The following is a 57,671-nucleotide window of genomic DNA, read 5'->3' on the forward strand; positions in this document are numbered from 1 at the left end:
AATGAAAAAACTAGCAAAAGTTACAGCCGATGCAAAAGCAAAAGGATATAAAGTAATTGCAATGACGGCTTCTGGAGCTGAGGAAATTGCAAAAGCAAAAAAACAATACAATTTAGATGTTGATTTTTATTTCTGCGATGCAACTGCTTTAAAAACTGTTGAAAGAGCAAATCCAAGTATCGTAGTTTTACACAACGGAACTGTAGTTCAAAAAGTACACTACAATGATGTTGATGATTTAAAACTATCTGATGTTGCTTATGGCATTTAACAATATTTGACTACAATTAAAGACGCCAATATTCTATTTTTTAGATATATTGGCGTTTTTTTTAGTCGCAAAAACCAACAACCAAATCTTAAATAAAACCTATTTATAATTATGATGGCAAAATTACTAAGGCTATTTTTTTCAAATCCTTTCCTTTTTTTATTTATATTGTTTTTAATTATTTATACAGCGTATGATTTTTACATTCACAAATCTTCTGGTACACATTTAGTTTCTCTTCAGATTTTGGCATTAATTGCAGGAGTAATTTTTGAAAGCAGAAGAATTTCAAATAAATGGACAACATCCGTTTTTATAGGGATCCTTTCTTTTCTTTTTATATTTTTCCTTGGTTATTTTTTATGCAGCATAGTGGATGAATCAAATTGTAGTCTTGCATTCATCCTGAATAGAAGCCTTGTATTTTGGCCTTTTATATTCTTTGTCTTTTATGTTATTTATTCCCGAATATTTAACGAACGAAATATTACTCCAAAACTAACAGAAGGCATCACATTGTTTCTCTCGATTGCCATGATATATTGGGTAGCTGATAACGGTTTTATCAACTTTGACAACATAATTTCCCAAACCTTAATGGTTATTGGTATTTCATTTTCGTTATTTTCTTTTTTTCATGCTTTTACAAAAACTCATTTATCAGACAGAAACAAATTTATCTTAAGTATTTGGAGCTCAATAATCATGATGTTTTTTGCTATAGATAATCTAAATTCAATTTATGAAAATCAAAATACTGCTAACTCAGATGATATCCTACAGGGAATATACGTTGCAATTCAATATTTTCTTTTAGGAATTTCAAGCATTTATATGATTCAGAATTTCATGATGCTTATTGCTTTCCTGCCAAGATGGAAAAGATTTTTCAATTCAAGATATTTTGAAGAATTCAGAGAACTCAAAGACGAGCATATTGATAGATATTCAGATCAGCAGGTACCGCTAATTCATTCCCTGATTTGTATTATCCTTATTGGCACAGTCTTCTTTTTAAACTATTATTATCAAATTGTTCCCAAACAATTTTTAATCTGGATATCATTTGTAATTTTCCCTTTTATCATAAGTATTTACAATTATCTTATCGGGAAGAAAAATTATGCTTATCTCCTATTGTTTTTTCTATTTATGTCCTGCCAAAATAAGTACGAAAAAATCGAGAAAATCAATCCTGAAAACATCAAATTGAATGAAGTTGTTTCGGACTTAACTTCGGAACAAATTGAAAAAATAAAAAATATCCATGAGATTTTTGCTGAAGTTGACAAAAGCAGTTTAGAACAGACTATAACTGATTTTAAAAGAGACAGGCATCCAGAGAACGAAATTAAAATTTGGATGCAGATGGCTGAAGCTTACAAAGGCTACCTCAGCAAAAACAAAAAGAATCTGGGCGAAAAGAAAGAAGTTTTTAAACTGATTTTATCCCGATCTATGATGAGTGCTGAAGAAGCTATTAAGAATTCTAATTTAAAATACCTTTCTAAAAAAGAGGCGCAGGAAGTTTTAAGCTTTTATAATGATGCTCCGCAACCGTTGACTATTGAATAATAAGTTACATAAAAGTAATAACTTAGAATATTTCTTGTTTACATTTATTAAAAACCATTTCAAAAAACAACCTGATTCTATGAAACAATTTCAAAAATTATTCTTTGCTTTTTTATTAGTTTTTCTATTAAACAACACCGGATTTAGTCAGGGAAAAACAATAAATAAAGATCAGCGGTATATATTCTTTTTGCACAATAAATTTGTTGAAGAAAATGATCTGAATATCGCGCATCCTGAATATGGCAAAGCCGAATACAATGAAATTTTAGAATCATTTAGAAAAGATAATTTTATAGTTTTTAGCGAAAAAAGAAAGAAAAATACAAATGCTTCCGATTACGCAGAAAAAGTCGTGAAACAAATCAAAACGTTTTTAAAAAAAGGAGTTTCACCAAACAAAATAATTGTAATTGGAACTTCAAAAGGTGGTTATATTGCACAATATGTTTCGACCTATTTAGCGAATCCCGACGTTAATTTTGTGTTTATTGGATGTTTTAGAGATGTAGATATTGAAGAAATTCCGGATATTAATTTCTGCGGAAACATTTTAACTATTTATGAAAAATCAGATATTTACGGTGTTTCGGCAATCAGAAGAAAAGAAACTTCCAAACTCAAAATAAATCATTTCAAACAAATTGAATTGAACACTAATTTAAAACATGGTTTTTTATACAAAGCTTTAGATGAATGGATTGTTCCATGCAAAAAATGGGCAAATGGAAATTATGAGCTGAATTAAAAATTCCCAAAGAAAATATATCAAAGCCTTTAATAATTAAATTTTATTAAAGGCTTTTTTGCTTCAAACCTGGCGTTTTTTTGTCTTTAAAATTGTTCTCAAAATTAAAAAACCACTCCTTTTTTCTACTTCTAAAAAATAATGACTAAAAAATCCACCTTTTTACACGCAACTATTACGATTTCATTCCTGTTTTTCTAACCTAAAATTAACTTTTTGTTACAAAATAAACGACTCTTCAAATTTTGTTAATCTGTATTTGGCTTTCCAATTGTTTGTTTAACTTTGTTAAAAATCATTTATCACATGAAACAAATAGCTTTAATCGTTATTGCATTTATAACTTTCTCCTGCACACAAGCTCAGAAAACAAGTTTTTCGAAAGAAGCTTTGTCTGAAAAATTATTAACTCTTGAAGGAGATCAGACTTCTTTCAAAAACATTTTAAAAAAATATAAAGGAAAAACTTTAGTCATTGAAGTTTGGGCTTCATGGTGCGGCGACTGCGTAAAAGCAATGCCAAAAGTTAAGGAACTACAAGCTAATAATCCAGATGTTTCGTATTTATTCCTTTCTGCAGATAAAACAGCTGAAAAATGGAAAATCGGAATTGAAAAACACGAATTAAAAGGCGATCATTTTATGATGAACGACGGTATGAAAGGTGTTTTTGGAAAAGCGATCGATTTAGACTGGATTCCAAGATACATTATCATTGACAAAACGGGAAAAATCGTTCTTTATCGTGCTATCGAAACTGATTTTGACAAAATCAATGAAACTTTAAAAAGTTTAAAACAAGCTTAAACAGCACACAAATTACAACAAAAAGCAAAAAATTAAAAAATAACAAAAACTACCAAAATGAGAAAAAAGATTGTTGCAGGAAACTGGAAAATGCACAAAAACGCAGCACAGACTGAAGAATTGTTAAGCGAATTAATCACTAAAATACCAGCACAAACTACTGCACAAGTAATCGTTGCTCCAACATTTGTAAACTTACAAGCTGCTGTTGCAAAAGTAAAAAACACAACTATTGGTGTTGCTGCTCAAAACGTTCACCAGGCTGAAGGCGGTGCTTTTACAGGAGAAATTTCTGCTGATATGTTAACTAGTATTGGAGTTAATACGGTAATTCTGGGTCACTCTGAGCGTAGAGCTATTTTCCACGAAACTGATGCATTAATCGCAAATAAAGTTGATACAGCTTTAAAACATGATTTAACTGTAATTTTCTGTTTTGGAGAAGAATTAAAAGATCGTCAATCAGGAAATCATTTCAATATTGTTGAAAACCAATTACGTGACGGAATTTTTCACATTGCAAAAGAATCTTGGGCAAAAGTTGTTTTAGCTTATGAGCCAGTTTGGGCAATTGGAACTGGAGAAACTGCTTCGCCAGAACAAGCACAGGAAATGCACGAATTTATCAGAGAAACTATCCGTAAAGCTTTTGGAGCTGAAATTGCAGATGAAGTTTCTATTTTATACGGTGGTTCTGTAAAACCAGACAATGCTAAAGAAATTTTCTCTAAACCAGACGTTGACGGTGGTTTAATTGGAGGTGCTGCCTTAAAAGCAGATGATTTCTTAGCAATTGTAACGGCTATCTAATTTTAGATTTTAGATTTTAGATTTTAGATTTTGAAATCTGACTATATAACAAAAGCGTTTGCTGATACAAACGCTTTTTTCGTTTTAAATAATTCTTAAATTAATAATGTTCGATTAGATTTTTAAACAACTTCTGCTTTGGATTCTTACCTTTGCAAAAAAATTATTTATGTCGAATATTTATTTAGGATATCATTTTACAATTGAGCCAAAAGAACTTGGATCAGAAATTTTAGTGGCTGAATTAGGCGAAAAAGCGTTTGAAAGTTTTACAGAAACAGAAAACGGAATTTCGGCTTTTGTGAAGAAGGATTTATGGGATGAGAATATTCTGGATGATATTTATATTTTACAATCAGAAGAATTTAAAATTGAATATACAATTGAAGAAATCGATCAGGTAAACTGGAACGAAGAATGGGAAAAGAATTTCGAACCTATTGATGTTGACGGAAAATGCCATGTCCGCGCTCCTTTTCACCCGAAAACGGATGCTGAATTTGATATTGTAATTGAACCAAAAATGAGTTTTGGAACCGGACATCATGAAACAACTCACATGATGATTCAGCATTTATTAGAAATGGATGTTAAAGGTCTTAAAACTTTAGACATGGGCTGCGGAACTGCTATTTTAGCTATTTTGGCAGAAATGAAAGGTGCAGAACCAATCGATGCCATTGACATTGACAATTGGTGTTATTTAAATTCTATTGAAAATGCCGAACGCAATAATTGCAAACATATTAGCGTTTACGAAGGCGATGCTGCTTTATTAGCCGGAAAAAGTTACGATTTGATTATAGCTAATATCAACAGAAATATTTTGTTAAACGATATGCAGAGTTATGTAGATTGTTTAAATAAAAACGGAATTATATTATTTAGCGGTTTTTATGAAGAAGACATTCCGTTTATTGATGCTTCGTGTACTGAAAAAGGATTGACTTATGTTAAAAAACTTCAAAGAAACAACTGGGTTTCATTAAAATACGTAAATTAGTTAGTAGTAATTACAGCAGTACAAAAAACTAAAAAGAAATGAGTACTAAAGAAAAAGTAAGAGAAAGAGTTCGCGAAAAAGAAGCGACAGGATTCAATAACGAGATCATAGTGTATAACGACGATGTAAACACTTTTGACCACGTAATTGATACCTTAATGCGCGTGTGTGACCACACACCTGAACAAGCAGAACAATGTTCCTTAATTGTACATTACAACGGAAAATGCACTGTAAAAACAGGGCCAATGGATAAATTAAAACCTCAATGTACACAACTTTTGGAAGCTGGACTTAGCGCCGAAATTGTTTAATTTACCAATAATTTAAAAAACATTCTATTTTATTCTATATTTGAAATAAAATAGAATGTTTTTTTATGGAAGAATATGGAAAAATATTAATTATCGCAATGCCGATTTTCCTGGTTTTAATTGTAATTGAAAAACTATACGGCATTTACAAAAAAAACGATACTGCTCCATTAATCGACAGCGTTTCCAGTATCAGCTCCGGAATTACTAATTCTGTAAAAGATGTTTTAGGGCTGAGTATTACTTTTCTTTCCTATGAATGGATGGTTTCAAAAATTGCCATTTTTCATCAGGAAGCCAATATTCTCTCCTATTTTATTGCCTTTTTTGTTATCGATTTTTATGGTTATTGGAGCCATCGACTGGCGCATCAGATTAATTTCCTTTGGAACAAACACGCTATTCATCACAGCAGTGAAGAGTTTAATCTCGCCTGTGCGCTTCGTCAGCCCATTGCGAGTTTAGTGAATTTGTTTACTTTTTTATTAATTCCTGCCGCGTTATTGGGCGTTCCGGCTTCTGTAATTGCCATTACACTTCCACTCCATTTGTTTTTACAATTTTGGTATCATACCAAACACATAAAAAAAATGGGATTTGTAGAGCATATCTTAGTTACTCCTTCACATCATCGTGTTCATCATGCTATAAACCCTGAATATTTAGATAAAAACCATTCGCAGATCTTTATTTTCTGGGACAAACTTTTTGGCACTTTTCAGGAAGAATTAGATGATGTTCCGCCAGTTTACGGAATCACAAGGCCGGCTAATACCTGGAACCCGATAAAAATAAATTTTCAGCATTTGACGTTATTAATAAAAGATGCCTGGCGTGCCGAAAGCTGGAAAGACAAACTTACAATATGGTTTAAACCAACCGGATGGCGGCCTGAAAATTTCGAACAAAAATATCCTGTAAACAAGATTGAAGATGTTTTTAATTTTGATAAATACGGAACGCAGAATTCGCAAAAACTAATTTATTGGTCGGTTACACAAATTTTAATTACGCTTTTGTTTGTGAGTTTTCTTTTTGATAATATTGCTAAAATCGGTCTGCCCAATATCTTTATTTACGGATTTTTTATCCTCGTTACCATTTACAGCAATTCTGAATTAATGGACAAAAGCAGGTTTGCCATTTTTTGGGAAGGTTTCAGGTTGTCGATCGCTATTATAATTATAGCATTTTATGGCGATTGGTTTGGTTTAAATTCAGTTTTCTCTTTTAGTAATTATATCATTTTAGGTTATTTAAGTGTATCATTTTTAATCACGATTTACTTTGTAACCATCGATTTTAAAACCAACCAAAACCAAACCATAAACCCACAAACCACATAATGAAAAACGCTGTATTCTTTAAAATTTATATTGCTTTCAGCTTTATTTATTTATTGCTTTTATATCTGGGATATGAAAGTTTAGACTGTTATTTAAAACCGGCTTTAATCCCGTTATTAATTGTTGGAGTGTATTTTTCTAAAAAATTCCCAACACAAAATATTCTTTTAACCGCACTCCTATTTTCATGGATTGGTGATGTAATTCTGCTTTTTGCAGACATTGCCGAAATCTATTTTATTTTAGGATTGGTTTCTTTTCTAATCTCTCACATCATTTATTGCGTACTTTTTAATAGACAGATTAAAGAGAAAGTAAAAAAGGATGCTATAATTTTTATTTTCGGAAGCCTCATTATTGCCTGTTATTTAATTGGAATGTTATCAGTTTTACTACCCGCTTTAGGCGATTTAAAAATTCCGGTTATCGTTTATGCAAGCGTAATTTCTGTTATGCTTTTGTTTGCTTATAACGGACTTTTAATTTGGAAAAAACCTGCGAATCAATATGTCTTTTTTGGAGCGTTATTTTTTGTTATTTCTGATAGTATTTTAGCAATCAACAAGTTTCATATACCAATTCAAAAAAGTTCGTTTATTATTATGCTGACTTATCTTGTGGCACAATATCTGATTGTAAAAGGTATATTAAAACTGAATTTAAAAAAAGAAGCATAATAGGCCGCTGATTACACAGATTAAACAAATTATCGCGGAGTTTTTTATTCTATTTTCTTTTTGAATTTATAATCTGTGACAAAAAACCTTTTACATTTGTGTGACCAAAATAAACCTCAACCATGAAAAAAACAGCTCTTTTTATTATTTTATTAATTACTGTAACTTCTTGTATCAGCACAAAATCTACTTTGAAAAATGTAGACGATAATGCACCTGATTTAGTTTTGAATAAAAATAATACGTTTGTAATTTCATTATTCAGCAAAGACAAAAAATATGGCTATGATCCTGATTATCCGGTAAATATATTTTTTAGAAATACGCAGGATGAAGCTACAAATGAGGTTCGTTTTTTGAATGCTTTAGCCGGGCCAAATGGCGAAAAAATCACTTATAAACGCTTAGAAACCTGCTGCCCTTTTCCAACAAAAAGAAGCAGTATGGGAGCCGGATTTTTAAATGTATACGAACTAACTTGGGAAGGACAAAAAAAGCCTATAACGCTGTATTTGAATATTTATGAAAAAGGAATTTTGATGGTTCCGATGGGATTGAGTTTGAAGAAGGAGTAAAAATGAATTCTTATTATACATCAAAATCGAAGTCTATTATATCTTACATTACATACTAATTGTTATTATTTGTCTTTTTAATTAACCGATTTTGAATTAGATACTTTGGAAACTAAATATGATGATCAAATCCAAATTAGCATTTATTATTTTCTTAATTCTATTGCTTATATTATTTCCATATTATATAATCTACTTGCAATCAGATTATTTATCTTCAATGATTCCAGGCTGGCATACTGATTTTGTTTCAGGAAAAGCTACTTCAAGTTTAATAAAGTCTATTATTCTTTTTATAACCACAATTTGTTATTGGAAACTTTCAAAAATTACAGGTGAATTAAATTTAAAAAAATTCCTTATTCATTTTTTAATGACATTTCCTGCAGTTTTTATTGGAAGGTTAAACGTTTTTGAACTACTCGATCTTCATTCTTTAGATGCTGATAGTTTCGTAAATCTTATACAAATAATTGTCTTTATAAATATTTGCATTAACATTCTATTTTTTGCTGGACAAATTTTGTTTGGATTACATTACCAAAAACTAAAAAAACAATTACGATAAATAAAATGGTTCAAAAAGAATTTATTATAAGAAGAGGAATTACAGATAACTATCCTCGAAAATTAGTCATTAATGAAAATGAGTTAAAATTTGAGAGTAAAGATCTAAGAAATGATTCATTCGTTACTTTCAAAAAAGATCAAATTTTAGAATATAGTTACGGAGTAAAGTGGATGCAATATAAATTTACTTTTGGGCGTGAGTATATAATTTCAATTCGAAGTAATGACAATCAAATTATCAAGGTTAATTTTAAAACTTACTTTGGCAGAAAGAAAGACGAATACCATAAACTTTGTAATGACATATTATTATCACTTTGGGATTTTTACTTTGGCGATTTAACTTCAAATTATATCCAGAAATCTGAACAAGGCGAAGAATTCAAAATTGGTGAAGTTCTTTTTAATAAAGATGGTTTAAGCATAATTAGTAATTCATCTTTAAAGCAAAAAAGCGTACTAATTCCTTGGGAAAAAGTTCGAACTAAAAGATATTCAACCTATTTTGCTATTTATTCTAAAGATGATGCAGTTAATATTAATCGTGGTTACAGCTATTTAAATGACTGGAATACTACCGTTTTATTAAATGTATTAAATGCTGTATTAGCGAAAAAGAACATTGTTAATGATTAAAATTTCCCTTCGTTAGCAGCAGTTACTAAAAGAAAAAATCAGAAAAATCAAATTCAAAACCCGCTGAATTTGTAACTTTACAAGTAAGCATTTCTATATGCTTCTAACACTCTTGTTTCTTATCGAAACAAATAAAATTTAATCAAAATGCAACAATCAAAAAAATATAAAATTGAAGCTTCCAGTTTCGATTTACAGCAATATTTAAACAGAATCAATTTTTCAGAAGAAATTAAATTGGATTTAGCGGGAATAAAAAAACTGATGCAAAGCCAGATATTTAGTGTGCCTTTTGAAAATATTGATGTACAGGCTGGTAAAACAATTTCACTTGTTGGAGATGATATTGTAAACCACATCGTAGCTAAAAATCGCGGCGGCTATTGCTATCAAGTTAACGGAATCTTTTCTTTATTACTTCAGGAAATTGGTCTTCCGCATTATTATATTGCGGTACGCCCGTTGGTTAATCCTATTCCAAATGCTAAAACGCATCTGGCAATAATAGCGATAATTGAAAATGAAGAATATTTGATTGATTTAGGATTTGGAGGCAACAGTATTAGAGAACCTTTGAAACTGAGTCAAATTGGAACTGAAATTCAACAGGGTTTTGATACTTTTACTTTGGTAAAAACAGAAGATGATGAATATTTACTACAAATTCTTATTGGAAAAGAATGGACTAATTTATATTCGTTTGATTTGACTCCTCAAAGATGGATCGATTTTAAACCTGCCAATCATTATAATTACTCGCATCCGGATTCTTTTTTCACACAAAATTTAATTGTGGTTTTACAGAATCCATTGGGCAAAAAAATATTATTCAAAAATGCGATTAAATCTGTAACAAACGGGGTTACTGATCTTATTCCTTTTGAAGATCATCAATTGAATACTATTTTGAAAACAGAATTTAATTTGACGGTGTAACAACTCTTGTCTAGAAACTCTTACTAAAAACATAGAAACTGATTGCGTACAGAAAAGTATTACATATTTAACAATTATTGCTCTTAAAATAATCTTAAATCTTCATCTGCTATTCATAAATCATAACTACCTTTGCATTGCAAAAAAATAATTTTATGAACTTACAACATATTCCACAAATTAAGCATACTGATAGCGGAAATTTCTTTTTATTGGCGGGGCCTTGCGCTATTGAAGGAGAGGAAATGGCTCTTAGAATTGCTGAAAAATTAGTTGGTATTACCGACAATCTTAAGATTCCTTATGTTTTTAAAGGATCTTTTAAAAAAGCGAACCGTTCTAGAATTGATAGTTTTTCTGGAATTGGAGACGAAAAAGCTTTAAAAATTTTAAGAAAAGTTTCTGAAACTTTTCACATTCCAACAGTTACAGATATTCATACTAACGAAGATGCTGACATGGCAGCACAATACGTTGATGTTTTACAAATTCCTGCATTTTTAGTTCGCCAGACTGATTTAGTTGTGGCAGCGGCAAATACCGGAAAAGTGGTAAACCTGAAAAAAGGACAGTTTATGAGTCCTGAAAGTATGAAACACGCGGTACAAAAAGTATTAGACTGTAATAATGAGAATGTTGTCGTTACAGATCGTGGTACTATGTTTGGCTACCAAGACATGATTGTTGATTTTAGAGGAATTCCTACTATGCAGCAATATGCTACAACGGTATTAGATGTTACGCATTCTTTACAACAGCCAAACCAAACTGCCGGAGTTACGGGCGGAAGACCTGATATGATCGAAACTGTAGCAAAAGCTGGTATCGCAGTGGGTGTTGACGGAATTTTTATCGAAACACACTTTGATCCTGCAAATGCAAAAAGCGATGGAGCAAATATGCTTCATTTAGACTATTTTGAAGGTTTAATGAACAAATTAGTTGCTATTAGAAAAACTGTAAACGCCTTTTAATTTTTTTATATAATATTTCTTTGAAAACAAAATTTTTATTCTTGCCTTTCTTTTTAATGTGTTTTGCTTTAAACACATTTGCTCAGGAAGAAATCGCAATACAAGACAAATACACAGCACACAATAAAGGAAAGTTCTTTGTTTCTTGGGGCGGTAATAGAGAAAGTTACTCAAAATCTGATGTAACTTTTACCGGAAAAGATTACAAATTTAGAGTAGAAAACATGGCTGCTCACGACAAACCTAAAGGATGGCATATTGATTATGTTAATCCTGCTAATATGACGATTCCACAGACAAACCTTAAATTTGGTTATTTTATCAGCGATCATTACAGCGTTGCTATTGGAGTTGACCATATGAAATATGTAATGACACAAAATCAAACGGCTAAAGTTAACGGTTATATTAATTTACCTGCGAATGATCCTGCTGCTGCTATCTACAATGGAGATTACATCAATAGACCTGTAGATATGTCTTTAAATGGTGCTATAGAAGGTGGTTATGACATGGGTGTTACTAATCCAAATGGTCCTGCATTTTTAATGTACGAGCATACAGATGGTTTGAACTATATTAATACTGAAGTTGCCAGACATGATGATATTTCGAAATGGTTTGGTTTACCAAATATTGATAAATTTCAGATTAATTTAACTGAAGGTATTGGCGGAGGAATTTTATATCCTAAAACAAATACGACCCTTTTAGGAAAAGAACGTCATGATGATTTTCATGTTTCAGGTTATGGTTTATCTGCAAAAGCAGGTATTAACTTTACTTTCTTTAAATATTTCTATCTTCAGGGTGAGTTAAAAGGCGGATATATCGATATGCACGATATTAAAACTACTGTAAGTAATGAAGATAAAGCTTCACAGCACTTTTATTTCTTTCAAAGAATTATTGCTGTCGGTGGAATTTTTAGAATCTAATACTTATCCGAAAATATATTTTAAAAATAGTTATCATTTATTTGGTAACTATTTTTTTTATCATTTACTTTGCAACTCAAAGTACTTTATTTACTATTTGAACACATCATGAAAAAACAAAAATATATTTTCCTTATCATCACTTTCGTACTAAGTTTTGGCTTGGCTTTATTTGTGGCAATGAAAGTTTTCCCAAATAATCCGTTTTCGAAAACAAAGACGGAAACGAAAAATGAATCGAGTAAAATTCAGGATGGGGATATTATATTTCAAACCTCACAATCTCCTCAATGCGAAGCGGTGCGAATTGCGACCAATTCTAAATTTTCACACTGTGGAATTATTTATGATATAAACGGAAATTGGTTTGTTTTTGAGGCTGTTCAGCCAGTTAAACTTACGCCGTTTGATGAATGGATTCAGCACGGAAAAGACAATAAATATGTGGTAAAACGATTAAAAAATGCTGATAAAGTTTTGACTCCGGCTATTCTTCAAAAAATGAAAGATTACAGTCAGCAGTTTGATGGAAAAGAATATGACGCTTATTTTGAATGGACAGATTCAAGGATTTATTGCTCAGAATTGGTTTGGAAGATATATAAAAATGCAGCCGGAATCGAACTTTCGAAATTAAGAGAATTAAGGAGTTTTAATTTAGAAGATCCGAGAGTTCAAAAAATATTGAAGGAAAGATATGGCAATGAAATTCCGTTAGAGGAAAAAGTGGTTGCGCCTTCTGACCTGGACGATTCAAATTTGCTTAAAACTATAATTGATAATTATTAAAATTCGATAAAAGCTAATTTTAAAACCAATTAGCTTTTTTATTTCATTATTAACTTTGAAATTCAAAGAACTTTTAACTAACCAAAACATGAGAGATTATTTAATTGAAAGATTATATGAATGCACAAAAAAACCTTATCAAAAGTATTTTAAGAAGAATGAACCGTGGGAAATCAATAAAACCGAATTAATGAATTTCCCAGAAGGCAGTTTGGGTTATGGTTTAGGAAATTTTCTCTACAAACATCATTTTGATATTCAGGAAAAACTGGAAGATCATGACATTATTCATGTCTTAACTAATACCGGAATTTCTGTTTATGAGGAAATCGGGATGCAGTATTATCTTCTTGGTAACGGAAAAAGAAGCTTGTATTTGTTTATGGTTATTTTATCTGGAACGGTATTTTATCCCAAGAAAATCAAATACTTCGCACAACAATTTAGGCGAGGAAAACAAGCCCATTCGTTCTATTATCTGGATTTTTCAAAAATGCTTTTGATGCCTATAGCATCTATTCAACAAACATTTAAAATTTAAAACTTATGAAAACAATCAACCATAAATCATTTGAAGAAAAACAATCTACTGAATTAGCAATTGGGTCTTTCGTTATCATTACAATACTATTTATACTTTATATTGTCACAAATCAAAGTCCAAATATTCTTGTAATTGCCTGGCCATTTGCTTTTTCGGCAATAATAGTAAATGCGATAATGTTCTTTCACTTAACAGACAGGTTTATACATCTTCCTGAACAAAGAAGAGATATTGCAGTTAAAATTTTAATTCTGCTTTCCAATATTCCTATTACCTTTTTTTACTATTTACTGGTAATGAAAAATTAAATTTTAGAATTTTCATCAAATAAAAAAGCTGCGAGTATAAACTCGCAGCTTTTAAATATTTTTCGATTTTAAAAATCTTAATTTGCTGATGGAAGAATAATTCCTGTTTGGTCAATTAAATAAAGTAACGAAGTCATTGTTGCTGCACCAAGCTCTAATTCTCTTTTATTGATAGCGTCAAATTTATCGTTTGCTGCGTGGTGATAATCAAAATAACGTTGAGAATCTGGTTTTAATCCTGCTTTTACAATTGCTTTAGAGGTTAAATGATTAATATCAGAACCTGCATGTCCAATTGTAAAACTATGAACTAAATAAGGTTCGAAAAAATCTTTAAAACCTTGTATTTTTTTCAAATTAGCATCATCAGCTTCAATAGAAAATCCTCTTGGAGAAAATCCGCCTGAATCACTTTCTAAAGCAAAAATATGGTTTTCGTTTTTCTGCTTAGAAACTTCTTCATATTTCGCACCGCCTTTTCCGCCATTTTCTTCGTTCATAAATAAAACTACACGAATCGTATTTTTAGGCTTGTAATTTAAATTTTTAAGAATTCTTATTACTTCCATACTTTGTACTACTCCTGCTCCATCATCGTGAGAACCATCGGCTAAATCCCAAGAATCTAAGTGTCCGCCCACAACCATAATGTTAGATGGGTTTACTGTTCCTGTTAATTCTCCAATAACATTATGAGATAGTACATCTGGCAAAGTCTCACACGATTGTTTGAAATAAAATTTTATAGCTGGATTTACTTTTAAAGTTTTACTTAATAATTCAGCTCCATTTGTACTAATTGCAGCTGTTGGAATATATTGTTCTTTTGGTAAATCTCCATAGCTTTGAGCTCCTGTATGAGGGAAATCGTCTAAACGTAAATTCATTGAACGAACAATTGTTCCCACTGCTCCTAATTTAGCAGCCTCTTTTGCACCAGCATATCTTTGGTCTACACAAGCTCCGTAAGACGTAAATGTTTCAATATTTTCAGGATTCATTGGTCTGTTATAAAAAACAATTTTTCCTTTTACTTTATCAGCTCCAAGTTCATTTAGTTCTTTAATTCCCAGCACTTCGATTATTTCTGCTGTAAGTCCTGTTTTTGCAGTCGCAACAGATCCGCCTAAAGCACAAATTGGCACAGCAGTTTTTACTTTTCCATCTAAGATAAAAGCAGTTTCTTTTTCACCGCGAACCCAGTGAGGTACCATAACTTCCTGCAGATAAACTTTATCAAGTCCCAGACCTTCTAATTGTCTTTTTGTATAATCTACAGCTTCTGCAGCACCTTTAGATCCAGATAAACGGCTTCCAATATCATTTGAAAGATATTCTAACCAAGAATAACATTTAGCTTCGGTTAAAGCTTTTTTATAAAATAATTTAATGTTTTTTTCATCATTTGACTGTGCAAAAGATGCGGTCAATCCATTTAAAACTAAAGCAGTTAAAAGAATCGTTTTTTTCATAATTGTAATAACATTTTGGGGTTATATTGCTTTTTTGGCTTCTCTTACAAAGAAACAAAATTCTACAGAACTGTCAGAGTTTTTTCGCGGACTTTTCTCAAAAAAAAACTCTAACTATAAACCTTTTTTGTTCATAATTAGAGTTTTTCTTATTTTCTTTAAAATAATGTTACTTTACTTCGATAATCTTATTTTTTGTACCAATTCCGTTTTCATTAAAAGGCTCAATTGTAAAATAATACTTTGTTCCTTTGTCTAAACCTCTAAAATCGTACGCGTTATCTCCGTAAACCATAATACTGTTGTATAATTTATCTGGGGCAATTCCGTAATAAATATTGTAGCCAACGGCATCATTTTGCTTTTTCCATGAAATCATAGCGTTTCTTGAATCCAGTTTATTTCTGTCCACTTTAAATGCGGCAACCGCTTTTGGTTTTTCTGATAATCCATTTCCAAAAACTCTGAAATCTGAAATCGCAAACAATCCAGATGCATTGTGAATGTTCATCATTTTGATGTAACGCGCTTTAAATGATTTTGTTAATTCAACATAATCATGTGGAGCATCTTTATCGTTTTTAGATTTATCAACCACCAAAGTCCAGTTTTGCGCATCATCAGACATAAAAATTTTATACTGGTAATAAATATCCATTGCCTTATTATACTGAGTTGCTTTATGATCTGCATAATTGATCTGCAGCGCCTTAATTTCCATTTGACGGCCTAAATCCATTTGAAGCCATTCATCTGGATTACCTGTTTTAGCAGACCAATAGGTTTGAATATTTTCATCAGTTAAATTTTCTGGGCCATAACAAAATTTCTCGTAGACTTTTTTCCCGCCGTTGTCCATTCTGTGGGTTTCAACTTCCAAACATTCTTCAGAAGAAGAAACGGTTACAGGCTTTTTATAAGAAAGTAACATCCATCCAGATGAAGCTCCTTTTGTCTGATCACGTTGACTTGTTGGAAGAACAATTGGAAAATCTCCGTAAGACGTAATCGAATACATGACATCATCTTTATCAAAACCTGCCGGAAACATATCGATACGACGCTCAAAACGATCTTTTATAGAAATTTTACACGTTCCTGTATTCCAGTAATTTCCGTAGTTATCTGCAAAAGTATTTCCGTGTCCGGCACCAATTACAAATCCGCCCGGTTTATAAGACATTGGATTGTGTTTTTGATACGTAAATGGGCCTAATGGATTATCGCCAACATGAACTCCGTTTGCATAACCTTTAAATTCAGTCGCTGGTGCGCCATATTGCATATAATATTTCCCGTTGTGTTTGGTCATCCAAGCTCCTTCAATAAAATTTCCCCACGGTGCCGGTTCCATATCATTGTTTGGACCAAAACGTTCCCAGCCGTGTGCTGAAGGATCTAAAATAGCAACTTCTTTGATCTGTCCATACGGACGCTGAATATCTTCTACTTCTGTAGCTTTGTATAATTGTGCATAATCTGCCTGATTCCCTTTTGGAAGCCATGTATTATAATCAACCTCAGTACCTACAAGCGGCAGTTTTCCGCTTGAACCATAATACATGTATACTTTTTTATCGTCATCCTGAAAAATCGCAGGATCCCATGTCGGCAGCATTGCTTTGTCTACGTGACGTGTCCATCTTCCCGATTTTGGATCCGCCGTTTTCCAAATTGGATGATCTCTATTCCATGTTGAACCCACATAAAATAAAGTATCATTTACAACCCACGCCGCAGGTGCACATTGGTCATCGTCGCCCGGTTTTCTTTGAAAACTTCCGCAAACGAAATTCCAGTCTGACATGTCTTTGCTCCAAAAGAAACCTGCCTGATTGGTAGCAAATAAATAATACTCGCCTTTATACGTAATAATTACAGGATCGGCACTTGAACGGCGCGATTCAGGAATTCCGTTATGATTATGAGTGGTAAAGTTATATCCAATATTAATTGGGTTACAATATGTCGTTGCGGGTTTATTTGGGTCAAACCAATCTGTTTTTCCGGGAATATTTGCTTTTTGAGACCAAATACTTGTTGTACAGGAAGCTAAAAGCAATAGGAATATCTTTTTCATTTGTATTCTTTTTAAGTTTATATAGAATTCAATCTTTTAGTAAAATGATGATGAAAATCTATTTTTTCTCTTTTAATCTTTCGCTTAAAAGTTCAGGCTCGTTTGTGGTAATGTAATTGAATTTACTGGCTATAATCCAATCCATATCAGCCGCTTCGTTAACTGTCCAGGCGTTTAGAATTATATTATTGTCTTTTGCTTCTTTAATCCATTCCGGATGTTTTTTAAAGACAGAATAATGATAATCAACGCCGTTAATATTATCTGCTTTTACTTCTTTCGGGGATTTATTTCCTTCTAAATATTGCAAAACCGTTTTCTGGTCAACTTGTCTAATTTGTTTTAGAATTTCATAATCAAAACTTATGTAACAGGTCATTTTATCTGCTTTTAGCTTTTTGACCGTTTCTACAGACATTAATGCTGTTTTTTGTCCTCTTTCTTTACTTATTTCTGAAGGTTTTATTTCGCACACCAAAAGAGTGTGTTTGTTGTTCTTTTTCCCTTCTGAAATGTATTCGTGTAATGTTGGAAGTTTTTCTCCGTTAGAAAGCTCAAACTTTATTAAGTCAGCGTAATTGGTTTCTTCGATAAGTAATTTGTTATAATGTGCATCGTGATTGATTACAAGCGAATCATCAGCAGTTCTCCAAACGTCAAATTCTGAACCGGGAAGTTTTAAATCAATTGCATGTCTTAAGGATGCAATTGAATTTTCAGGAAGGTTATTTTTTTTCCATGCGCCGCGATGTGCCACTATTGCATTCTCCTTTACGCAGCACGATTGAAAAACAATTGTTACTGCTAAAAAAAGTGGTATTCTGAGTGCTTTAATAGTCTTCATTATTTTAAAATTATGATTTATAAAAAATGTTCTTTTATAAAAAAGCCCTCCGTCAACCAAACGAAGGGCCCTTACTAATCAATAAACCAACTATTTAGTTAACTCAAAACTAACTTTCTTGTCGGCAGTTGAATTTCCTCCAACGAAAATATCAAACTGTCCAGGTTCTGCTGCGAATTGCAAATCAGAATTATAAAATTTTAAATCTTCAACAGTAATATCAAAACTTACTGTTTGTTTTTCACCTTTTTTAAGTGCTATTTTTTGGAAACCTTTCAATTCTCTAACTGGTCTTGTTACTGAACCAACTAAATCTCTAATGTATAATTGAACTGTTTCTTTTCCGTCAAAATTTCCTGTATTGGCTACATCAACCGTTACTTTTAATTTTCCGTTGAAATTCATTTTATCAGAAGAAATTTTAAGGTTTGAGTAATCAAAAGTGGTATAGCTTAAACCAAATCCGAATGGGAATAAAGGCTCGTTTCTTTCGTCAATATAGTTTGATCTGAATTTTTCGAATTTTCCTTCTGTATTAGAAAGTGGTCTTCCTGTATTTTTGTGTGCGTAGTAAATTGGTAACTGCCCTACACTTCTTGGGAAAGTTGTTGTCAATTTTCCAGATGGGTTTACATCTCCAAATAAAACGTCAGCAATTGCGTAACCCGCTTCTGTACCAGCAAACCAAGCATTTAAAATTGCAGGAACTGTTTTTTCTTCGTCAGTAATCACTAACGGACGTCCGTCGAACAATACTACAACTACTGGTTTTCCTGTTTTTAATAATGCATTTAATAAATCTTTTTGTGCTTGTGGTATTTCTAAATTCGTACGGCTGCTTGATTCTCCGCTCATTTCTGCAGATTCTCCAATTGCAGCAATAATTACATCAGATTGCTGAGCAACTTTTAAAGCTTCTGCCAATAATTCTTCTTTTGAACGTGCATCACGATGTAATGTTTTTCCAAACATTGTCGCTTTAGTTTCAAATTCTTCGTCGTAATCTAAATTACTTCCTTTTGCATATAAAACTTTTGTAGATGGTCCTGCAACTTCTTTAATTCCTGCTAATAATGAAACAGCATTTTCCATTCTTGTAGCCACACTCCATGTTCCCGGCATGTTTTCTTTAGCATCTGCCAAAGGTCCGATTAAACCAATAGTTCCTGATTTTTTTAGAGGCAATAATTGATTTTGATTTTTTAATAATACCAATGATTGTGCAGCGATTTGACGTGCTTCTTTTCTACTGTCTGTTGTAAAGATTTCCGTTTTAGCTCTTTTTTCATCACAATATTTATATGGATCCTGGAATAATCCTAAGTCATATTTTGCTTCTAAAATAAGTTTAACGGCATTGTCAATTGTTTCGATTGAAACTCTTTTCTCGTCTAATGATTTTTTCAAAGTTCCTAAGAAACCTTCTCCAACCATATCCATTTCTACACCAGCGTTTAATGCTAAAGCAGAAACATCTTGAAGGTTCCCCATTCCGTGCTCGATCATTTCAGGAATTCCTGTAAAATCTGTTACCACAAAACCTTTAAAACCCCATTGTTTTCTTAAAACATCAGTCATTAACCATTTGTTTCCAGTTGCAGGAATTCCGTCAATTTCATTGAAAGATGCCATAACTGAGCCTACACCAGCATCAACAGCTGCTTTGTAAGGTGGGAAATAGTCATTAAACATTCTGATATGACTCATATCGACTGTATTGTAATCACGCCCACCTTCTGGCGCTCCGTACAATGCAAAGTGTTTTACACATGCTAAAATTGAATTGTTTTTTGAAAGATCATGCTGTTGGTATCCGTTTACCATTGCTTTTGCAATCTGGCTTCCTAAGTACGGATCTTCTCCTGAACCTTCAGAAACTCTTCCCCAACGCGGGTCACGAGAGATATCTACCATTGGTGAAAATGTCCAGTTGATTCCGTCTGCACTTGCTTCTTTTGCAGCAATCTGCGCGCTTCTTTCAATCAAAGCCATATCCCAAGTACAAGATAATCCTAACGGAATTGGGAATGTTGTTTCGTAACCGTGAATAACGTCCATTCCAAAAAGTAATGGAATTTTTAAACGGCTTTGTTCGACAGCAATTTTTTGTACTTCTTTAATTTTTTGTACTGATTTTATATTGAACAAACCGCCCACTTTTCCTTCTGCAATATTTTTTGCAACATTTGAGCTGTTTGCCTGTCCTGTTGTAATATCACCAGATGTTGGTAAATTTAACTGTCCTAATTTCTCTTCTAATGTCATTTTTGACATTAATTCTGCTACAAACTCTGACTTAGGTTTAATTTTCATTGTACTTTTTGTGCTCTTTTTTTGAGCGTAACCCAAAACAGCACATCCTAAAAAAAGTAAGACTAATTTGTTTTTCATTCTATTTTATTTATTTGTTCGTATTCGATTTTTTCTGTTTCAACATCCAGTCATAAATTTCGGGATTGTCGTAAACTCGTGTCCAGCTGTCGTGTCCAGCATTATCAAAAATAGTTAACTGAACATCTTTTACATTACATTTTTTTAATTCTTTGTAAACGCTTATGGCATAATCTACTTTTACCACATCATCTAATAATCCGTGAAAAATTCTGGTTGGAATATTGGCTATTTCACAAGTTTTTTCTAACTGAATTAAATCTACAAAGCCAGCGACAGGTACGTTTGCGGCAAATAGATCCGGATGTGCAAAAGCCAAATTCCATGAAGCCCAGCCTCCTGAGCTTAAACCAGTAACATATATTCTTTCTGAATCAATTTTGTTTTCTTTCTGAATTTTTAAAATCAGTTCGTAAATTGATTCTGTATCCCAATTCTCCTCTTCTTTGCATTGCGGCGCTAAAACATAAGCGTCTAACTGATGCGTATTTAAATATTTAAAAGGTCCATGATTTTTTACTTTTTCAATGTCTGTCCCTTTTTCTCCATCTCCTGAAATAAAAACTATTAATGGTTTCTTATCTTTTGTATTAGCCGGTTTGTGTAATAGGTAGCCTAATTCATTATTCGTTACAATAACTGTTTTTATTTTTCCTGTGGTTTCACTTTGTGCAAAACCTAATGCAGAAATGAACAGAAGTAATAGACCTAGTTTGTATTTCATAATAGATTATCTCTTAAATACCGTATTTTCCTGATGTAAAGCCAAGTTTTTTTAGACCTTGTTTTGTGTCAGATGCATTCATAAATAATTTCCACAATAAACCAGTTCTGTAATTTTCAATCATTGGTGCTATTGTTCCTTGGTCAATCGCTAAATATCGAGCGGTTACCCAATTGTATTGTGGAGAAAAAGCATCGTAAGGTCCTGCAATTCCAACATATTTTGCTTTATTTTCATCATATAAATAATGCAGGAATTTCATAGATTTTATTGGCGTGTACGGAAATGATGATAACGCTGCTGTTGGCGAAATTACTCCATTATCGTTATTAGGCTGGTGCGCTGTATAACCTGTTGTCCCATCAGGATTTCTGGTATAACTTGCTGTTAATCCCCAGCATTTATCTGAATAATCTTTAAAACCTTTTGGATTAGCAATACTGTACTGAACCATGATTTTAGCGTGGTTTTGAGTCAATTGCCAATAATCTGCATATTTGTCTTTCAAGTTATTTGGATCTAAACCTAAATAAGAATAATGCGACCAGAACATTGGCCCAACATTTCCTGAAGCCCCATTGTAATTTAAAACTACCGGAATACCGTATTGAGATCTGCCATCTACTATAGCCCCATTTCTAGCCCAAGCTTTATGATAAGCTTCTGCAGAAATTGGATGCGTTGGTGAAGAAGCTGCCATTACGTAGGTAATTAAACATTCGTTATATCCTTCTAGTTTAAAGTTCATTTCCCAACCATAATTTGGTGACCAATGCCAGTATAATGCGTCTTGTCCTTGTGTGTACCAATCCCATTCTACACCTTTCCAAAGTTCATCAGCTTTTGCAGCTAATTCTTTTTCAGCTGTACTTCCGTTTTTAAAATACTCTCTGATCGTAATTAATGCCTGACAAACAAAAGAAGTTTCTACTAAATCTCCTCCGTTATCTTTTGTGCCAAATGGAATTACTTTTCCTGCTTTATTGTCCATCCAGTGCGGCCACGCTCCATGAAAACGATCTGCTTTTTCAAGGAAGGTTAAGGCTGTAGTAAGTCTAGAAACAGCTTCTGCTCTTGGCAAAAAACCTCTTTCTACACCTACAATAATGCTCATTAAACCAAAAGCTGAACCACCTGTAGTTACAATATTTGACTCAAAATTAGGATCTTCAGTAAGATATCTTTCTCTTGCAAGTTTTGAATTAGAATCTGCGTATTCCCAAAAATATTTTATTGCATCTTTCTGCACCTGATCCATAGCTTCAGTATCTGTTAAAGGCTTTGTTGGTGTAGTTGGAGTTGTTGGTAAAGGAGTTCCTCCTCCTGTTCCGTCAGGTCCCGACGATGAACATGAGTTGAAAAAACTAAAAAGGGAGACTATGTATATTGAAATTTTCATGTCTATAAATAATATATTACTAATTAAAATTACACCTGAAGGATAAACCTCCAGGTGTTTAAAAAATGCTTATCTTTTGTCTTTTTCTAATTTATAAAGAGCTACGACTTCATTGTCAGTAAGAGCTACATCATAAATTCTGAATTCGTCCATTAAACCTGTATAGTGAAGCATCCATCCATCAGCCGCGCCCCAAGGTGCACCTAAATGCTGCTGATAACCTCCAATAATAAATTTAGAAACTTCAGAGTTTGCTAATTCTCCGTAAGGACCTCCTCCCGTTGCAGGATCGCTTGCATATCTTTTTGCAATAGATGCAGGAATATTTAACTTTTGTCCATCGATGTAAATGCTGTAAGTAGAACTTGTTCCATTGTAAGTCCAAACTAAATGTTTCCATGCCCCAAACATATTGGCTAAAACATTTGTTCCTCCATGCTCAATAAATTGTCCTGCCCAAGGAATACTTGGTGTAACATCTTTTTGAATATGATTTTTCAAAAGCATTGTTGTTGCTGGTCCTGTTCCTTCAATAAGGGTAAAAATATTTCCCCAAAAATCTGTTTTTTTAGGAAGCATAAACAATGACTGTGCACCACCTGTGTGTGGATCTGTTTTAATCCACATCGAAACTGTTACATTTTTTAAATTTACTACTGAATTTGCAACCGTATTATAAGAAATAAAAGAACTTGGCGATCCTTTATAAGCTTCTCCTTTTATACCAGTTTCATAGGTTACATTTGTAGCTGATCCATCTGTTATGCTATTTTTTGAATCGGCAATATTACCATCAAAACTAAATTTAGATACTAAGTGAGCAGCTGCAACATCATCTGAATTCTCATATCCTCCAATTGACTCATACGGAATTGGACTGTTTACTTTATCAATACTATCCTCGCAGCCAGCAAACAATGCTGAAGCTAAAACAAAAGAAAGCATGAAAATAGATTTATTTTTTTTCATTTTTAATGTCTTTAAGAATTAATAACCAGGATTTTGAGCTGATAAACCATCTGCTTGTTTGATGAACGATGCCGGAATAGGAAATAATTCGTTTTTACCTTCAGTAAAAGTTTTTCCGTCTACTGCAAAAGCAGCTTTAGCCTGGCCTGTACGTACTAAATCAAAAAATCTGTCGTGCTCAAAAGCCATTTCTACTCTTCTTTCTCTCCAAATTGCTGTTCTAATATCTGCTTGAGATGAAAAAGTTGTATTAGCTAAACCCGCTCTATTTCTGATTTGATTCAATAATGGAATAGCGTCTGAAGTTTGCCCTAGTTCATTTAATGCTTCTGCTTTCATTAATAAAACCTCAGCATATCTTAGGTATTTAATATCAACATCTGTTTCCCAAGCACTAGTGTATAATGATGAGTAAGCTTTGTAGTTGTATCTTTCGTTTTCAACTGTTGTTGGAATAAGTCTTCCATCATATAAAGTTTGACCTCTAAAAATGATAGTTGCTGCTTTTCTAACATCACCAGCTTCGTAAGCATTTACTAAACTTTGAGATGGTGTATTAAAACCCCAGCCCCAGCCGCCAGTACCACGGGCACCTTGCGTATTAGAATAACCTTCAATTCCTTTAGCCGGAACAGCACCTTGAGCATAAATTTCAAAAATAGATTCAGAATCAAATTTTCCTGATGCTCTGTACATTGAAGCATAATCACTAACAATAGAATAACCTGTAACTTTATTAGCATTATCAATTACTTGCTGCCATTTCTTTTGGTATAAACTTACTTTTGCCAAAAGTGCATAAGCTGCACCTTTTGAAGCTCTTGATTTATCGTTAGCTCCGTAAGCTCCTTTTTCAGGTAATGCAGCAATAGCGTCATTTAAATCTGCTTCAATAAAAGCATAAACTTCAGCAGGTGTTTTACGTGTCAACTGCATAATTCTATCTGAATCTGAGCCCGGAACTGGTAAGTGATCTACAATAGGTACTCCACCATAACATTTTACCAAAGTAAAATACATAAAAGCTCTTAAAAACTTAGCTTCACCAGCTAATCTGTTTCTTAAGGCAGCATTTACTTTATCTAATTTTGGAAGTATATTTAAGGCCTGATTACATCTGTTGATTCCATCATAATTAGCAATAAAAGTACTTTCGGCAGAAGGATTAGAAGCGTTATAACTCAACGCATCTAATACGTCTTTATCTGTTCCTGTATCTCCTGCAGAAGATCCTTTGTCAGCATCATCAGATGTAATACTTGATAACCCGATCCAGCCGAAAGAAGTCATATCCCAATTTAAAAACTTGTTGTAAATTGCTGTAACGAACTGAGCTGCACCTGCATCGTTATTAAATAACTCTACATCGCTTGTAGAAATAGATTCTGTTTGATCTACATCTAAATAATCGTCTGCACATGCCGTAAAAAAGAACGCCGATAATACAAACGTTGCTATATATATCTTTTTCATAATATTAAAATTTTAAATTAGCACCAAGTACAAATGATCTTAAAGTTGGGTAAGCATCAAGCTCAACCCCCTGAGTTCCATAAGGGTTTCCATCTCCGTTTAACTCCGGAGAAAATCCTGAGAATTTTTGTGTAATAAATGGATTAATTGCATTTACATAAATTCTGCATGCACTTATGAAACTACCTTCTTGCAATGGTAATTTGTACCCTAGTGTAATGTTGTTGATTCTAAAAAAGTCACCTGACTCTAAGTAATAAGTAGAAGCTACCGGTACCTGATTAAAAGGTGCAGGGTTTGAAGCTGTCATATTATTTGGTGTCCAGAAATCAGTAGCGATTGAGTTTTCGATATTTTCCCCATAAAAACGCTGTGCTTTTTTCCCGTTGTATACTTTTGCACCAGCAGTACCATAACCATCAACAGAAAAATCAAAGTTTTTGTAATTGAATCCTAAAGAAACTCCGTAATTAGATTTTGGTAAACTTGAACCAACATATTTTTTATCAGCTGTAGCACTCAAAGCATCCTGAGTTACTTTATCTCCCGCAGCGTTGTAGTATAACATTGTTCCGGTTGCAGGATCAAAACCAGCGTACTCATAAATATAAAAACTTCCTAATGGCTGACCTATAGTAGTATTGTCAAGTAATTTTGTATCCTGACCATTTCCTAATCCACCGCCAATAACTGGAGATAAAATAACATTTTTTAAACCTGTAAGTTCATTTTTATTATTAGAGAAGTTACCACCAACATAATAACTAAAATTTTCACCTATTTTATCATCCCAACGTAAAGAGATTTCATAACCTTTGTTAGAAACTTCTCCAACGTGTGCCGGAGATGCAGTAGTAATTCCAGATGTAATATAAGGTTTTGTATTCAAAATTACATTGTCTGTATTTTTGTCATACACGTCAAAAGTTCCTTTTAATCTGCTGTCTAAAAACTCAAAATCTAAACCTGCAGAAGTTTCTTCAGTAATTTCCCAAGATAAACTCGGATCAATTTGAGAGTTAATTGTCGTTCCTTCATTTAAAATAGAACCTCCCAAATATGCGTTCAAACCTGAAGTATATCCTTGGTTGTTAAGCGGTACATTTTGATTTCCTAATTTACCCCAGCTTCCTCTTAGTTTTAACAAGTTAAGCCCTTTAACATCAGCCATAAAGCTTTCTTTGGTAATAATCCATCCTGCACCAAAGGCCGGGAAAGTTCCCCAACGATAATCTTTAGCAAAATTTGAAGATCCATCACGTCTAACTGTTCCTGTTAGTAAGTATCTGTCTAATAATTTATATTGAAAACGACCTAGATAAGATGCTAATTTAGTTTCATTTAAAACTTCATCTTTATAACTTGTTATAGTTGAAGCATAATCTACCGGATCTTTTAATGACCAATAATTTGAATCTGCATTTACATTTTTTCTTTTAATGGTCAATTTCTCTCTTGAGCCTTTAACATAGGTTTCAATACCAGCTGTTACTTCGATATCATGAATTTCATTAAATACTTTATTGTATGTCAAATAATTAGACAAGCTCCAGTTATAGTATTCATCTCTTCCTTTTGTTAATAAATTGATATTAGCAGTTGGGAATTCTTTTTCATAATCACTTGAAACTTTGTTAGGATTTGCTGCTAACCAAATGTTTTTTGTGTCTTCAAAATTATAGTTCTTCCAAGTGTAATATTCACCATTAAATTGTGAAGTAAATTTTAAAGATTTTAAAATTTCATAATCTAATTTTAAACCTCCTTGTAAAGTAATGCTTCGTTGCTGCTCATCAAAGAAATCTAATTGAGCAACTGGATTTCCAACATTATTAATTGAGTTTCCGGTTTCACTTGCAAAACCATCATCTCCAACACGAGCAACTCCATATTTACCATCTGCAAAATATACAGGAACTACTGGAGATTGTTTGTAAGCATTTGTAAATGCTGATAATGGTTGTGGAGCTGATTTAGTCGATGTTAAACTAAAGTTTTGAGTTAAGGTCAGTTTCTTAGAAATTTTGTATTCATTGTTATTTCTAAAAGTAGTACGACCATAATCTAAGCCATTTAAGATTGCTTTTTCTTCATAATTTCCTAAACTGAAAAAGTACTTAATGTTTTCTGTAGCCCCTGAAACAGATATGTTATTTTGAGTATAACTTCCTGTTCTTGTAATCTCGTCAAACCAATCTGTATTAACAGGCTGATCTTGAGAATAGGTAGTTGATTGCAACGCTGAATTAGTATAGTGCGCGTATTTATTACTACCCGCCATTTTTACTTTTTTAAGTGGAGTTCTTACACCCCCAAAACTTTCAATTTCAACAGAAACTTTATCACCTTTACCTTTTTTAGTAGTAATAATGATAACTCCATTTGCTGCTCTTGTACCATAAATAGCTAGTGCAGAAGCATCTTTTAAAATATCATACGAAGTGATATCATTTGTATTAATATTGTTGATGTTTTCTGTTGCCATTCCATCTACAATATACAAAGGTGTCCTTCCTCCTAAAGCTGTACCCAAACCTCTAATTACTACAGAAGGAGTGCTTCCTGGTACATCAGAAGAAGTTACTTGTACACCTGCCGCTTTCCCTTGAATAGCTTGAGATGCATTTAGAACTTTTGTTTTTGCTACCTCTTCCCCTTTTAATGAAGAAATTGCAGTTGTGTTATCAATCTTTTTTCTCGTACCATAACCAATTACAACAACTTCTTTTAAGGCAGTATCACTTGATTCCTTTAAAGTAATTGTCATTGGTGCGGCCGTTGCCGGTACAGAAACTGGATCAAAACCTAACATAGAGATTTTTAAAATGTCCCCAGGTTTTGCATTGATTGTAAAGTTTCCGTCGAAATCTGCATCAGCAGTTGCTCTGGCATCAGATGAAGCAATAACTGCTCCGGGAATTCCCATTCCGCTGCTGTCAACTACTTTTCCTTTAATTGCTTGTACCTGCCCAGACATATACGCTGGCAGTAATAAGAGCGCTAAAAAGCTAAAAATAAAATTTTTCATACAGTTTGTAATCGTTTAAGTTAGTAGAGCCAAATTAAGCAATTACAACGTTGTAGTACATCAAATACCACTACAGCATAGCTACATCATTATGTTAAAATATAAGTGTATACTAATGATTATCAACATCATAAATGTTAAATTAATTTCTTTAACATAACCTTATGATGTAGTAATGATGTATTGGAATTATGTAAATTTTGATGTAGAAAAATATAAATTCTGTAAAAAACAAACTCTAATCTTACAGACTTAATAAAAACTTTGACAGGTTTTCGTCCTGAGTCAGATTTAATTTCTTTCTGAGACGATATCTGTGCAGTTCTACACCTCTAAAAGAGATGTTCATCATAGGAGCAATTTCCTTAGAAGAAAGGTTCATTTTAAGATAAACACATAGTTTTATATCCTTTGGAGTTAAGTGTGGATATTTTTTAGAAAGGTTTATAATAAACTCGTTATGGATTTGATTTAAATTGGTCTCAAATATTTCCCATTCGTGTTTATTTACTTCATTTATCTTGATTGCTTTTTTAATTTCACTTTTAAGTTTATTGAAATCTTTTTCAGAATCTAAAATGCTTTGAATATTTTCAATCATTTCACTTTGCTTCGCAATTGATAAAGATTTTCCAGCTACTTCAGAAGATTTTGTCTGCAGTTCCAGTTCTAAAATATGTTTTTCGTATTCCTGAATATTTAATTCGTTTTCCTTTTTTAATTCCATTTCCAGAATTTCACGCTGGTGCTTTAATTCTTCGGCCTGTAATTTTAATTTTTGAGTATAACGAAGTTTATTCCATTTATAATAGAAAAACAATACTGCCCCTATTAATAACAGATAAAGGAGAATCATCCAAAAAGAGAAATACCACGGCTGTGCAACTTTAAAATCAAAACTGGAGACTTTATCATAATTGGCTCCGTCATGTTTAAAAATTACAATGGAATGCGAACCGCTGCTTAAATTATTTAAAACTATAGCTCCATTTGAAATTGGGATATAATTTTTGCCTTTATTAATCTGATAAAATAAATTTGGTTTGCTTGCACCGTAAATTCCGGAAATAACATTTATTCGGAGTTCTGTATTATGTTTTATTTTCCCATCGTTTTCCAGCAGTTCATTATCATTGTAAGCTTCAACTTTAACACCTTTGTTTTGTTCATTTTGATATCCTAACTGAAGCGAAATAAAACCATCATCAAGATTTAGTAAATAATGATTCTGGCTTCTGAAAATTCTCAGGTTTTCGTTAATGAGTTTTCCTTTATAATATTTCTCCTGAATAATATTCCAGATAAATTTATTGCCGTGTGAATAGATATGATATAAAATTCCATCCTGAAGCACCATAAAGTGATCTTTATCGATTGCTACAACATCAGAAATATTTTTGAAATTGGTATTGAATAATTCATTTTCTTCTAATTTATTGGAAATAGAATTAAACGTATACCAAACGTTATTAATTAGAAAAAGTATTTCGTTTCTAAATTCAAAAATCTTGACACCAAAATCATTTTTGATTTTACTTTGCTGTGTGATATTTTCAACCTTTATAGTTTTGAAATTATCATCCAGAAAAACCCTGTATAATCCGCGATAATTATCAGCTGCCCAAATTTCATTTTTTTTATTTTGGGCTACATATTTAATGGGTTTCGAAAGATCATTTATTCTTATATTCTGCGATAGTTTTGACGCATCATCATAAACTAAAACTCCGCTGTAAGTAGACTGAAAATAAGTATCATTAATAGTACTTTTTGATAAATTCCATCCTCCACTCACATTATTAATTTTTGCTAAAGCTCCATTTTCATAGCAAAAAGTTCCGTCGTTATGACCTATAATATATTTACTGCCAATTTTAGTAATATTCCAACCCTGCCCTTGTGTATTTGGCAGCATTTTAAAATTTCCCGAATCAAATTCAAAAATTCCGTGATTTGATGCAATTAGATACCCTTTATCAATAGTTGCCACAGAATATACCGATCCCAGAATTCCAGAATTATCGTAGAAGAATGAAATAGGAGAATTAACCTCAACATGAGCGAGTCCGTTGTCAAGCCCGAGCCACAAATCTTCTTCTTTATCAAAACCAATGCTTAAAACCGAATTGTTCATTAGAACATTATTTCGGTCGATATTTTTAAAAGTATTGTTGCTGAAATCGTAAATAAAAACCCCTTTATTTCCTGTGCCGATAACTAGTTTATTGTTTTTAATAAACTTGGCTACATTAATCCCGTTTGATTTTAAAGTTTCATTTAATGGATTATTCCAAGGTTTTAAGCCTCCATTTTCAGCTATAAAAACTCCTTTTTTTTGTGTAAAAACATAGGTTTTGTTTTTGTCTTTTTCTATCGCATGAACAACCGTATTTTTTAAAACATCCCAGCCTTTCGGATTCGCAATTTTGGAACCTCGCATTTTAAAAAGGCCTTTATCTACCGAAGCAACATACAAATCTTTATCAACAACAAAACAGTAAGAAATTAAAAATGGGAATTTAATTTTTTTAATAAGTTTTCCATCATAAATAAAAACATCATTAAAAGATTGAAAATATAACGAACCATTAAACCTGAAAATTTTCCAGATTTCTTCATTGTCTTTTTCAGCAAATAAGCGAAGATTTTTGGTAATAGAAACGTAACGCATTTTACCATTTTCTCTGTGCCAATAGCCAAATTCTTTGTATGAACCGGAATAAATTCGGTCTCCTTCGATTAAAATAGAACGAATAATAGTTTTGTTTGGCAGCGCGTATTTTTCCCATATAACGCCGTCATAACGCAATAAATAATGGTTATTGGCAAAATACATGGCTTTATCTTTACCCTGAGCAACATTCCAAATTTGGTTATCGCCCTGATAGTCTGATTTATTATAATTTTCTACGAAAGGAAGTAGTTCTTGTGCTTGAATTTGAAAAGCAGCGAAAAACAAGAAAATTGATTTTAAAAGTATCGATTTCAAGATATTCGGTTTTATATTCAAAGATACTGACAAATATTCATTTTTTAAATGCAAAAAAAAAGCTTCTGGATTGAGAAGCTTTTTTTTGTATTTTCGATAAAATTATTTTTTCAACCTGAATAACACCGATTTAGGGGAGTAATTAATAATAAATCCTTTTTCTAAAGATTTTTTCACTTGTTCTAAATATTCTTCATTGAGAGTTTTTCTATCTTTAAATTCCATCAATTCAGTTTCAGTTTTTAATTCAGTTTCATTTCTAATTTCAAACATATCCCATTCAGAATAATCTTTCGGATTAATTAAACAAGAAACTGTCTGTGGTCGAATACTATTTACAAACTCATCAAAATTACAAATCCCATTTTCTAATTTATAATTCAACCAGTCTTTATCTGCAATATCAGAAACATGAAAAACATGCACTGTATTTTTTATCTTATTTAATAGTACAATTTCCGTAAAATTGTATAAATGACCTACTTGAAGAAAATGATCTGAAATTTCAGATCTAAACTCTTTTTCAAAAACATCTAATTCTTCTGATGAGTTTAAGAAACTAAATGGCTTTTCAAATTCATCATCGTCACCATCGATAATTAAATTTGCTGGGATAGAAAGTAGATTATCTCCAAAAATTTTATATGTATAAATTTCTCTAAAATTTTCAGGAAACAACAAACGGATTTTTATGTCTAATTGAGAATATTCAGAATAATCTTCCAGTTGTTTTTCAAGCTCAAATAGTTTATTCTCCATCTTAAATCTTAATTATTTAGCAACTGAAAAACCTGATTTGCAATTTCATATTCTTCATCAGTTGGCACAACCAGAACTTTAGTTTTTGAATCTACTGTACTAATTTCTCTTATTTCTTTTGAACGAATTTGATTTTTTTCCTGATCAATTTCAATTCCAAAATAATCCATATCGGTACAAATCAATTTACGCATATACGAAGAGTTTTCTCCAATTCCTGCCGTAAAAATGATCGCGTCTAATCCGTTCAAAGCTGCTGTATATGAACCTATAGTTTTCCTGATTCTGTAGGCATTCATTAATAATGCTAATTGACAATCTTTATTTCCTTCTTCAGCTTTAGATTCTATATCACGAAGGTCGCTATAACCTGTTAGTCCAAGCATTCCGCTTTGTTTCAGCAAAATAGAATTTACTTCATCTGGTGTATATCCTAAATTTTTAACCATATAAAAAATAACCGATTGATCTATGTCACCCGCGCGAGTTCCCATAACCAATCCATTTGCCGGTGAAAATCCCATTGTTGTATCGATACTTTTTCCGTCTTTTACTGCGGTCATACTGCAGCCGTTTCCTAAATGGATTGTAATTATTCTTGAACCTTTTTCTAAATAACCAATGGCTTTATCTGAAACATATTTATGGCTTGTTCCATGAAAACCATATACACGAACTTTATGTTCTGTTAAAAGGAAATTTGGAATGGCATATTTGTAAGCTTCAACAGGAATTGTCTGATGAAAAGCGGTATCAAAAACTGCAACTTGTTTTGCTCCTGAAAAAATTTCTTCAGCTACATTTATCCCTACTAAATGAGCAGGATTATGAAGTGGAGCCAGTTCTGAAAGTTCTTTTATTTTTTCTTTAACTTCTTCGGTAATTATGGTTGTATTGGAGAAATAACTTCCCCCATGCACCACTCTGTGTCCAACTGCCGTAATTTCTGAAGTTGTTTTTATGACTCCTTTTTCAGCATCTAAAAGCATATCTGCTACCTTTTGCAAACCAATTTTATGGGTTTGAATAGGCAAGATTTCTTCATAAGAATTTGAAGCCGTTTTAAACGTAATATTTGATGTTTCTAAACCAATTCTATCGATCATTCCGGTACAAATTACTTCGTTTTCCGGCATAACCATTAATTGGTATTTTATTGATGAACTTCCTGAGTTTATAATTAGTATTTTCATTTTTTATGTTTTTGCCACAAAGGCGCTAAGTCACTAATTTATTTTAATCTCGAAGACATTTTTTTGTCGAGATTGGTTCGCAGATGATGTTGATTTACTTCGTAAAGACACTGATTAAAAACGGATTTTTATTTTACCAAAAATAAAATCCGTGTAAATCTGCGTTTTCACGCTAGCAAATCAGTCTCATCTGCGTTCTATTTTTTAATTTTTAATTCCAAATTTTTAATTGACTATAATCCCTGCGCCTGAATTGCTGTAATTACAACGGTATTGATAATATCATCAACTGTACAACCGCGGCTTAAATCGTTTACAGGTTTGTTTAAACCTTGTAACATCGGGCCAATTGCCAAAGCGCCTGTTTCTCTTTGTACGGCTTTATAGGTGTTATTTCCGGTATTTAAATCAGGGAAAATAAGTACGCTTGCCTGCCCTGCAACTTCAGAATCGGGCATTTTGCTTTTTCCAACTTCACGGTCAACAGCAGCATCGTACTGAATTGGTCCTTCAATTTTTAAGTCAGGACGTTTTTGTTTTACAATTTCGGTTGCGGTTCTCACCTTATCAACTTCATCTCCTTTTCCAGAAGCTCCAGAAGAATAAGAAAGCATCGCAATTTTTGGTTCAATTCCGAAAGCTGAACTGGATTCTGCTGATGAAATGGCGATTTCTGCCAATTGTTCTGCTGTTGGGTTTGGATTAATAGCACAATCTCCAAAAACAGAAACCCTGTCTTCTAAACACATAAAAAATACAGATGAAACTACAGATGAATTTGGTTTTGTTTTGATGAATTGAAGCGCTGGCAAAATAGTATGCTGCGTTGTATGTGCCGCGCCCGAAACCATTCCGTCTGCGTGGCCTTTATACACCATCATCGTTCCGAAATACGAAACATCTTCCATTAAATCCCTTGCCATTGTAATGCTTACGTTTTTAGCTTTTCTAAGTTCGTAATAGGTATTGGCATAATCTTCGTAAAGTTCAGATTCTGTTGGATTGATAATTTTTACTTTCGAAAAATCAAGTGAAATTCCCAGTTCAGTAACCTTACTTTCAATTTGTTTTTTATCTCCAATAATCGAAATATCAACGACATCCATCGCTAAAAGCCTTGAAGCTGCGATAATAATTCTATCATCATTTCCTTCTGGCAGAACGATGTGTTTGCGATGCTGTCTGGCTCTTTTAACCATGTTGTATTGAAACATTTTTGGCGTCATGCCTTCTGCTTCAAAAGTGATTAATCTTTCCGATAAAGCGTCGTTATCAACGTATTTTTCAAATGTAGTTATTGAGGTTTCAATCTTGTGCGTATTGTTAGCGTAGATTTCAGATTTAATAGATCCAATTTTGTTTGTAATATGATACGTTCCGCCATCAACAGCAATAATTGGAACAATGGCAGAAAGTCCTTCAATGAGTTTTAAAATACTTTCCTCAGGGACTATATTTCCTGTTAGAATGATTCCTGAAATGGTTGGATAATTTGCAGATTCATTTGCCTGTAAAGCTCCTAAAATAATGTCAGATCGATCTCCTGGTGTAATTACAAGCGCATTATTGTGCAGGTGAACCAAATAGTTGTGCAATTGCATGGCTCCCACGCTAAAATGTCCAATTTCATTATTAAGATAATTTTCTCCAAATAAAACTTTTGCATTAAGTTCGTTTACAATTTCCTGCATTGTAGGATTGTTTAAACTTGAAACCAGCGGAATTGTATTTACCAAAACATTTGGAGGAAGACTTTTTTGAAGGCTTTTAGTAACTAATTCAATATTTTCGGGTTGTACTTTATTGGCAAAAACAGATAAAACTTCAACCTCTTTTACTTTGAAAGAATCGTAAACTAAATACAAACTGTCAACGAGTTCTTCTAATGTTTTACCAATTCCTGAACCAATAATTATAGTTGGAATTCCGAGGTTTTTTGCAATTAAAACATTCAAATCTAATTCGATAGAAGTCCCTTCGCCCGTAAAACTCGTTCCTTCAACTAAAACAAAATCAAATCGTTCTTCTAGTTTTTTATATTTCTCGATAATTAAATCCAGAACCTCCCCTATTTTTCCTTTGTTTTTCTTTTTAATCAGTTTGCTTTTTGTAATGGCATAGGCATCTTCAAAATGAATATCAAGGTTAAAATAAGACAAAACTGTTTCAATATGATTATCTACTTCACCATCAACAAAATCTTCGATTATAGGCCTAAAATAACCCACTTTAGCCGTTTTACCAATCAAAATACTCATTAAGCCGAGTGTAATTATCGACTTTCCGCTGTTTTGGTCGCTGGTGGCTATATATATCGCTTTACTCATAATTATTTATATTATTCTAAATACTAAAATCTACACAAAATCAAATTTTTCTTAGCCGAAATAAATGTTAAAACCAGCGTCTTTTCTTGAAATAAATGATTAATCCCAACACTAACAAAAACATGATGCCCATTACTACAAAATAGCCATTTTCTGTTTTGAGTTCCGGCATGTTTTCGAAGTTCATTCCGTAAACTCCAACTATAAAAGTCAGCGGAATAAATATCGCCGAAATAATAGTCAAAGTTTTCATGATTTCATTCATTTTTCGGCTTTGTTCCGAAAAATAAAAATTAGAGGCACTTTCGAGTGAACTCATATCTGATTCTATTTGTTCTAAAAGTTCTAAACTTTTTTGATGAAGTCTGATAAAGAAATTAAACGTGTCTTTCTGAATCAGGCCGTTATTTTCATCGTCATCTTTAATCGTTTTTAGATAATACAAAGAATCCCGAAGCGGAACTATGGAACGTTTTAAAAAATTAAAATTATCCCTGTGATTCTCAATTTTTTCTAAAATAACAGGATCAGCGCCTTTTTTGGTTAAATTGATTAATTCTTCGATCTTATCTTCTTCATCTTCAATTGTAATGTAGAAGTTTTCCATTACAGCATCTAAAAGTAAATACAAAAGATAATCTACTTTTTTTGTTCTCACAATTCCTGCATGTGTGCGAAGCCGCTCGCGAATGTGGGTAAAGAAATCGCTTCGTTTTTCCTGAAACGAAATTAAAATCCCATCTTTTAAAATAAAACTAATTTGTTCTACGCTAATATTATCTGAATATTCAGAAGGCAAAAGTGATTTTATATTGAAGAATAAAACATTTTGCTGTTCTTCTAACTTGGTTCTTTTGGCGGTGTTTAAAATATCGGCAAGTAAAAAATCATCTAATTTAAAATGCGCACCAATCGTTTTAAGCAAATTGATGTCATTTAGACCATGAACATTAAGCCAGTTATTTTTAGAATAATCAAAACAAGAATTTAAAGCTAAGACTGTAAATTTATCATACTCAACAACATCGGCATCATCATATACAAAAAGCTGCATTTCGGCTTCCTGTTCTTTATGCGAGCCAGTATATTCTAAAGTTATGTGTTGGAGCTTTCGTCCCTTTTTGTATTTAATCTTTCTCATTCAAAAAAATTTACAATAGTAATATTACGAAAAAGAATCCGAACAGGAAATGACAATTATCATTTTGTAAAAAACCAGAACAATTAAAAATATAGTATTTTTACTACTTTTTTACAGTTAAACCCGACAGGTTTTAAAAACCTGTCGGGTTTCTAACCGATAACATATATGCATAAGATTGAAAATCTGGAATCTGGAAAATATTATCATATTTACAACCGTGGAATTAACAGCGAAAATATATTTAAAGAAAATAGAAATTATGAATATTTTTTAATGCTTTATGCCAAACATATTGATCCAATTGCAGAAACATTTTCTTGGTGTTTATTAAAAAATCATTTTCACTTGTTAGTAAAAATTAAAACTTTTGAAGAAATTCTAAAAAATCAAAACGAATACGAAATCAAAAAAATAATTCCTCCACATCAATCCTTTGGAAATTTATTTAATGCTTACACAAAAGCAATCAATAAAGGTTATAATAGACACGGTGCTTTATTTGAAAGGCCTTTTAAAAGAAAATTAATTGATAATGAGACCTATTTACGTTCTGTTATAAAATACATTCATTACAATCCTGTAAATCATGGATTTTGTGAACATCCAATAGAATATCCCTGGAGTTCTTACCTGACTTGTGTTTCTGAAAAACCAACTAAATTAAAACGTGAGAAAGTAATTTCTTTATTTGAAAATGTAGATAACTTAAAAATTTCTCATAATCAAAAAGAAAAATTTTCTTCATTAGAAGAGTTTCTCAATTTATAACACAGTATTCCCAAATCGTAACCGTAAAGCAAACCCGACAGGTTTTTAAAACCTGTCGGGTTTAAAATACGCGTAAAACATAAGCCCATAAAAAAACCGAGTCATTTCTAACTCGGTTTGATATAAATTTTAGATGTTATTTATTGTTTGTAAACAGTATATGACAAATTAGTAAACACTCCATTTTTTACTTCAAAAACTTCAGGAGTTACAATTTTAGTTTGTAACACACCTCCTTTTACAGCTTTAAAACTAAATGTTCCTGAAACTGTCTTTTTGTTTGGATCCATTGCGGTAATTGTTATTTTTCCAGAAACAGGAATATGTTCTGTATAGGTATTTCCGTCAATTAAATAAGAATTAATAAATAATGCATCACTAACCTGTAATTTTTTATCTTCTTCGTCTGTCTCTTCGTAAAAATTATATTCTTTTAATGGCATTGCATCCTCAGTAGTAGTAGCGTTTTCACAGGCAAGCATAAGCATTTTAGAATCGTCCTGAATGTTTATATCAAAACGCTGGTTCATTCCTGGTACTTTAATTAAAGTCACACTATTTATTTTTGTAGGTTTCCAGTCTGCTCCATTTATAACGGCAGAAACTGAGTTTTCATTGTCAACAGCATTATCATCATTGTCACTGCTGCATCCGGTAAATAGAATAGTCAGGAAGATAAACCCGAGGCTTAAGATTTTTTTCATGGTATTTTTTGTTTTAGGTTATTTTTCCCAAAACTAAGCTAAAAACAAATAATTAAATTGAGGGAAACCTCATTTTGCGAAGTTTTTTTCAATTAAATCAGCTTTAATTTCCTTACTACTGAAACACAACAATTAAAAAAATATAGACACAAAAAAACCGAGCCATTTCTGACTCGGTTTTTATATTCAATTGTAGAGACGCACCGCAGTGCGTCTTTACGTAGTAAATTATTTTACTTCTTCGAATTCAACGTCTTCAACATTGTCTCCAGATTGCTCTTGTTGTGGAGCAGCTTGCTGACCTTGGTCACCACCTTGAGCGTACATTGCTTCTGTAGCTGTTTTCCAAGCTGCATTTACATTGTCTAATCCTTTTTGGATTGCCTCAAGATCTTGAGATTGGTGAGCAAATCTTAATTCAGTTAAAGCAAATTCAATAGCTGTTTTTTGATCGTCTGTTAATTTATCTCCCAATTCTTTCAATTGACTTTCAGTTTGGAAAATAGTACTATCAGCTTCGTTCAATTTCTCAGCTCTTTCTTTTGCAATTCTGTCAGCATCAGCATTAGCTTCAGCATCTTTTTTCATTTTTTCGATTTCTTCAGCTGTTAATCCAGAAGAAGCCTCGATACGGATATCGTGAGATTTTCCAGTTCCTTTATCAGTTGCAGAAACTTTGATGATACCATTAGCATCGATATCGAAAGTAACTTCGATTTGAGGAACTCCTCTTGGTGCTGGCGGGATACCATCTAAGTGGAAACGACCAATAGTTTTGTTATCAACTGCCATAGCTCTTTCTCCTTGTAATACGTGGATTTCAACAGATGGTTGAGAATCAGCAGCAGTAGAGAATACTTGAGATTTTTTAGTTGGAATAGTTGTGTTAGACTCAATTAATTTAGTCAATACACCACCCATAGTTTCGATACCTAAAGAAAGAGGCGTTACGTCAAGTAACAATACATCTTTTACATCTCCAGATAAAACTCCACCTTGAATAGCAGCTCCAATAGCAACAACCTCATCAGGGTTAACACCTTTAGATGCTTTTTTACCGAAGAATTTTTCAACTTCGTCAGCAATTCTTGGCATACGAGTAGAACCTCCAACAAGAATAACTTCGTCGATATCAGATGTAGATAAACCTGCATCTTTTAATGCTTTAGCAACTGGCTCCATAGAACGTTTTACTAAAGTATCAGATAATTGCTCAAATTTAGCTCTAGATAATTTTTTCACTAAGTGTTTTGGTCCAGAAGCAGTAGCAGTTACGTATGGTAAGTTGATTTCTGTTTCAGCAGAAGATGATAATTCAATCTTAGCTTTCTCAGCAGCTTCTTTTAAACGTTGTAATGACATTGGATCTAAACGTAAATCAATACCTTCTTCAGATTTGAATTCGTCAGCTAACCAGTCAATAATAACTTGGTCAAAATCATCACCACCTAAGTGAGTATCACCATTTGTAGATAATACTTCAAATACACCGTCACCTAATTCAAGAACAGAGATATCAAAAGTACCTCCACCTAAATCGTAAACAGCAATTTTTTGATCAGTTCCTTTTTTATCTAATCCGTAAGCAAGTGCAGCAGCAGTTGGCTCGTTGATGATACGCATAACTTTAAGACCAGCAATTTCACCAGCTTCTTTAGTAGCTTGACGTTGTGCATCGTTAAAGTAAGCAGGAACAGTAATAACTGCTTCAGTTACAGTTTGACCTAAATAGTCTTCAGCAGTTTTTTTCATTTTTTGAAGTGTCATTGCAGACAATTCTTGAGCAGTGTATAAACGACCGTCAATATCCACACGTGGCGTATTGTTGTCACCTTTTACAACACTGTAAGGAACTCTTTTTGCCTCTTCTTGAGTTTCAGCAAAAGTGTGTCCCATAAAACGTTTAATAGAAGCAATCGTTTTTGTAGGATTCGTTACTGCTTGTCTTTTTGCAGGATCACCTACTTTAATCTCTCCACCTTCAACAAAAGCGATGATAGATGGTGTAGTTCTTTTTCCTTCTGCGTTAGGGATAACAACTGCTTCGTTACCTTCCATTACAGAAACACAAGAGTTCGTCGTACCTAAGTCAATTCCGATTATTTTACCCATTTTTTATATATTTAATTTTGATTTATTTTTTATAACTCAGGTGGCATAAGTCAATCTTTGTGCCAAGATAAAAAACCAAAGTAAATTGTCAGTTTTAATATTGGCACAACAATAATCATCTGACAACATGACATTTTTCAAGACTGACAACCATGGCATAAGCCTATAAATATGTCATAATTAAGGAGCTTATTCCCGCTATCCGCTATATCTTTTTATGATGAACCCCATCATAAAAGGATGCCGCTTCTATCGGGGCTAGGGCATTAGTTTTCAGAAGAACTTTTTGTCTTTCTCCAATCAGAATAATTTTTAATTAAATATTGAATTAAGTACATTAGCTTTTTCTAAATCCAAAAAATGGAAAATTACAGCATTATTATATTTATACTTGCCATCGTTATAGGACTATCTGCCTTTGCTGATAAAGCAAAACTTCCCTACCCTATTCTTCTAGTAATTGTTGGGATCGCCATTGGCTTTATCCCAACCATGACCGAAATCCAGATTAATCCCGAGATTATCTTTTTGATATTTCTACCGCCATTATTATATGATGCTTCTTTTAATATTTCTCCAAAAGATTTCAAAACCAATCTCAATACCATAAGTACGCTGGCGATAACTTTAGTTTTTCTTACCACTTTTTGGATTGCCGTTGTCGCTCATTATATGATCCCGAATATAACCTGGCCGCTGGCATTTGTACTTGGCGCCATACTTTCTGCAACCGATGCCGTTGCCGCTGTAAGCATCACAAAAGGACTCGGAATATCTCATAAAACCATTACCATTCTTGAAGGCGAAAGTTTAATAAACGATGCTTCTGCACTTGTTGCCTATCGTTTTGCCGTTGCCGCCGTAATGGGATCTGCTTTTGTAATCTGGAAAGCAACGCTGCAGTTTATATTTTTATTAGGAGGCGGTTTTCTGGTAGGAATGGTGATTGCAAAAATTCTTGCTTTTATATTAAGTAAAGTACATAAAAACACCAATGTTACCATTAGTTTTATGCTGTTAATGCCTTTTGTAGCCTACTTAGTAGCAGAACAATTTCATGTTTCAGGCGTAATCGCAGTAGTAGTTTCCGGATTAGCAATTGCCCGTTTCAGCAAAAAAATATTCCCAGAAAACTTAAAAAACAGTTCCCGAAGCCTTTGGGACATTATTATCTTTCTATTAAACGGATTAATCTTTATTTTAATTGGGCTTAATTTCAGGTATCTATTAAAAGATATTGATAACCATATGATTCTGCCTTATATTGGTTACGCTTTTATCATTACAATTGTAGCTTTATTAATTAGGATGGTTAGGGTATTTCTTCAAAAAATAAATCTTCAAAAAACCTTTAAAAAGAATCGCGGCGGAAAAAGAAAAGTTAGTGAAGACGCTCTTTTAGACTTTAACAATAGTATAATTTTAGGCTGGTCTGGAATGCGCGGTATTGTATCTCTTGCCATTGCCATTGGACTTCCAAAATTCCTTGAAGACGGCAGTCCATTTCCCGAAAGAAATACAATCATTTTTATTTCTGTTGCTGTTGTACTTTTTACGCTTATCGGACAGGGACTTACGCTCCCGTGGATCGTTAAACGATTAAATGCTAAAAGCGAAAAAGAACAAAAATTAGAAGAAAATTTAAAATAAAAATAAAATACCGCTTCAAAATACAATACTATTTTACCTACATTAGCTTCATTAACTTTAACCAAAAACTTCTAATGAAAAAAGTAGTATTACTTGCGATTGCCTTTGTTTTCTTTTCAAATTCTTACGCTCAAAAAACCGAATTAAGGGTTTCTCTGGATTCAGGACTTTCTGCTTTTAGCGGACAAAGTGCCGAATCATCTTCATATATGTCTTTTTCTAGTTTTACCGGTTCTGGATATACCAATAATCCTTATGGATCAAAAAATGCGTTCTCTTACGGAGTTTCTGTAAATCTAAAAAGAGTAACTAAAGTTAATTTTATATACGGTATAGGAGTTGGTTATGAAGATCTGCGAAGTAAAACTTCTTTAACAACTGTATTCAATGATGGTTCTAATCCCATACCGGTTTCTGGTGAAACTTTTATGAATGTTAACTCAATCAATGTAAACCCATTTACAGGATATCGTTTTAATGCAGACAAATTTCCTATTGATTTAGCCGCAGGTTTTGATGTTGCAAATATTTTAAGTACCAAAGAAAAAGGAGACGCTGCTGATGCTTCTGGAAATAAATATACTACGTCTAGAGACAGAAAAACTATAAGTACAGATTTCCGCCCTAGAATTCAAATCTCAACAGATTATAAAAAATTTGGTGTTTATCTGGGCTATTCTTTCGGATTAAGAAATTATCTAGACGGGTATGTTGGCGGAACAAACGAAGCTTACTCAAAAATTATCAGATTTGGAGTAACATATCAAGTACTATAAAAAACTAAAGACTTTAGAACATGAAAAATAGCATTGCAATTTATGGCGCTTACGGACACACAGGAAAATTTATTGTCGCTGAACTTTCCAGAAAAGGATACGAATTAATTCTTTCGGGAAGAGATGAATACAAACTGCAGCAATTGAAAAGTCAATATCCAAATTCGACAATAAAAGCTGCAGATATTAATGACGCAGCAAGTTTAGACAATGCTTTTTCTGGATCGGAAATTATTATAAACTGTGCAGGTCCATTTTTAGATACTGCAGAACCTATTATTCAATCGGCTTTAAGATTAGGAATTCATTATATTGATTTGAGTGCCGAGCAAAAAGCCGTTTTAGATGTATTTGAAAATTATTCTGAAAAAGCCAAAGGCAAAATTTTAATAATTCCTGCCGTTGCATTCTATGGCGGTTTAGGCGATTTATTGAGTACTTCAGTAACGCACGACTGGGACAAAATTGACGAAATAAATATCTACATTGGTCTTGATTCCTGGTATCCCACAAAAGGAACCAGATTAACGGGCGACAGAAATCATTATACCAGATTAACATTAAAGAATAATCAATTACAAGAACTGGAGCCAAGTGTTCCAATTGACTGGAATTTTCAAAATCCAATTGGAATTAAACAAGTTGTAAGTCTTCCTCTTTCAGAAATTATTACCATTTCACGTCATTTAAATGTAAATACAATCAATACTTATTTGAGTCAAAATTCTTTAGACGATCTTAGAAATAAAGACACTCCAGAACCCGAACCTACTGATGAAAAGAACAGATCATCGCAGCATTTCTCTTTAGAAGTTGTTGCCACAAAAGATACTCTCAAAAGAACAATTACAGCACAAGGACAAGATATTTATGCCGTAACTTCACCTTTAGTTGTAGAAACTGTAAACAGAATACTATCTGGAAAAACAGCAAAAACTGGTGTTACCGTTATTGGAGAAATTTTTGACGCAGCTGATTTTTTAAAGTCTTTAAATGAAGATGACATAACCATTTCGGCTATAGAAGAATCTCGTTTATAATTTTTTATTTAAAAAAAATCGTTCGTAAAGTCCTGTAAATACAGGAGTTTTTAATTATTTTCAAATTTATTTCAAAAAAAATAAAATATTTTGTCCAATTCCAGAAGTTCGATTGTTATTAGGGTATAACATTAAAACTTTATACAAAATGGAAACAAGAATTAACATTCACGAAAAAGGACAAGACGCTTTAAAAACACTTTACGGAATTGGCGGCTATTTAAAAAAATCAACTTTAGAATCAGCTCTTTTAGAATTAGTTTTATTTAGAGTTTCACAAATCAACAGCTGTGCCTATTGCTTAGATATGCATTATAAAGATGCACGCCATAAAGGCGAAACCGAACAAAGATTATACGGATTAAGTGCATGGAGAGAAACCTCATATTACACAAATCGTGAAAGAGCTGCTTTTGCCTGGGCCGAAGCTCTAACAAAATGCGACGTAACAGATTCTGTTTATAAAGAAGCAGCAAGCGAATTTAACGAAAAGGAATTAATCGATTTAACTTTGGCAATTACAAATATTAACACCTGGAACCGTATCAACCTAGCATTTCCTAACGAGCCGGGAACTTACAAAGTTGGACAATTCGGTTAATCAAAATAATTATCACATTAAAACACTGACATTAAAAAAATAATATCATGAACGAATTTGTATTAATATTCAGAAGAGATTATATCACTAAAGAAACGCAGCCATCTCCGCAGGAATTGCAGGATTCACTTAAGCTTTGGCAGGATTGGCTGGGCGGAATTGCTGCTCAGGACAAGCTGGCAAAACCATTACAACGCTGGGATGGTGAAGGCAAAATTGTTAAATCGAACAAAAGTGTAATTAACGGACCTTATGCTGAAATTAAAGAAGCAATTGGAGGTTTGATTATGATAAAAGCGGCAGATTATGATGAAGCTGTAAGCATTGCAAACGGATGTCCTATTTTAGAATTAGGCGGAAATGTTGAAATTAGAATGGCCGTAACTGGAACATATTAATCAAAAAAATAATTTCTTATTTTTTAAAAGGAATTTTATAAAATGGAAGAAAGTCAGCTTTTACCCAATTTATTTAGAACAGAGTACCGAAAAATAGTTTCGGTACTCTGTTATTTATTTGGAATTGAAAATATCGAAATCGCCGAAGATATTACCAGCGATACATTTCTTGCCGCAACAGAATTATGGAGCGTAAAAGGAATTCCGGAAAACCCAACTGCATGGCTTTATACCGTTGCAAAAAACAAAACAAAAAATTACTTAAAACGCGATACGCTCTTCGATCAAAAAATTGCTGTCGAAGTAAAACACAATGCCAATAAAGCTGAAGAAATTGAAATTGATTTATCCAATAAAAATATTTTCGACAGTCAATTAGCCATGATTTTTACGGTTTGTGACCCCATAAATTCTGCCGAAGCACAAATTGCATTGGCACTAAATCTGTTATGCGGATTTGGAATTCAGGAAATTGCAGATGGATTTTTAACCAATAAAGAAGTCATTTACAAAAGAATTAACCGTGCTAAAGAAAAACTAAAAGAAGCCAATGTAAAAATTGAGCAGCCCAGCAATTCTGAAATAAACAACAGACTCGAAAATGTCTTAACAACGCTGTATTTATTATTTTCAGAAGGTTATTATTCAACTTCTCAAAATACAATTTTACGAAAAGACGTTTGTGCCGAAGCTATGCGTTTAACCTTTTTATTAATCGAAAATCCCGCAACAAACCTGCCGCCCGTAAATGCATTGCTTTCCTTAATGTGTTTTCATTCTTCAAGATTTGATGCCAGAACAAACAGCGACGGAGAAACGATTTTATATCAAAATCAGGATGAAACACTCTGGAACCAGGAACTTATTGATAGAGGCGCTTATTTTCTTGGCAAGGCATCAACCGGAAACATACTTACGAAATACCATCTCGAAGCCGGAATTGCCTATTGGCACACACAAAAAGAAGATTCTGCCCAGAAATGGAAAAATATATTACAGCTTTACAACCAATTATTAATTCTCGAATATTCGCCAATTGCGGCGCTCAACCGCACATTTGCTTTAGCCAAAACAAACGGAAAACAAACTGCCATAATTGAAGCAGAAAAATTAAACCTAAGTAACAATCATTTTTATTACTCTTTATTAGGAAACTTATATACTGATATTGACAATAAAAAAGCGCTCGAACATTTCGAAAAAGCTTTACAGCTTGCTAGTTCCGTTTCTAATAAAAACATCATTAAACAAAACATCGACATACTGAAAATATAGTTCAATCCTCAATTTACTTTCTCAGTTCCATTCAGTTTTTATTTGTAATTTAGATTTCTTAAAATGTATGTTCAAAAATAATTTTAGAACAGCATTTAGAAAATTATTAAAATACAAATACAAAAATGGCTTCATTTATTAAGGAAATCTCTTTTCGCTGGTCAGATCTTGACCCAAATTTTCACGTTCGTCATAGTGCTTATTACGATTTTGGTGCACAACATCGTATCGAAATTCTCGAAGAACTCGGTTTGACATTACGAGTAATGCAAACACAGGGTTTTGGTCCCGTTTTATTTAGGGAAGAATGTGTTTTTAGAAAAGAATTAAAACTTTCAGACAAAATTTTTATTCATACCAAAACATCAAAAATGAAAGCCGATGCCTCCCGCTGGTCAATCATTCACGAGTTTAGACGAGAAGATGATACACTTTGCGCAACCATTACAGTCGACGGTGCGTGGATGGATACCAAACTTAGAAAACTGGCTTCTCCAACTCCCGAAATTGCAATTCAGGCATTAAGTATTTTCCCGAAAAGTGATGATTTTGTTGGATTGTAAAACACAAAACAAATGAAATATTCTATAGCGTTTTTAATTTTTCTATCCGTTTTTACAAGCTGTGAATCGCATAAATCCAAAAAGGAAAACACAACTTCAGAGTCCCTAAAATCTCCAAAAGAAACTGTTACAGCCTATTTAGCTGCAACAAACCATTTTGATTTTAAAACCGCAAAAGAATTCGTGATTCCTAATAAGGGTAATTTTATGAATTTAGAAACCCTTGAAAAAATGGAAAAAAGCATTCCAGATGATCAAAAATCCAGATTTATAAATAAAGAAAAAGACGCTCAATATTTCGAAAAAGAAATTACAGATTCGACTGCCCGGATAATTCTCTCTCCAAATCAGGATATTGCTATGCCAATAGAATTTAATCTGAAAAAAGTAAACGAAAAATGGTTAATCGAATCTGTAATTTCACATTAATACAAAAATTCTCAAAGCTATGATCGATTACTTAAAAGACTTTAGAATAGGAATTTTTATTGCTGTTATAGCCATTACAACAATAGTATTGGGTGCTGTAACAGATAAAGTACTTCGCTATTTTTTATATCGAAAATTAAGTGATAAAGAATACGATGCAACCGGTTTTAAGTTTCTAAAACATTTAATTATAACCGTAATTTATATTCTGGGATTTGCTTTTGCTTTAATTCAAATTCCCGAATTTAAAATAATCGGACATTCCTTTTTAGCTGGCGCCGGTGTTATTTCAATCGTTGCCGGTTTAGCTTCGCAGCAGGCTTTGAGCAATATTGTCAGCGGGATATTTCTGGTGATATTTAAACCTTTTAGAATCAACGATAAAATTACCATAAACAATTTTGTTGGCACAGTTGAAGACATTAATTTGAGACAAGTTGTTTTAAAAGATGCCGAAAACAACAGAATTATAATTCCAAATTCCGTTATCAGCAATCAAATTATTGTCAATACCAATATGCACGATACCAAATGCTGTAAAATAATCGAAATAGGAATTGGTTATGAATCGAATGTCGAAAAAGCATTAGAAATAATGCAGGATGAAATCGCTAAACATCCACTTTTTATTGACACCAGAACTGCCGAAAATAAAAAACAAAAAATACCTTTGGTTGTAGCGAGAGTTGTGGCTTTAGCCGATTCGAGCGTAACATTAAAAGCATGGGCTTGGGCAAAAAACTCTACAGACGGTTTTGTAATGTATTGTGATTTACTGCAAAGCATCAAAAAACGTTTTGATAAAGCCGGGATAGACATTCCATATCCGCAAAGAGTTGTGACACTCAAAAAATAATTTACAACAACTCTTTTCTTTTTTCAGATAAATTTTAGAGCTTAATTTTTGCTTTTCAAAATGCATAGCGGTAAATTTAATCTTTCAATCTATAAAATCATTAATCGTATTTTTGAAATAATATTTTTTTTGTCCGCCACAAATTACACGAATTTTCACGAATTATTTTTTCAGCATTATGTAAATAAAAAATTCGTGAAAATTCGTGTAATTTGTGGCAGACTTCTAACTTTCTAAAATTAAATAATATGTTTACAATCGATCAAATCAAAGAAGCGCATGCTAAAGTAAAAAGCGGTGCCGATTTTCCAAATTATATACAAGACTTAATCATTCTGGGTGTAAAAGGTTACGACACTTTCGTGAATGACGGACACGTTGAATATTATGGTGTAAACAATTACACCGCAACTTCTGATGAAAAATACAATCCAATTTCGATTGCCGTAAGTGTCAATAAAGAACTTTTTATCGAGTTTTTGGTAAAACACCAGCAGGGAGAAACAGATTATCTTACTTTTTGCAGCCACGCCGGACAATGCGGAATTGCAAAATGGAGAGTTGACATTATCGAAATGACCTGCACTTATTTTGACAGTGCAGAAAACGAAATTTTAATTGAAAAAATCCCAGGTTAATCTAAAAAAATCGATGGCAAATCAAAATCTAATTTATTCGCTGACTAAAAAAGCTCTTCTACTGCTGCTTTTTTTGGCTGGTTTTGCAGGTTTTTCTCAGCATAAAAAAGAAAAATCAAAGTTTAAAGTAATTGCTTTTTACACAGCAAAAAATGATCAGGCGCATATAAGTTTTGTTCATGAAGCCAACAAATGGTTTCCAAAAGCAGCCGAAGAAAATCATTTTGTTTACGACTCTACAGATAACTGGAATAATTTAAACGCAAAATTTTTAGCCAATTATCAGGTTGTTTTGTTTTTAGACACAAGACCCGAAACTCAAGAACAGCGAGAAGCATTCCAAAAATATATCGAAAACGGCGGTGGTTTCATGGGATTTCATTTTTCGGCGTTTGCTTTAAACAATTCAAGTTATCCGCAAAACTGGGATTGGTATCATAATACGTTTTTAGGTTCAGGCGAATATGGAAGCAATACATGGCGTCCGACATCGGCAGTTTTAAGAGTTGAAAACCAGCATGCCGTAACTAAAAACCTTCCTAAAACTTTCACATCTGCACCAAACGAATGGTACAAATGGAGCAACGATCTTAGAAAAAATCCGGATATAAAAATTCTTCTCACAATTGACGAAAGCAGTTTTCCGTTAGGAACCGGACCAAAAGCACATGAAATTTGGCATGAAGGTTATTATCCTGTAGTCTGGACCAATAAAAATTATAAAATGCTTTATGTGAACATGGGACATAATGATATTGATTACGAAGGCGGAACCAATAAAACGCTTTCGTATACTTTTGAAAATAAAACCGAAAGCAAATTCATTCTTGATGCATTACTTTGGTTAGGAACTTCTAAAAAATAAATTCATTAAAATGTCTAAACTTTCTCCCATTATAAACGCTGAAGAATTATTAAAAATTAATTCCTCAGAAATCATTTTAATCGATGCCAGAGCAGGAATTAATGCCGAAGAAAATTTCAAGGCAGAGCATTTAAAAGGCGCTCGTTATGTTGATTTAAACAAAGATTTAGCAACAGTCGACTGCAATCCGAAAAATGGCGGAAGACATCCTCTGCCTTCTTTTTTAAAGTTTTCTGAAGTACTCTCAAAACTCGGAATTTCTCCTTCCTCTCATGTTGTAATTTATGACGATAAAAATGGCTCAAATGCCGCCGCAAGATTTTGGTGGATGCTAAAAGCTGTAAAACATGAAAAAGTTCAGGTTTTAAACGGAGGTATACAAGAAGTTGTAAAAACCGGTTTTCCTGTTAGTTCAGAAATCGAAAGTTTCAAACCAACAGAAAATTATCCGATTTCTAAATGGAATTTAAAAATTGCCGATATTGATGAAGTCGAAAAAGCCCGAAATAACAGTGAAAACATTGTAATTGACGTAAGAGATAAAAATCGTTTTGACGGACTTACTGAACCTTTAGATTTAATTGCAGGGCATATTCCCGGAGCTATAAATGTTCCGTTTAGTGAAAATCTGGACGAAAACGGTCTTTTTAAATCTCCTGAAGTTTTAGCTGAAAAATATGCTGAAGTTTTAAATAATAAAACATCAGAAAATGTCATTGTACATTGCGGTTCCGGCGTTACGGCCTGTCATACTTTATTAGCTTTAGATTATGCAGGAATTGAAATTCCAAAACTTTATGTGGGTTCCTGGAGCGAATGGTCAAGAAATGACCGCGAAATGGCAACGAAAAAACCAGAATAAATTATTTTTTTTGCCACAGATTTCACAGATTAGAATGATTAATCTTTTTAATCCTTTAAATCTGTGGCAAAAAAAAACTATTAATACAATCAATATAAAAATACCACAATGCAGCATTGGGATATACTTTTATCTAATCAGGTAAATAAAAAAGCATTCATAGACAGTTTACTTAATGGAGAAGCAAAAGGAGAATTAGCCATTTTTAATACTCAAAAAGGAATTTTATTCTCAGATATTGCAATCGAAAAATTCATCGAAAAAGAATACCAATACGACAGTGTAGAAGCATCTCCAGAATCACACAGACAATTACGCACCTTTTCATCAGGCGAACGTAAAAAAGAGTTTTTAAAATACTGCATCAAACAAAAACCGGATTTCATCATTTTCGATAATCCGTTTGATCATTTAGATCAGGCTTCAAGAGTTATCTTGTCCGATTCTTTAAAAGATTTGACTAATGAAATTGCTATTATCCAGCTCTTAAATCGTGTGGTTGATGTTCTTGAATTTGTTCCGAATAAAGCACAGATTAACGACAATACATTTGAATTACATCCAATTTCAAAAACCGAAAATCATTTTAAAACATTAAATACATCGGCGATTCCAAAAGCAATTGAGCCGCATTCCTTCCACGAAAGTGTATTAATAAAACTGGAAAATGTTTCGGTTAGTTATGACGAAAGAAAAATTCTCGACAATATTTCATGGATGATAAAACAAGGCGAATTCTGGCAGTTAATTGGTCCTAATGGTTCCGGAAAAAGCACGATTTTATCTTTAATTACAGGCGATAATCCAAAAGGATTTGGTCAGGATTTATATTTATTTGGAAGAAAAAAAGGAAGCGGTGAAAGTGTTTGGGACATCAAAAAACAAATCGGAATCTTCACAACTTCCATGACCGATTTATTTCAAAAAGGGCACACTCTTGAAGAAATGATTCTTTCTGGATTTTTCGATTCAATCGGACTTTATATTGAGCCAACAACGCATCAAAAACAAATTGTTTCGCAATGGCTTGAAGTTATAGAAATGACGCATTTAAGAAAAAAACGTTTTATTGATCTTTCTATCGGTCAGCAAAGAGTCGCACTAATTGTTCGTGCGGTTTTAAAACATCCGCCATTATTAATTTTAGACGAACCTGTAGAAGGTCTGGATGACGAAAATGTAGATTTGGTAATTCAGCTTATCAATACCATAAAACAAGAAACAAACGTTACGATTTTATACGTTTCACACAGAATAGAATCTGGCCTCGCTCCGACTTCTGTTTTTGAGCTTTTACCAAATCCAACAGGATCAATTGGTGAAATAAAATATCACTCAGAATTAAACTAGATTTTTTTACCATTAAGATATTAAGTTAATTAAGAGTGTTTCGCTTAATTTTCTTTTAAGAGTATTAAGCTTATTGGTACCTACGCTTAATTAACTTAATATCTTAATGGTAAAATAAAAAAAGCCCCAGTTGGAGCTTTTTCTATATTCTTTAATCTATTCTCTATTTTCTAAAAAATTAATTCTCTTCATCTTCAGTATTATGTGACTTCACATACGTACGCCACTTTTCAATACAATCCTGAAAATCCTGCGGTAACTCCGTATCAAAACGCATCATTTCGCCAGTATTTGGATGAACAAATCCAAGTGTTTTAGCATGCAGCGCCTGACGCGGCAAAGCTTTAAAACAATTCTCTATAAACTGTTTGTATTTTGTAAACGTAGTTCCTTTCAAGATCAAATGTCCGCCGTAACGTTCGTCATTAAATAACGGATGCCCGATGTGTTTCATGTGTGCACGAATTTGGTGCGTTCTTCCGGTTTCCAGTTTACAGGAAATCAAAGTAACATAACCAAAACGTTCTAAAACTTTATAATGCGTAATTGCCGGTTTACCTATTTCAGGATCAGCAAAAACGGCCATTTGCATGCGGTCTTTTAAATGTCTGGCAAGATTTCCTTCAATTGTTCCTTCTTCATTTGCAACATTTCCCCACACAAGCGCAATATATTCACGTTCTGTAGTTTTAGCTTCAAATTGTTTCGCCAAATGCGTCATTGCCGCTTCTGTTTTGGCAACAACCAAAAGTCCAGAAGTATCTTTATCAATTCTGTGTACCAAACCAGGACGCTCGCTGCTGTTCATTGGCAGATTATCAAAATGATGTGCCAAAGCATTTACCAAAGTTCCAGTGTAATTTCCGTGACCCGGATGCACTACCATTCCCGGCTCTTTATTGATTAATAAAAATGCATCATCTTCATACACAATATTAATCGGAAGATCTTCCGGCAGAATATGGTTTTCATACGGCGGATGCGACAACATAACCGTAATCACATCAAAAGGTTTTACTTTATAGTTTGATTTTACCGGAATATCATTTACAAAAATATTTCCGTCAGATGCTGCGTTCTGAATTTTGTTACGCGTAGCATTCTGAATCAAATTCAGTAAGTATTTGTCAATACGTAAAAACGCCTGACCTTTAGGGACTTCAAATCTGTAATGCTCAAATAATTCGTCTTCCAGATCTAAATTTTCTTCAATATTATTGTTCATCTTTTGGGGTTTCTGCAGGCACGGCTGTACTATCTGCTGCCTGGCTATCATCTACATAACTCGCTTTTCCGTCACCTAAAACCAAATCAATTTTAGACGCTTTCAAAACACGGTCTCCTACTTTTAAATTTCTGCCTTTTAAACGCATTTCCAAAACCATATCTTTCCCAAGATTCGGGATATAAGTAATTGTTCCCGGCTCAAGTCCTAAAGCTTTTAAAGTTGGAACCGCTTCACGATATGTTTTTTCAATTAAATCAGGAATTTTTACAGACGAAAATCCCGAAGAATTAATTTTAATATATATTTTTCTCCCTACTTTCACTTTTGTTCCCGGCAGCGGATCCTGCTCTACAACACTATATTTCGGAAATTCACTTCGGTAATCAACACTATCCAAAAGCACATAATCTAAGTCCAGCTCATCCAGTTTTTCTTCAACTTGTTCTTCAGTCAGCCTGGCTAAATTAGGAACAGCAATTTCATGTCCGTGATCAGTTGTAAAAGTCAACCAATGCATAAACAAATAAACCAAAACCGCAACAATAGCAGCCGCACTTAATACCTGCAAGAAAAACACTCGGCTAGTTAAATACTTACGTAAACTCATAAATTTATTTTTAGTTGTCGCAAAGATAAAGTATTTCATTTCAAAAAAAATGATAATTTTGTTTAAAACAATAAACTCCTCAATTAGGCAGATAACCCTAGTGAATGCTGGATGTAATTGGTACACAGATTTTACAGATCTAAACAGATTTCAAAAAAAAATTCGTGAAATTCGTGGCAAAAAACCTGAAACCTGAAACAAAGAAAACCTGAAACAAAATATAAAACAAAATAGATAAATGAAAAACATTGCCATCATCATGGGCGGATATTCAAGCGAATATAAAATCTCGCTTATCAGCGGAAACGTTGTTTACCAATATCTTGACAAAACAAAATACAACGGATTCCGAATTCATATCTTCAAAGAAAAATGGGTTTACGTAGACGCAAACGACGCAGAATTCCCAATTGACAGAAATGATTTTTCTGTAACAGTAAATGGAGAAAAAATCAAGTTTGACTGCGTTTTCAACGCCATTCACGGAACTCCGGGCGAAGATGGATTAATGCAGGCTTATTTTGAATTATTAGGTATTCCGCAATCATCTTGCGATTATTACCAATCGGCATTGACTTTCAATAAAAGAGATTTACTATCTGTTTTAAAACCATACGGCATCAAAACCGCAATTTCATATTACTTAAACAAAGGCGACGAAATCAATACGCAGGAAATCGTTAAAAAAGTTGGTCTGCCATGTTTCGTAAAACCAAACAAAGCGGGTTCAAGTTTCGGAATCTCAAAAGTAAAAACCGAAGCCGAACTTCCAATCGCAATTGAAGTAGCCTATAAAGAAGATAACGAAATCATCATTGAAAGTTTCCTTGACGGAACCGAAGTTTCTGTGGGCGTAATTAATTACAAAGGAAAAGTTATAGTTTTACCAATTACCGAAATTGTATCTGACAATGATTTCTTCGATTACGAAGCCAAATACGAAGGAAAATCACAAGAAATCACACCAGCCAGAATCTCTGACGAACTGACAAAAAAAGTAGGAGAAACAGCAAAACGTGCTTACGAAGTCTTAAAAATGAAAGGGTTCTCAAGAAGCGAATTCATCATTGTAAACAACGAACCATATATGCTTGAAATGAATACAATTCCTGGTTTAACAACCGAAAGTTTAATTCCGCAGCAGGCAAAAGCAGCCGGAATTTCTCTGGAAGAATTATTTACAAATGCGATTGAGCTGGCTTTAGCTTAGTTGCTAAGATACTAAGGTTCTGAGATTCTAAGATTTCAGAACCTTATTTTTTAAACACAATATTGTCAGACTGAGCGAAGTCGAAGTCAAAACCTTTGAACCTTTGTCACTCTGAACCTTTGAACCTCAAATAAAAAAAATGAGAAAAGCAATATTTCCGGGCTCTTTTGACCCCATTACACTTGGACACGAAGATATTATCAAAAGAGGAATTTCTTTATTTGATGAAATCGTAATTGCCATTGGTGTCAACGCCGAAAAAAAATACATGTTTTCACTAGAAGAAAGAAAACGCTTTATTGAAGAAACCTTTAAAGATGAACCAAAAGTTTCGGTAATCACTTATGAAGGATTGACCATAGATTTAGCCAAAAGACTAAAAGCCAATTTTATTTTAAGAGGCTTGCGCAATCCTGCCGATTTCGAATTTGAAAAAGCTATTGCACACACCAACAGACGTCTTTCTAAAATCGAAACGGTGTTTTTATTAACTGCTGCAAAAACGTCTTATATCAGTTCGAGTATCGTTCGTGATGTATTACGAAATGGAGGTGAATATGAATTATTGGTTCCGGATGCGGTAAGAGTTCAGAAATAATTAAACACACGCAAAGTTATTGCGAGGAACGAAGCAAACACACTATGATTTTCACTCTGCTAAAACCTAGCAAATGAGATTGCTTCGTTCCTCGCAATGACCAAAAATAACAAACTTGCAAGCGAAGCAAATTATAAGTAATTTCGCATTTTTAAAACAAACAATAAATAATGAGCATCGAAAGAGAATTAAGCAAACGAAGCGGATCTAAATGTGAACTTTGCGGCGCCGAAGAAAACCTAAAAGTATATCAAGTATTACCAACTCAAAAAGGTGGCATTGATGAAGCAATATTAGCTTGTAACACCTGTATTGACCAAATTGAAAATCCGGATAATGTCGATTTAAATCACTGGAGATGTCTTAACGACAGCATGTGGAATGAAAATATTCCGGTTCAGGTTGTTGCCTGGAGAATGTTAAGCCGTTTACGTTCTGCCGGCTGGCCTCAGGAATTACTGGATATGATGTATTTAGACGAAGATACGCTGGCGTGGGCTCAAGCAACTGGCGAAGGCGAAGATGACGAAAATAAACTGGTTCACCGCGATAGTAATGGTGTTGTTTTACAACACGGAGATTCTGTTGTATTAATTAAAGATCTTAAAGTAAAAGGATCAAGTATGGTAGCCAAACAAGGAACTGCCGTAAGAAACATTCGCCTAGATCACGAAAACGCTGAATATATCGAAGGAAAAGTCGATGGACAGCAGATTGTTATTATTACGCAGTATGTGAAGAAAATTTAAAAGGTGCTAAGGTTCTAAGATACTGAGATTCTAAGTTTTTTTTACTCCGTTATTTAACCGCAAAGTACGCAAAAGTTAACGCAAAGTTTTATCCACAAAGCTTTGCGAACTTTTCACTTTTATAAAAACTTTAAGTCAAAAAAACTTAGCGCACTTTGCGTTAAAATCAAGACAACGTTAAGCAACCTGAAACCTGAAACAAAGAAAACCTGAAACAAAAAAAAGGCCGTTCAAAAACTGAACGGCCTTTTTCAATATATTTCTTTTTGACAACAAATTATTTTTGGAATAATTTGCTGATTTGATCTTTAACTAATGGCTCAGAAACACTGTTTGTTGCAGCATCTCTATCTTTGCTTGAAACCATAAATTGAACTGTAGCTTTGTCTGGAACAACATTTCCTGTGTAGTGTAACCAAATGTAGTTGTTTGGCAACTCTAATTTAATGTCATATAACGGACTCGCAGTAAAACCGCCAATAATAATATTATATAGGTTTGTATAATCATTATTAACGTTTTTAAAAGAAAATTTTCTCAACGGAGAAGAATCATCATCGTTTAAGATACTTGTGTAGTATACAGTATACTCGTCTCCAATTTTCTGAATGTAGTTGTTATTTACTTTTCCTAATTTCTCTACAGGAACTGTTTCAATAACTTTAATTTGTGCAAACGAAACAAAACTAAAGAACAAAATGGCAATGGTAATAATCTTTTTCATAGTGGATTTGGGGTTTACAATTTTACTGCAACAAAAAAACACAGAAATATTGAAAAAACAGCTATCAATTCATTATTTTTTTAACACAAAATTGTTAATGTTGTTCAATAAACAATAAAAACCTGATATACAGAAGCATAAATAAAATTCTAACTCTCTAAAACTATCTCAAAAAGCCTAAAATTTCTTATTTTTCTCCTCTTCTTTCTTTATGACATTTCGGGCAACTTCAATTTTAAACTTTTTGCCCTTCATTTTTTCGTCTTTTATATTTTTCAGAAGCTCTTTTACTTTTCCAAATTTCACTGCTGCAAACGAAACAAAATCTTTTACTTCAATAAGACCTAAATCATCTTTTTCCATTTTTCCTTTTTGAGAAAAGAAACCTACGATATCAAACTTATTCAGTTTTGTCTTTTTTCCGCCGCTGATATATATAGTTTGAAATTCTGGTGGTTTTGGTAAAGATGTAACGTCTTTCACATCCAGAACCTGCGTACCATAATCGATATAATCCAGCTGTTTCTCACTTTCGTGAACAATAATATACGCCGTTCCCGTTGCTTGCATACGCGCAGTACGTCCGTTTCGATGCGTAAATTCGTCTTCTTTTAAAGGTAAATGATAATGAATTACGTGTTTCATTTCCGGAATATCCAATCCACGGGCAGCAAGATCTGTCGTGATGAGGTAACTTATACTTCCGTTTCTAAACTGAATCAAAGCACGTTCACGTTCATCCTGATCCATTCCGCCATGATAATAAGTAGCGTAAATTCCTTTTTCGTTTAAAGTATCGCTGATACGTTCTGCAGCATCACGATGGTTACAAAAAATAATAGCCGACTGTGATTTTAAAGAACAAATTAAATTGAACAAACTTTCTAATTTATCTTTAGAAGGCGAAACAATCATTTTCATCGAAAGATTTGCTTTTTCTTCCTCTTCCACAATAAAATCTAAAACCGTTGGATTTACAACTCGTGTATATTTCGGAATTTCAATATCAGACGTTGCAGACACTAAAACCCTTTTGTTGACTTTCGGTAATCTTG

The 57,671-nt window shown here is 33.0% G+C and carries 54 protein-coding genes (2 of these 54 only partly in view); 34 read left to right on the top strand and 20 right to left on the bottom strand.

Annotated elements, in window-relative coordinates; genetic code table 11:
- The 17 genes from BUE10_RS03065 to BUE10_RS03150 all read left to right on the top strand — a co-directional run.
- A protein-coding gene (locus BUE10_RS03065) for a BT_3928 family protein (protein WP_073482235.1) crosses the window boundary here: on the top strand, positions 1–271 show its 3' portion. 851 nt of this gene lie to the left of the window's left edge; 271 of the gene's 1,122 nt are visible here — the last part of the coding sequence; the start codon falls outside the window, past its left edge; it ends in the stop codon at positions 269–271.
- A gap of 168 nt (positions 272–439) precedes the next feature.
- On the top strand, positions 440–1,846 hold the full coding sequence (locus tag BUE10_RS03070) for a hypothetical protein (RefSeq protein WP_143187731.1): 1,407 nt from the start codon (positions 440–442) through the stop codon (positions 1,844–1,846).
- A gap of 79 nt (positions 1,847–1,925) precedes the next feature.
- Positions 1,926–2,594 (top strand): alpha/beta hydrolase, encoded by a 669-nt coding sequence (locus BUE10_RS03075; protein ID WP_073483025.1) that lies wholly within the window; start codon positions 1,926–1,928, stop codon positions 2,592–2,594.
- Between the two features lie 306 nt (positions 2,595–2,900).
- On the top strand, positions 2,901–3,401 hold the full coding sequence (locus BUE10_RS03080) for a TlpA family protein disulfide reductase (protein ID WP_073482239.1): 501 nt from the start codon (positions 2,901–2,903) through the stop codon (positions 3,399–3,401).
- A 57-nt stretch (positions 3,402–3,458) separates the two neighbouring features.
- Positions 3,459–4,211, top strand: a complete 753-nt coding sequence (tpiA, locus tag BUE10_RS03085; protein WP_073482240.1) for a triose-phosphate isomerase — start codon at positions 3,459–3,461, stop codon at positions 4,209–4,211.
- Between the two features lie 169 nt (positions 4,212–4,380).
- Positions 4,381–5,214, top strand: a complete 834-nt coding sequence (prmA, locus tag BUE10_RS03090; protein ID WP_053473483.1) for a 50S ribosomal protein L11 methyltransferase — start codon at positions 4,381–4,383, stop codon at positions 5,212–5,214.
- A gap of 38 nt (positions 5,215–5,252) precedes the next feature.
- Positions 5,253–5,528, top strand: a complete 276-nt coding sequence (locus tag BUE10_RS03095; RefSeq protein WP_053473484.1) for an ATP-dependent Clp protease adaptor ClpS — start codon at positions 5,253–5,255, stop codon at positions 5,526–5,528.
- 65 nt (positions 5,529–5,593) lie between these two features.
- The gene (locus tag BUE10_RS03100) at positions 5,594–6,874 is read left to right on the top strand and encodes a sterol desaturase family protein (RefSeq protein ID WP_073482242.1); all 1,281 of its coding nucleotides are present in this window, start codon (positions 5,594–5,596) and stop codon (positions 6,872–6,874) included.
- Positions 6,874–7,551, top strand: coding sequence for a lysoplasmalogenase (locus tag BUE10_RS03105; RefSeq protein ID WP_073482244.1), 678 nt, complete (start codon positions 6,874–6,876; stop codon positions 7,549–7,551). Before BUE10_RS03100 ends, BUE10_RS03105 begins: the two co-directional genes overlap by 1 nt.
- A 122-nt stretch (positions 7,552–7,673) precedes the next feature.
- Positions 7,674–8,126 carry a 2-dehydro-3-deoxyphosphooctonate aldolase gene (locus tag BUE10_RS03110; RefSeq protein WP_073482246.1) on the top strand — a complete coding sequence of 151 codons (453 nt, stop codon included), beginning with the start codon at positions 7,674–7,676 and terminating at the stop codon, positions 8,124–8,126.
- A 573-nt stretch (positions 8,127–8,699) separates the two neighbouring features.
- On the top strand, positions 8,700–9,332 hold the full coding sequence (locus BUE10_RS03120) for a hypothetical protein (RefSeq protein ID WP_073482249.1): 633 nt from the start codon (positions 8,700–8,702) through the stop codon (positions 9,330–9,332).
- A 147-nt stretch (positions 9,333–9,479) separates the two neighbouring features.
- The gene (locus BUE10_RS03125; protein WP_083597944.1) at positions 9,480–10,268 is read left to right on the top strand and encodes an arylamine N-acetyltransferase family protein; all 789 of its coding nucleotides are present in this window, start codon (positions 9,480–9,482) and stop codon (positions 10,266–10,268) included.
- A 155-nt stretch (positions 10,269–10,423) separates the two neighbouring features.
- Positions 10,424–11,242, top strand: coding sequence for a 3-deoxy-8-phosphooctulonate synthase (gene kdsA, locus BUE10_RS03130; RefSeq protein WP_073482251.1), 819 nt, complete (start codon positions 10,424–10,426; stop codon positions 11,240–11,242).
- Between the two features lie 20 nt (positions 11,243–11,262).
- Positions 11,263–12,180: a hypothetical protein gene (locus BUE10_RS03135; RefSeq protein ID WP_073482253.1), complete on the top strand. Its 918-nt coding sequence runs from the start codon at positions 11,263–11,265 to the stop codon at positions 12,178–12,180.
- A 108-nt stretch (positions 12,181–12,288) separates the two neighbouring features.
- A complete protein-coding gene (locus BUE10_RS03140; RefSeq protein ID WP_073482255.1) occupies positions 12,289–12,969 on the top strand; it encodes a YiiX family permuted papain-like enzyme in 681 nt (226 codons plus the stop codon).
- An 88-nt stretch (positions 12,970–13,057) separates the two neighbouring features.
- Positions 13,058–13,510 (top strand): hypothetical protein, encoded by a 453-nt coding sequence (locus tag BUE10_RS03145; protein ID WP_073482257.1) that lies wholly within the window; start codon positions 13,058–13,060, stop codon positions 13,508–13,510.
- 5 nt (positions 13,511–13,515) lie between these two features.
- Positions 13,516–13,821 (top strand): hypothetical protein, encoded by a 306-nt coding sequence (locus BUE10_RS03150; RefSeq protein ID WP_073482259.1) that lies wholly within the window; start codon positions 13,516–13,518, stop codon positions 13,819–13,821.
- A 77-nt stretch (positions 13,822–13,898) separates the two neighbouring features.
- On the opposite strand, the gene BUE10_RS03155 is transcribed toward BUE10_RS03150, so the two are convergent.
- The 14 genes from BUE10_RS03155 to corA form a co-directional block, all read right to left on the bottom strand.
- A complete protein-coding gene (locus tag BUE10_RS03155) occupies positions 13,899–15,293 on the bottom strand; it encodes a M20/M25/M40 family metallo-hydrolase (RefSeq protein ID WP_073482261.1) in 1,395 nt (464 codons plus the stop codon).
- Positions 15,294–15,462: 169 nt separating this feature from the next.
- A complete protein-coding gene (locus tag BUE10_RS03160) occupies positions 15,463–17,373 on the bottom strand; it encodes a family 43 glycosylhydrolase (protein WP_073482262.1) in 1,911 nt (636 codons plus the stop codon).
- 58 nt (positions 17,374–17,431) lie between these two features.
- Positions 17,432–18,217 carry a glycerophosphodiester phosphodiesterase family protein gene (locus BUE10_RS03165; RefSeq protein WP_073482264.1) on the bottom strand — a complete coding sequence of 262 codons (786 nt, stop codon included), beginning with the start codon at positions 18,215–18,217 and terminating at the stop codon, positions 17,432–17,434.
- A 90-nt stretch (positions 18,218–18,307) separates the two neighbouring features.
- The gene (gene bglX / locus BUE10_RS03170) at positions 18,308–20,608 is read right to left on the bottom strand and encodes a beta-glucosidase BglX (RefSeq protein ID WP_073482266.1); all 2,301 of its coding nucleotides are present in this window, start codon (positions 20,606–20,608) and stop codon (positions 18,308–18,310) included.
- A 10-nt stretch (positions 20,609–20,618) separates the two neighbouring features.
- A complete protein-coding gene (locus BUE10_RS03175) occupies positions 20,619–21,332 on the bottom strand; it encodes a carboxylesterase family protein (RefSeq protein ID WP_073482268.1) in 714 nt (237 codons plus the stop codon).
- A 13-nt stretch (positions 21,333–21,345) separates the two neighbouring features.
- On the bottom strand, positions 21,346–22,731 hold the full coding sequence (locus BUE10_RS03180) for a glucoamylase family protein (protein WP_073482270.1): 1,386 nt from the start codon (positions 22,729–22,731) through the stop codon (positions 21,346–21,348).
- 69 nt (positions 22,732–22,800) lie between these two features.
- Positions 22,801–23,700 (bottom strand): LamG domain-containing protein, encoded by a 900-nt coding sequence (locus BUE10_RS03185; RefSeq protein WP_073482272.1) that lies wholly within the window; start codon positions 23,698–23,700, stop codon positions 22,801–22,803.
- An 18-nt stretch (positions 23,701–23,718) separates the two neighbouring features.
- Positions 23,719–25,173: a RagB/SusD family nutrient uptake outer membrane protein gene (locus BUE10_RS03190; RefSeq protein ID WP_073482274.1), complete on the bottom strand. Its 1,455-nt coding sequence runs from the start codon at positions 25,171–25,173 to the stop codon at positions 23,719–23,721.
- Between the two features lie 4 nt (positions 25,174–25,177).
- Positions 25,178–28,201: a SusC/RagA family TonB-linked outer membrane protein gene (locus BUE10_RS03195; RefSeq protein ID WP_073482276.1), complete on the bottom strand. Its 3,024-nt coding sequence runs from the start codon at positions 28,199–28,201 to the stop codon at positions 25,178–25,180.
- 244 nt (positions 28,202–28,445) lie between these two features.
- Positions 28,446–31,190, bottom strand: coding sequence for a helix-turn-helix and ligand-binding sensor domain-containing protein (locus BUE10_RS03200; protein WP_073483029.1), 2,745 nt, complete (start codon positions 31,188–31,190; stop codon positions 28,446–28,448).
- 102 nt (positions 31,191–31,292) lie between these two features.
- A complete protein-coding gene (locus BUE10_RS03205; protein ID WP_073482278.1) occupies positions 31,293–31,949 on the bottom strand; it encodes a hypothetical protein in 657 nt (218 codons plus the stop codon).
- 8 nt (positions 31,950–31,957) lie between these two features.
- Positions 31,958–33,142, bottom strand: a complete 1,185-nt coding sequence (locus BUE10_RS03210; protein ID WP_073482280.1) for an acetate/propionate family kinase — start codon at positions 33,140–33,142, stop codon at positions 31,958–31,960.
- A 233-nt stretch (positions 33,143–33,375) separates the two neighbouring features.
- Positions 33,376–35,469 (bottom strand): phosphate acetyltransferase, encoded by a 2,094-nt coding sequence (gene pta, locus BUE10_RS03215; RefSeq protein WP_073482282.1) that lies wholly within the window; start codon positions 35,467–35,469, stop codon positions 33,376–33,378.
- Between the two features lie 67 nt (positions 35,470–35,536).
- The gene (corA, locus tag BUE10_RS03220; RefSeq protein ID WP_073482284.1) at positions 35,537–36,610 is read right to left on the bottom strand and encodes a magnesium/cobalt transporter CorA; all 1,074 of its coding nucleotides are present in this window, start codon (positions 36,608–36,610) and stop codon (positions 35,537–35,539) included.
- Between the two features lie 168 nt (positions 36,611–36,778).
- On the opposite strand from corA, the gene BUE10_RS03225 reads away from it, so the two are divergent.
- Entirely contained in the window at positions 36,779–37,381 is a 603-nt protein-coding gene (locus tag BUE10_RS03225) for a hypothetical protein (RefSeq protein ID WP_073482286.1), read from the top strand.
- A gap of 140 nt (positions 37,382–37,521) precedes the next feature.
- Here the strand turns inward: BUE10_RS03225 and BUE10_RS03230 are convergent, their stop codons facing one another.
- The gene (locus tag BUE10_RS03230; protein ID WP_073482287.1) at positions 37,522–38,085 is read right to left on the bottom strand and encodes a DUF6252 domain-containing protein; all 564 of its coding nucleotides are present in this window, start codon (positions 38,083–38,085) and stop codon (positions 37,522–37,524) included.
- A 228-nt stretch (positions 38,086–38,313) separates the two neighbouring features.
- Positions 38,314–40,197 (bottom strand): molecular chaperone DnaK, encoded by a 1,884-nt coding sequence (gene dnaK / locus BUE10_RS03235; protein ID WP_073482289.1) that lies wholly within the window; start codon positions 40,195–40,197, stop codon positions 38,314–38,316.
- A 360-nt stretch (positions 40,198–40,557) separates the two neighbouring features.
- Between dnaK and BUE10_RS03240 the strand changes: the two genes are divergently transcribed.
- The 13 genes from BUE10_RS03240 to BUE10_RS03300 all read left to right on the top strand — a co-directional run bounded on the left by BUE10_RS03240 (position 40,558) and on the right by BUE10_RS03300 (position 51,500).
- Positions 40,558–41,847 carry a Na+/H+ antiporter gene (locus BUE10_RS03240; RefSeq protein ID WP_073482291.1) on the top strand — a complete coding sequence of 430 codons (1,290 nt, stop codon included), beginning with the start codon at positions 40,558–40,560 and terminating at the stop codon, positions 41,845–41,847.
- 74 nt (positions 41,848–41,921) lie between these two features.
- The gene (locus BUE10_RS03245; RefSeq protein WP_073482293.1) at positions 41,922–42,623 is read left to right on the top strand and encodes an outer membrane beta-barrel protein; all 702 of its coding nucleotides are present in this window, start codon (positions 41,922–41,924) and stop codon (positions 42,621–42,623) included.
- A gap of 20 nt (positions 42,624–42,643) precedes the next feature.
- On the top strand, positions 42,644–43,663 hold the full coding sequence (locus tag BUE10_RS03250) for a saccharopine dehydrogenase family protein (protein WP_073482295.1): 1,020 nt from the start codon (positions 42,644–42,646) through the stop codon (positions 43,661–43,663).
- Between the two features lie 148 nt (positions 43,664–43,811).
- Positions 43,812–44,264 carry a carboxymuconolactone decarboxylase family protein gene (locus tag BUE10_RS03255; protein WP_073482297.1) on the top strand — a complete coding sequence of 151 codons (453 nt, stop codon included), beginning with the start codon at positions 43,812–43,814 and terminating at the stop codon, positions 44,262–44,264.
- 47 nt (positions 44,265–44,311) lie between these two features.
- Positions 44,312–44,662 carry a YciI family protein gene (locus BUE10_RS03260; protein WP_073482299.1) on the top strand — a complete coding sequence of 117 codons (351 nt, stop codon included), beginning with the start codon at positions 44,312–44,314 and terminating at the stop codon, positions 44,660–44,662.
- 42 nt (positions 44,663–44,704) lie between these two features.
- Positions 44,705–45,937, top strand: a complete 1,233-nt coding sequence (locus tag BUE10_RS03265) for an RNA polymerase sigma factor (protein ID WP_073482301.1) — start codon at positions 44,705–44,707, stop codon at positions 45,935–45,937.
- Positions 45,938–46,062: 125 nt separating this feature from the next.
- Positions 46,063–46,500: an acyl-CoA thioesterase gene (locus BUE10_RS03270; RefSeq protein ID WP_053473514.1), complete on the top strand. Its 438-nt coding sequence runs from the start codon at positions 46,063–46,065 to the stop codon at positions 46,498–46,500.
- Between the two features lie 12 nt (positions 46,501–46,512).
- The gene (locus BUE10_RS03275) at positions 46,513–46,929 is read left to right on the top strand and encodes a hypothetical protein (protein ID WP_073482303.1); all 417 of its coding nucleotides are present in this window, start codon (positions 46,513–46,515) and stop codon (positions 46,927–46,929) included.
- 19 nt (positions 46,930–46,948) lie between these two features.
- Positions 46,949–47,785: a mechanosensitive ion channel family protein gene (locus BUE10_RS03280; RefSeq protein WP_073482305.1), complete on the top strand. Its 837-nt coding sequence runs from the start codon at positions 46,949–46,951 to the stop codon at positions 47,783–47,785.
- A 248-nt stretch (positions 47,786–48,033) separates the two neighbouring features.
- Complete coding sequence (locus BUE10_RS03285) at positions 48,034–48,423, top strand: DUF1398 domain-containing protein (protein ID WP_073482307.1); 390 nt, start codon at positions 48,034–48,036, stop codon at positions 48,421–48,423.
- Between the two features lie 13 nt (positions 48,424–48,436).
- Positions 48,437–49,288, top strand: a complete 852-nt coding sequence (locus BUE10_RS03290) for a ThuA domain-containing protein (protein WP_083597945.1) — start codon at positions 48,437–48,439, stop codon at positions 49,286–49,288.
- Between the two features lie 10 nt (positions 49,289–49,298).
- Positions 49,299–50,150, top strand: a complete 852-nt coding sequence (locus tag BUE10_RS03295) for a sulfurtransferase (protein ID WP_073482308.1) — start codon at positions 49,299–49,301, stop codon at positions 50,148–50,150.
- 108 nt (positions 50,151–50,258) lie between these two features.
- Entirely contained in the window at positions 50,259–51,500 is a 1,242-nt protein-coding gene (locus BUE10_RS03300; protein ID WP_073482310.1) for an ATP-binding cassette domain-containing protein, read from the top strand.
- Positions 51,501–51,678: 178 nt separating this feature from the next.
- Here BUE10_RS03300 and BUE10_RS03305 read toward each other — a convergent pair whose 3' ends face one another.
- Both BUE10_RS03305 and BUE10_RS03310 read right to left on the bottom strand, forming a co-directional pair.
- On the bottom strand, positions 51,679–52,725 hold the full coding sequence (locus tag BUE10_RS03305; protein WP_073482312.1) for an RluA family pseudouridine synthase: 1,047 nt from the start codon (positions 52,723–52,725) through the stop codon (positions 51,679–51,681).
- Complete coding sequence (locus tag BUE10_RS03310; protein ID WP_056206039.1) at positions 52,715–53,335, bottom strand: PASTA domain-containing protein; 621 nt, start codon at positions 53,333–53,335, stop codon at positions 52,715–52,717. The genes BUE10_RS03305 and BUE10_RS03310 overlap by 11 nt, the downstream gene beginning before the upstream one ends.
- Before the next feature lie 238 nt (positions 53,336–53,573).
- Here BUE10_RS03310 and BUE10_RS03315 point away from each other — a divergent pair, with 238 nt between their 5' ends.
- The 3 genes from BUE10_RS03315 to BUE10_RS03325 all read left to right on the top strand — a co-directional run bounded on the left by BUE10_RS03315 (position 53,574) and on the right by BUE10_RS03325 (position 55,892).
- The gene (locus BUE10_RS03315; RefSeq protein ID WP_073482314.1) at positions 53,574–54,545 is read left to right on the top strand and encodes a D-alanine--D-alanine ligase; all 972 of its coding nucleotides are present in this window, start codon (positions 53,574–53,576) and stop codon (positions 54,543–54,545) included.
- Between the two features lie 139 nt (positions 54,546–54,684).
- Entirely contained in the window at positions 54,685–55,143 is a 459-nt protein-coding gene (coaD, locus tag BUE10_RS03320; protein WP_073482316.1) for a pantetheine-phosphate adenylyltransferase, read from the top strand.
- A gap of 170 nt (positions 55,144–55,313) precedes the next feature.
- Positions 55,314–55,892, top strand: coding sequence for a PhnA domain-containing protein (locus BUE10_RS03325; protein WP_056206048.1), 579 nt, complete (start codon positions 55,314–55,316; stop codon positions 55,890–55,892).
- A gap of 277 nt (positions 55,893–56,169) precedes the next feature.
- On the opposite strand, the gene BUE10_RS03330 is transcribed toward BUE10_RS03325, so the two are convergent.
- Both BUE10_RS03330 and BUE10_RS03335 read right to left on the bottom strand, forming a co-directional pair.
- Positions 56,170–56,616 carry a hypothetical protein gene (locus BUE10_RS03330; protein WP_053473527.1) on the bottom strand — a complete coding sequence of 149 codons (447 nt, stop codon included), beginning with the start codon at positions 56,614–56,616 and terminating at the stop codon, positions 56,170–56,172.
- Between the two features lie 177 nt (positions 56,617–56,793).
- Positions 56,794–57,671: the 3' portion of a DEAD/DEAH box helicase gene (locus tag BUE10_RS03335; RefSeq protein WP_073482318.1), read on the bottom strand. It continues 484 nt past the right edge of the window; only the last 878 of its 1,362 coding nucleotides appear in the window; its start codon lies beyond the right edge, outside the window — the gene reads right to left on this strand; its stop codon occupies positions 56,794–56,796.

This window comes from Flavobacterium sp. CF108 (assembly GCF_900129795.1).
In the GTDB taxonomy this organism is placed as follows: domain Bacteria; phylum Bacteroidota; class Bacteroidia; order Flavobacteriales; family Flavobacteriaceae; genus Flavobacterium.

Bases quoted from the DNA above. Each gene is read 5' to 3' on its own strand.
- BUE10_RS03285 (WP_073482307.1), top strand. From the start codon at position 48,034: ATGTTTACAATCGATCAAATCAAAGAAGCGCATGCTAAAGTAAAAAGC.
- BUE10_RS03225 (WP_073482286.1), top strand. From the start codon at position 36,779: ATGCATAAGATTGAAAATCTGGAATCTGGAAAATATTATCATATTTAC.
- BUE10_RS03160 (WP_073482262.1), bottom strand. From the start codon at position 17,373: ATGAAAAAGATATTCCTATTGCTTTTAGCTTCCTGTACAACAAGTATT.
- dnaK (WP_073482289.1), bottom strand. From the start codon at position 40,197: ATGGGTAAAATAATCGGAATTGACTTAGGTACGACGAACTCTTGTGTT.
- BUE10_RS03205 (WP_073482278.1), bottom strand. From the start codon at position 31,949: ATGGAGAATAAACTATTTGAGCTTGAAAAACAACTGGAAGATTATTCT.
- BUE10_RS03315 (WP_073482314.1), top strand. From the start codon at position 53,574: ATGAAAAACATTGCCATCATCATGGGCGGATATTCAAGCGAATATAAA.
- BUE10_RS03080 (WP_073482239.1), top strand. From the start codon at position 2,901: ATGAAACAAATAGCTTTAATCGTTATTGCATTTATAACTTTCTCCTGC.
- BUE10_RS03075 (WP_073483025.1), top strand. From the start codon at position 1,926: ATGAAACAATTTCAAAAATTATTCTTTGCTTTTTTATTAGTTTTTCTA.
- corA (WP_073482284.1), bottom strand. From the start codon at position 36,610: ATGAGAAAGATTAAATACAAAAAGGGACGAAAGCTCCAACACATAACT.
- pta (WP_073482282.1), bottom strand. From the start codon at position 35,469: ATGAGTAAAGCGATATATATAGCCACCAGCGACCAAAACAGCGGAAAG.
- BUE10_RS03265 (WP_073482301.1), top strand. From the start codon at position 44,705: ATGGAAGAAAGTCAGCTTTTACCCAATTTATTTAGAACAGAGTACCGA.
- BUE10_RS03270 (WP_053473514.1), top strand. From the start codon at position 46,063: ATGGCTTCATTTATTAAGGAAATCTCTTTTCGCTGGTCAGATCTTGAC.
- BUE10_RS03330 (WP_053473527.1), bottom strand. From the start codon at position 56,616: ATGAAAAAGATTATTACCATTGCCATTTTGTTCTTTAGTTTTGTTTCG.
- BUE10_RS03105 (WP_073482244.1), top strand. From the start codon at position 6,874: ATGAAAAACGCTGTATTCTTTAAAATTTATATTGCTTTCAGCTTTATT.
- BUE10_RS03250 (WP_073482295.1), top strand. From the start codon at position 42,644: ATGAAAAATAGCATTGCAATTTATGGCGCTTACGGACACACAGGAAAA.
- BUE10_RS03295 (WP_073482308.1), top strand. From the start codon at position 49,299: ATGTCTAAACTTTCTCCCATTATAAACGCTGAAGAATTATTAAAAATT.
- BUE10_RS03140 (WP_073482255.1), top strand. From the start codon at position 12,289: ATGAAAAAACAAAAATATATTTTCCTTATCATCACTTTCGTACTAAGT.
- BUE10_RS03145 (WP_073482257.1), top strand. From the start codon at position 13,058: ATGAGAGATTATTTAATTGAAAGATTATATGAATGCACAAAAAAACCT.
- tpiA (WP_073482240.1), top strand. From the start codon at position 3,459: ATGAGAAAAAAGATTGTTGCAGGAAACTGGAAAATGCACAAAAACGCA.
- BUE10_RS03255 (WP_073482297.1), top strand. From the start codon at position 43,812: ATGGAAACAAGAATTAACATTCACGAAAAAGGACAAGACGCTTTAAAA.
- BUE10_RS03110 (WP_073482246.1), top strand. From the start codon at position 7,674: ATGAAAAAAACAGCTCTTTTTATTATTTTATTAATTACTGTAACTTCT.
- BUE10_RS03165 (WP_073482264.1), bottom strand. From the start codon at position 18,217: ATGAAGACTATTAAAGCACTCAGAATACCACTTTTTTTAGCAGTAACA.
- BUE10_RS03240 (WP_073482291.1), top strand. From the start codon at position 40,558: ATGGAAAATTACAGCATTATTATATTTATACTTGCCATCGTTATAGGA.
- coaD (WP_073482316.1), top strand. From the start codon at position 54,685: ATGAGAAAAGCAATATTTCCGGGCTCTTTTGACCCCATTACACTTGGA.
- BUE10_RS03210 (WP_073482280.1), bottom strand. From the start codon at position 33,142: ATGAAAATACTAATTATAAACTCAGGAAGTTCATCAATAAAATACCAA.
- BUE10_RS03230 (WP_073482287.1), bottom strand. From the start codon at position 38,085: ATGAAAAAAATCTTAAGCCTCGGGTTTATCTTCCTGACTATTCTATTT.
- BUE10_RS03100 (WP_073482242.1), top strand. From the start codon at position 5,594: ATGGAAGAATATGGAAAAATATTAATTATCGCAATGCCGATTTTCCTG.
- bglX (WP_073482266.1), bottom strand. From the start codon at position 20,608: ATGAAAAACAAATTAGTCTTACTTTTTTTAGGATGTGCTGTTTTGGGT.
- BUE10_RS03175 (WP_073482268.1), bottom strand. From the start codon at position 21,332: ATGAAATACAAACTAGGTCTATTACTTCTGTTCATTTCTGCATTAGGT.
- BUE10_RS03245 (WP_073482293.1), top strand. From the start codon at position 41,922: ATGAAAAAAGTAGTATTACTTGCGATTGCCTTTGTTTTCTTTTCAAAT.
- BUE10_RS03185 (WP_073482272.1), bottom strand. From the start codon at position 23,700: ATGAAAAAAAATAAATCTATTTTCATGCTTTCTTTTGTTTTAGCTTCA.
- BUE10_RS03195 (WP_073482276.1), bottom strand. From the start codon at position 28,201: ATGAAAAATTTTATTTTTAGCTTTTTAGCGCTCTTATTACTGCCAGCG.
- BUE10_RS03120 (WP_073482249.1), top strand. From the start codon at position 8,700: ATGGTTCAAAAAGAATTTATTATAAGAAGAGGAATTACAGATAACTAT.
- BUE10_RS03155 (WP_073482261.1), bottom strand. From the start codon at position 15,293: ATGAAAAAAACGATTCTTTTAACTGCTTTAGTTTTAAATGGATTGACC.
- kdsA (WP_073482251.1), top strand. From the start codon at position 10,424: ATGAACTTACAACATATTCCACAAATTAAGCATACTGATAGCGGAAAT.
- prmA (WP_053473483.1), top strand. From the start codon at position 4,381: ATGTCGAATATTTATTTAGGATATCATTTTACAATTGAGCCAAAAGAA.
- BUE10_RS03275 (WP_073482303.1), top strand. From the start codon at position 46,513: ATGAAATATTCTATAGCGTTTTTAATTTTTCTATCCGTTTTTACAAGC.
- BUE10_RS03310 (WP_056206039.1), bottom strand. From the start codon at position 53,335: ATGAGTTTACGTAAGTATTTAACTAGCCGAGTGTTTTTCTTGCAGGTA.
- BUE10_RS03305 (WP_073482312.1), bottom strand. From the start codon at position 52,725: ATGAACAATAATATTGAAGAAAATTTAGATCTGGAAGACGAATTATTT.
- BUE10_RS03190 (WP_073482274.1), bottom strand. From the start codon at position 25,173: ATGAAAAAGATATATATAGCAACGTTTGTATTATCGGCGTTCTTTTTT.
- BUE10_RS03325 (WP_056206048.1), top strand. From the start codon at position 55,314: ATGAGCATCGAAAGAGAATTAAGCAAACGAAGCGGATCTAAATGTGAA.
- BUE10_RS03125 (WP_083597944.1), top strand. From the start codon at position 9,480: ATGCAACAATCAAAAAAATATAAAATTGAAGCTTCCAGTTTCGATTTA.
- BUE10_RS03260 (WP_073482299.1), top strand. From the start codon at position 44,312: ATGAACGAATTTGTATTAATATTCAGAAGAGATTATATCACTAAAGAA.
- BUE10_RS03290 (WP_083597945.1), top strand. From the start codon at position 48,437: ATGGCAAATCAAAATCTAATTTATTCGCTGACTAAAAAAGCTCTTCTA.
- BUE10_RS03180 (WP_073482270.1), bottom strand. From the start codon at position 22,731: ATGAAAATTTCAATATACATAGTCTCCCTTTTTAGTTTTTTCAACTCA.
- BUE10_RS03280 (WP_073482305.1), top strand. From the start codon at position 46,949: ATGATCGATTACTTAAAAGACTTTAGAATAGGAATTTTTATTGCTGTT.
- BUE10_RS03095 (WP_053473484.1), top strand. From the start codon at position 5,253: ATGAGTACTAAAGAAAAAGTAAGAGAAAGAGTTCGCGAAAAAGAAGCG.
- BUE10_RS03300 (WP_073482310.1), top strand. From the start codon at position 50,259: ATGCAGCATTGGGATATACTTTTATCTAATCAGGTAAATAAAAAAGCA.
- BUE10_RS03150 (WP_073482259.1), top strand. From the start codon at position 13,516: ATGAAAACAATCAACCATAAATCATTTGAAGAAAAACAATCTACTGAA.